The 55363-nt window shown below is 67.9% G+C and carries 52 protein-coding genes, 2 tRNA genes and 3 pseudogenes (1 of these 57 cut by a window edge); 36 read left to right on the top strand and 21 right to left on the bottom strand.

The genetic code is table 11. The features are described 5' to 3' along the window. Positions 1–1145, top strand: the 3' portion of a protein-coding gene (locus IT40_RS15000) for an MFS transporter (protein ID WP_036756742.1). Its footprint begins 166 nt before the window's first position; only the last 1145 of its 1311 coding nucleotides appear in the window; its start codon lies off the left edge, out of view; the stop codon is at positions 1143–1145. On the opposite strand, the gene IT40_RS14995 is transcribed toward IT40_RS15000, so the two are convergent. Continuing rightward, complete coding sequence (locus IT40_RS14995) at positions 1142–2524, bottom strand: coniferyl aldehyde dehydrogenase (protein WP_036756739.1); 1383 nt, start codon at positions 2522–2524, stop codon at positions 1142–1144. The two genes, IT40_RS15000 and IT40_RS14995, sit on opposite strands and share 4 nt — an antisense overlap. Before the next feature lie 204 nt (positions 2525–2728). On the opposite strand from IT40_RS14995, the gene IT40_RS14990 reads away from it, so the two are divergent. Together IT40_RS14990 and zapE are read left to right on the top strand one after the other, a co-directional pair. Next, the gene (locus IT40_RS14990) at positions 2729–3334 is read left to right on the top strand and encodes a DUF6778 family protein (protein ID WP_036756736.1); all 606 of its coding nucleotides are present in this window, start codon (positions 2729–2731) and stop codon (positions 3332–3334) included. A gap of 71 nt (positions 3335–3405) precedes the next feature. Next, the gene (zapE, locus tag IT40_RS14985; protein ID WP_036756733.1) at positions 3406–4506 is read left to right on the top strand and encodes a cell division protein ZapE; all 1101 of its coding nucleotides are present in this window, start codon (positions 3406–3408) and stop codon (positions 4504–4506) included. Here zapE and pdxR read toward each other — a convergent pair whose 3' ends face one another. Then, complete coding sequence (pdxR, locus tag IT40_RS14980) at positions 4507–5994, bottom strand: MocR-like pyridoxine biosynthesis transcription factor PdxR (RefSeq protein WP_036756731.1); 1488 nt, start codon at positions 5992–5994, stop codon at positions 4507–4509. Between the two features lie 62 nt (positions 5995–6056). Then, positions 6057–7436, bottom strand: coding sequence for a hypotaurine--pyruvate aminotransferase Tpa (gene tpa / locus IT40_RS14975; protein WP_036756783.1), 1380 nt, complete (start codon positions 7434–7436; stop codon positions 6057–6059). 334 nt (positions 7437–7770) lie between these two features. Here tpa and IT40_RS14970 point away from each other — a divergent pair, with 334 nt between their 5' ends. The 8 genes from IT40_RS14970 (at position 7771) to IT40_RS14935 (ending at position 15876) form a co-directional block, all read left to right on the top strand. Beyond that, on the top strand, positions 7771–8982 hold the full coding sequence (locus tag IT40_RS14970) for an ABC transporter substrate-binding protein (RefSeq protein ID WP_116171105.1): 1212 nt from the start codon (positions 7771–7773) through the stop codon (positions 8980–8982). Between the two features lie 64 nt (positions 8983–9046). Then, positions 9047–9901: a branched-chain amino acid ABC transporter permease gene (locus tag IT40_RS14965; RefSeq protein WP_036756728.1), complete on the top strand. Its 855-nt coding sequence runs from the start codon at positions 9047–9049 to the stop codon at positions 9899–9901. Next, positions 9898–10875: a branched-chain amino acid ABC transporter permease gene (locus IT40_RS14960; RefSeq protein WP_036756725.1), complete on the top strand. Its 978-nt coding sequence runs from the start codon at positions 9898–9900 to the stop codon at positions 10873–10875. The genes IT40_RS14965 and IT40_RS14960 overlap by 4 nt, the downstream gene beginning before the upstream one ends. A 1-nt stretch (position 10876) precedes the next feature. Beyond that, entirely contained in the window at positions 10877–11644 is a 768-nt protein-coding gene (locus tag IT40_RS14955; protein WP_036756714.1) for an ABC transporter ATP-binding protein, read from the top strand. Continuing rightward, positions 11641–12345, top strand: coding sequence for an ABC transporter ATP-binding protein (locus tag IT40_RS14950; protein WP_036756711.1), 705 nt, complete (start codon positions 11641–11643; stop codon positions 12343–12345). The genes IT40_RS14955 and IT40_RS14950 overlap by 4 nt, the downstream gene beginning before the upstream one ends. 11 nt (positions 12346–12356) lie before the next feature. Continuing rightward, positions 12357–13616 carry a Zn-dependent hydrolase gene (locus tag IT40_RS14945; RefSeq protein ID WP_036756776.1) on the top strand — a complete coding sequence of 420 codons (1260 nt, stop codon included), beginning with the start codon at positions 12357–12359 and terminating at the stop codon, positions 13614–13616. Next, positions 13613–15097 (top strand): M81 family metallopeptidase, encoded by a 1485-nt coding sequence (locus IT40_RS14940; protein WP_036756708.1) that lies wholly within the window; start codon positions 13613–13615, stop codon positions 15095–15097. Before IT40_RS14945 ends, IT40_RS14940 begins: the two co-directional genes overlap by 4 nt. A gap of 8 nt (positions 15098–15105) precedes the next feature. Beyond that, positions 15106–15876: a FadR/GntR family transcriptional regulator gene (locus IT40_RS14935; protein ID WP_036756773.1), complete on the top strand. Its 771-nt coding sequence runs from the start codon at positions 15106–15108 to the stop codon at positions 15874–15876. Positions 15877–15949: 73 nt separating this feature from the next. On the opposite strand, the gene ssb is transcribed toward IT40_RS14935, so the two are convergent. Then, entirely contained in the window at positions 15950–16471 is a 522-nt protein-coding gene (gene ssb / locus IT40_RS14930) for a single-stranded DNA-binding protein (protein ID WP_036756706.1), read from the bottom strand. A gap of 207 nt (positions 16472–16678) precedes the next feature. Between ssb and IT40_RS14925 the strand changes: the two genes are divergently transcribed. Continuing rightward, a complete protein-coding gene (locus IT40_RS14925; protein ID WP_036756703.1) occupies positions 16679–17326 on the top strand; it encodes a lytic transglycosylase domain-containing protein in 648 nt (215 codons plus the stop codon). Between the two features lie 41 nt (positions 17327–17367). On the opposite strand, the gene IT40_RS14920 is transcribed toward IT40_RS14925, so the two are convergent. Further along, positions 17368–17940 carry a lipid-binding SYLF domain-containing protein gene (locus tag IT40_RS14920; RefSeq protein WP_084197151.1) on the bottom strand — a complete coding sequence of 191 codons (573 nt, stop codon included), beginning with the start codon at positions 17938–17940 and terminating at the stop codon, positions 17368–17370. A 70-nt stretch (positions 17941–18010) separates the two neighbouring features. Continuing rightward, entirely contained in the window at positions 18011–19009 is a 999-nt protein-coding gene (hemB, locus tag IT40_RS14915; protein ID WP_036756697.1) for a porphobilinogen synthase, read from the bottom strand. Positions 19010–19160: 151 nt separating this feature from the next. Here hemB and IT40_RS14910 point away from each other — a divergent pair, with 151 nt between their 5' ends. Together IT40_RS14910 and mfd are read left to right on the top strand one after the other, a co-directional pair. After that, positions 19161–19727 (top strand): hypothetical protein, encoded by a 567-nt coding sequence (locus IT40_RS14910; protein ID WP_036756696.1) that lies wholly within the window; start codon positions 19161–19163, stop codon positions 19725–19727. A gap of 42 nt (positions 19728–19769) precedes the next feature. After that, positions 19770–23234: a transcription-repair coupling factor gene (mfd, locus tag IT40_RS14905; RefSeq protein WP_036756695.1), complete on the top strand. Its 3465-nt coding sequence runs from the start codon at positions 19770–19772 to the stop codon at positions 23232–23234. A 203-nt stretch (positions 23235–23437) separates the two neighbouring features. Here mfd and clpA read toward each other — a convergent pair whose 3' ends face one another. After that, entirely contained in the window at positions 23438–25759 is a 2322-nt protein-coding gene (gene clpA / locus IT40_RS14900) for an ATP-dependent Clp protease ATP-binding subunit ClpA (protein WP_036756693.1), read from the bottom strand. A gap of 262 nt (positions 25760–26021) precedes the next feature. Next, positions 26022–26768, bottom strand: coding sequence for a hydroxyacylglutathione hydrolase (gene gloB, locus IT40_RS14895; RefSeq protein ID WP_036756692.1), 747 nt, complete (start codon positions 26766–26768; stop codon positions 26022–26024). Positions 26769–26819: 51 nt separating this feature from the next. On the opposite strand from gloB, the gene IT40_RS14890 reads away from it, so the two are divergent. From IT40_RS14890 to IT40_RS14860, 7 genes are all read left to right on the top strand, one after another. Continuing rightward, positions 26820–27602 (top strand): methyltransferase domain-containing protein, encoded by a 783-nt coding sequence (locus IT40_RS14890; protein WP_036756690.1) that lies wholly within the window; start codon positions 26820–26822, stop codon positions 27600–27602. Positions 27603–27912: 310 nt separating this feature from the next. Further along, positions 27913–28479 carry a F0F1 ATP synthase subunit delta gene (locus tag IT40_RS14885; RefSeq protein ID WP_036756688.1) on the top strand — a complete coding sequence of 189 codons (567 nt, stop codon included), beginning with the start codon at positions 27913–27915 and terminating at the stop codon, positions 28477–28479. Beyond that, positions 28479–30014: a F0F1 ATP synthase subunit alpha gene (gene atpA, locus IT40_RS14880; protein ID WP_036756687.1), complete on the top strand. Its 1536-nt coding sequence runs from the start codon at positions 28479–28481 to the stop codon at positions 30012–30014. Before IT40_RS14885 ends, atpA begins: the two co-directional genes overlap by 1 nt. A 12-nt stretch (positions 30015–30026) precedes the next feature. Next, positions 30027–30899: a F0F1 ATP synthase subunit gamma gene (locus IT40_RS14875; RefSeq protein ID WP_036756686.1), complete on the top strand. Its 873-nt coding sequence runs from the start codon at positions 30027–30029 to the stop codon at positions 30897–30899. A 17-nt stretch (positions 30900–30916) separates the two neighbouring features. After that, positions 30917–32341: a F0F1 ATP synthase subunit beta gene (atpD, locus tag IT40_RS14870; RefSeq protein ID WP_036756685.1), complete on the top strand. Its 1425-nt coding sequence runs from the start codon at positions 30917–30919 to the stop codon at positions 32339–32341. A 9-nt stretch (positions 32342–32350) separates the two neighbouring features. Beyond that, on the top strand, positions 32351–32797 hold the full coding sequence (locus IT40_RS14865; RefSeq protein WP_036756682.1) for a F0F1 ATP synthase subunit epsilon: 447 nt from the start codon (positions 32351–32353) through the stop codon (positions 32795–32797). Positions 32798–32891: 94 nt separating this feature from the next. Continuing rightward, positions 32892–33242, top strand: coding sequence for an H-type lectin domain-containing protein (locus tag IT40_RS14860; protein ID WP_036756679.1), 351 nt, complete (start codon positions 32892–32894; stop codon positions 33240–33242). Between the two features lie 6 nt (positions 33243–33248). Here IT40_RS14860 and IT40_RS14855 read toward each other — a convergent pair whose 3' ends face one another. After that, positions 33249–34019 (bottom strand): alpha/beta fold hydrolase, encoded by a 771-nt coding sequence (locus tag IT40_RS14855; protein ID WP_036756676.1) that lies wholly within the window; start codon positions 34017–34019, stop codon positions 33249–33251. After that, positions 34016–34615 carry a 2-hydroxychromene-2-carboxylate isomerase gene (locus tag IT40_RS14850; RefSeq protein ID WP_036756673.1) on the bottom strand — a complete coding sequence of 200 codons (600 nt, stop codon included), beginning with the start codon at positions 34613–34615 and terminating at the stop codon, positions 34016–34018. Before IT40_RS14850 ends, IT40_RS14855 begins: the two co-directional genes overlap by 4 nt. Before the next feature lie 81 nt (positions 34616–34696). Here IT40_RS14850 and IT40_RS14845 point away from each other — a divergent pair, with 81 nt between their 5' ends. Further along, entirely contained in the window at positions 34697–35716 is a 1020-nt protein-coding gene (locus IT40_RS14845) for a ribose-phosphate pyrophosphokinase (RefSeq protein ID WP_036756670.1), read from the top strand. 66 nt (positions 35717–35782) lie between these two features. On the opposite strand, the gene IT40_RS14840 is transcribed toward IT40_RS14845, so the two are convergent. The 3 genes from IT40_RS14840 to IT40_RS14830 form a co-directional block, all read right to left on the bottom strand. Further along, positions 35783–36235 carry a CoA-binding protein gene (locus tag IT40_RS14840; protein WP_036756667.1) on the bottom strand — a complete coding sequence of 151 codons (453 nt, stop codon included), beginning with the start codon at positions 36233–36235 and terminating at the stop codon, positions 35783–35785. A 184-nt stretch (positions 36236–36419) separates the two neighbouring features. Next, complete coding sequence (locus IT40_RS14835; protein WP_275600366.1) at positions 36420–36761, bottom strand: YHS domain-containing (seleno)protein; 342 nt, start codon at positions 36759–36761, stop codon at positions 36420–36422. A gap of 171 nt (positions 36762–36932) precedes the next feature. Next, entirely contained in the window at positions 36933–37730 is a 798-nt protein-coding gene (locus IT40_RS14830; protein ID WP_036756662.1) for a TrmH family RNA methyltransferase, read from the bottom strand. A gap of 174 nt (positions 37731–37904) precedes the next feature. Here IT40_RS14830 and IT40_RS14825 point away from each other — a divergent pair. The 5 genes from IT40_RS14825 (at position 37905) to IT40_RS14805 (ending at position 43025) form a co-directional block, all read left to right on the top strand. Continuing rightward, positions 37905–37988, top strand: a tRNA-Tyr gene (locus IT40_RS14825). A 354-nt stretch (positions 37989–38342) separates the two neighbouring features. Beyond that, positions 38343–39338 (top strand): ABC transporter substrate-binding protein, encoded by a 996-nt coding sequence (locus tag IT40_RS14820; protein ID WP_036756658.1) that lies wholly within the window; start codon positions 38343–38345, stop codon positions 39336–39338. A 74-nt stretch (positions 39339–39412) separates the two neighbouring features. Next, entirely contained in the window at positions 39413–40294 is an 882-nt protein-coding gene (locus IT40_RS14815) for an ABC transporter permease (RefSeq protein ID WP_036756655.1), read from the top strand. Next, positions 40291–41337, top strand: coding sequence for a quaternary amine ABC transporter ATP-binding protein (locus tag IT40_RS14810; protein WP_036756652.1), 1047 nt, complete (start codon positions 40291–40293; stop codon positions 41335–41337). The genes IT40_RS14815 and IT40_RS14810 overlap by 4 nt, the downstream gene beginning before the upstream one ends. A gap of 215 nt (positions 41338–41552) precedes the next feature. After that, entirely contained in the window at positions 41553–43025 is a 1473-nt protein-coding gene (locus tag IT40_RS14805) for a nucleobase:cation symporter-2 family protein (RefSeq protein ID WP_036756650.1), read from the top strand. 160 nt (positions 43026–43185) lie between these two features. On the opposite strand, the gene IT40_RS14800 is transcribed toward IT40_RS14805, so the two are convergent. From IT40_RS14800 to IT40_RS29590, 3 genes and pseudogenes are all read right to left on the bottom strand, one after another. Further along, positions 43186–43260 (bottom strand) — tRNA-Glu (locus IT40_RS14800). Positions 43261–43370: 110 nt separating this feature from the next. Next, on the bottom strand, positions 43371–44579 hold the full coding sequence (locus IT40_RS14795) for a Bcr/CflA family efflux MFS transporter (RefSeq protein ID WP_116171108.1): 1209 nt from the start codon (positions 44577–44579) through the stop codon (positions 43371–43373). Between the two features lie 226 nt (positions 44580–44805). Next, positions 44806–45164 (bottom strand): annotated as a pseudogene (locus tag IT40_RS29590) (carbonic anhydrase); the annotation flags it as partial. 15 nt (positions 45165–45179) lie between these two features. On the opposite strand from IT40_RS29590, the gene IT40_RS29585 reads away from it, so the two are divergent. The 4 genes and pseudogenes from IT40_RS29585 (at position 45180) to tnpC (ending at position 47870) form a co-directional block, all read left to right on the top strand. Beyond that, entirely contained in the window at positions 45180–45371 is a 192-nt protein-coding gene (locus IT40_RS29585; RefSeq protein WP_116171106.1) for a hypothetical protein, read from the top strand. 95 nt (positions 45372–45466) lie between these two features. After that, entirely contained in the window at positions 45467–45847 is a 381-nt protein-coding gene (gene tnpA, locus IT40_RS29285; protein ID WP_036756644.1) for an IS66-like element accessory protein TnpA, read from the top strand. Then, positions 45844–46191, top strand: coding sequence for an IS66 family insertion sequence element accessory protein TnpB (tnpB, locus tag IT40_RS14780; protein WP_036756641.1), 348 nt, complete (start codon positions 45844–45846; stop codon positions 46189–46191). Before tnpA ends, tnpB begins: the two co-directional genes overlap by 4 nt. A gap of 54 nt (positions 46192–46245) precedes the next feature. Beyond that, positions 46246–47870, top strand: a pseudogene (gene tnpC / locus IT40_RS14775) (IS66 family transposase). A 64-nt stretch (positions 47871–47934) separates the two neighbouring features. Here the strand turns inward: tnpC and IT40_RS30830 are convergent. Further along, positions 47935–48138: a pentapeptide repeat-containing protein gene (locus IT40_RS30830; protein ID WP_084197149.1), complete on the bottom strand. Its 204-nt coding sequence runs from the start codon at positions 48136–48138 to the stop codon at positions 47935–47937. Positions 48139–48315: 177 nt separating this feature from the next. Between IT40_RS30830 and IT40_RS14770 the strand changes: the two genes are divergently transcribed. Continuing rightward, complete coding sequence (locus IT40_RS14770; RefSeq protein WP_036756637.1) at positions 48316–48738, top strand: DUF1489 family protein; 423 nt, start codon at positions 48316–48318, stop codon at positions 48736–48738. Positions 48739–49380: 642 nt separating this feature from the next. On the opposite strand, the gene IT40_RS27660 is transcribed toward IT40_RS14770, so the two are convergent. The 3 genes and pseudogenes from IT40_RS27660 to IT40_RS30825 all read right to left on the bottom strand — a co-directional run. Then, complete coding sequence (locus tag IT40_RS27660; protein ID WP_166436087.1) at positions 49381–50193, bottom strand: CPBP family intramembrane glutamic endopeptidase; 813 nt, start codon at positions 50191–50193, stop codon at positions 49381–49383. Continuing rightward, positions 50190–50900 (bottom strand): hypothetical protein, encoded by a 711-nt coding sequence (locus tag IT40_RS30090; RefSeq protein ID WP_036756631.1) that lies wholly within the window; start codon positions 50898–50900, stop codon positions 50190–50192. The genes IT40_RS27660 and IT40_RS30090 overlap by 4 nt, the downstream gene beginning before the upstream one ends. A gap of 223 nt (positions 50901–51123) precedes the next feature. After that, positions 51124–51483 (bottom strand): annotated as a pseudogene (locus IT40_RS30825) (autotransporter-associated beta strand repeat-containing protein); the annotation flags it as partial. Between the two features lie 73 nt (positions 51484–51556). Here IT40_RS30825 and IT40_RS14750 point away from each other — a divergent pair. From IT40_RS14750 to IT40_RS14740, 4 genes are all read left to right on the top strand, one after another. Beyond that, positions 51557–52060, top strand: coding sequence for an RNA polymerase sigma factor (locus tag IT40_RS14750; protein WP_036756770.1), 504 nt, complete (start codon positions 51557–51559; stop codon positions 52058–52060). A gap of 1 nt (position 52061) precedes the next feature. Beyond that, positions 52062–53015 carry a FecR family protein gene (locus IT40_RS14745; protein WP_036756626.1) on the top strand — a complete coding sequence of 318 codons (954 nt, stop codon included), beginning with the start codon at positions 52062–52064 and terminating at the stop codon, positions 53013–53015. 208 nt (positions 53016–53223) lie between these two features. Then, positions 53224–53622, top strand: coding sequence for an STN domain-containing protein (locus tag IT40_RS26800; RefSeq protein WP_166443846.1), 399 nt, complete (start codon positions 53224–53226; stop codon positions 53620–53622). A gap of 48 nt (positions 53623–53670) precedes the next feature. Further along, complete coding sequence (locus tag IT40_RS14740; RefSeq protein WP_052095973.1) at positions 53671–54738, top strand: TonB-dependent siderophore receptor; 1068 nt, start codon at positions 53671–53673, stop codon at positions 54736–54738. On the opposite strand, the gene IT40_RS28690 is transcribed toward IT40_RS14740, so the two are convergent. Next, positions 54735–54947, bottom strand: a complete 213-nt coding sequence (locus IT40_RS28690; protein WP_140846973.1) for a hypothetical protein — start codon at positions 54945–54947, stop codon at positions 54735–54737. The genes IT40_RS14740 and IT40_RS28690 overlap by 4 nt on opposite strands. Positions 54948–55363: the final 416 nt, after the last annotated feature.

Below are 55363 nucleotides of genomic sequence, written 5' to 3'. Positions count from 1 at the left end.
AGGCCCTGCAGACCGGCACGCTGTTCTTCCTGGGCATGTTCGCGGGCGCAACGCTGTTCGGGCGCATCGCCGACCGGATCGGGCGGCGCAATGTGCTGCTCTTGACGGTGGGCTGCGATGCGGTCTTCGGCCTGGCCTCGGTCTTTGCGCCGGACATCTGGTCGCTGATGCTGCTGCGCTTCCTGACCGGCATGGCGGTGGGCGGCACGCTGCCGGTCGATTACGCCATGATGGCCGAGTTCCTGCCGCCCAGGAACCGCGGCCGCTGGCTGGTCTGGCTCGAGGGGTTCTGGGCCGTCGGCACCATCGCCATCGCCCTGACCGCCTGGATCGCGCATCTGGCCGGCGCGGCCGAGCCCTGGCGCTGGATCTTTGCCGTCGCCGCGCTGCCGGCGTTGATCGGCATCTGGCTGCGGCTCTGGGTGCCGGAATCGCCGATGTATCTGCTGCGCAAGGGCGACGAGCCCGGTGCGCGCGCGGTCGTGGACCGGGTGCTGACCGCGAACGGCGCCCGCGCGCTGCCGCAGGGCACCCGCCTGACCGCGCCGCCCGTCACCGCCGAGGCGCGGCTGTTCGGCCCCGAGCTGCGCAACCGCAGCCTGGGCATCTTTGCCGCCTGGTTCCTGGTCTCGCTGTCCTATTACGGCGTCTTCGTCTGGCTGCCGGCGGAGCTGGCCAAGGGCGGCTTCGGCTTCGTGCGCGGCTATGGCTTCCTGGTGCTGATGGCGCTGGCGCAGTTGCCCGGCTATGCGCTGGCGGCGCATGGCGTGGAAAGCTGGGGCAGGAAGCCCACCTTGCAGGTCTTCCTGCTGCTCAGCGCGGCGGGCTGTTTCCTGTTCACCGTCGCAGGCAGCCCCTGGCTGGTCGCCGCCTCGCTGCTGCTGATGAGCTTTGCGCTGCTGGGCACCTGGGGGGCGCTTTACGCCTTCACCCCAGAGCTTTACCCGACCGGCCTGCGCGGCACCGGCATGGGCACGGCCAGCGCGGTGGCACGGGTGGGCGGGCTGCTGGCGCCCTCGCTCATGGGCTATGTCGTGGCGCGTGGCTTCGGCGTCGCCATCGGCGTCTTTGCCGCGCTGCTGCTCCTGGCCGCCATCGGCACGCTGTTCATCCGGGCCGAGACCCGCAACCAGTCCATCGTCTAGAGCCGCAGCATCCAGCGCATCAGCATGCGAAACCGCGCGCCATAGGGCGGCGCCAGCAGCCCGGCGCCGTTCGGCCGCGCCTGCCGGAACACCGGCATCAGGTGCGACAGGCGGTCGAACCCCGCCTTGCCGTGCCAGGCGCCCATGCCGCTGGCGCCGATGCCGCCAAAGGGCAGGCCGGGCTGGGCGACGTGCATCAGCGTGTCGTTCACCGTCACCCCGCCCGCCGCGACGGTCCCCAGCAGCAGCGCCAGCGTCTCGTCGTCCTGGGTGAAGGGATAGAAGGCCAGCGGGCGCGGCCGGGCCAGGATGTGGTCCACCGCCTCGCGCAGCCTGTCATAGGGGACCAGCGGCAGGATGGGGCCGAAGATCTCCTGCTCGGCCAGCGGGCCTTGCGCATCGGTCACGATCAGCGGCGGCATCAGCCGGCTGGCGGGATCGGGGGCCGCGTCGCTTAGCGGGTGCAGGGCGGCGCCGGCGTCGCGGGCCTGCGCGATCCAGTCGTCCAGGCGCCGGAACTGCGCGTCGTTGATGATGCGGCTGTAATCGACATTCCCCTCCAGCCGAGGATAGTGCCGGGCGACCCAGGCGCGGGCCTCGGCGATGAACGGCTCGATCCCGGCGCGCGGCAGCAGCACGTAATCGGGTGCGATGCAGGTCTGGCCGGCGTTCAGCAGCTTGCCGGTCATGATCCGGTCCACCGCATGGGCCAGCGGCGCATCGGGCGCGACCAGGGCCGGGGACTTGCCGCCCAGCTCCAGCGTGACCGGGGTCAGGTTCGCCGCAGCCGCCTGCATCACCTGCCGCCCGATGCGGCCCGAGCCGGTGAACAACAGATGGTCGAAGGGCAGGGCGGCGAACTCGGCCGCGACCTCGGGCCCGCCGGTCACGACCGCCAGCACATCCGCGTCGAAATGCCGCGCCGCCGCCTCGGCGAAGGCCTCGGCAAAGCCGGGGGCATGTTCGGACAGCTTGAGCATGACCCGGTTGCCGGCCGCCAGCGCATCAGTCAGCGGCCCGATGCTGAGAAACAGCGGATAGTTCCACGGCACCACGATCCCCACCACGCCCAGCGGCCGCGGCTGGACCCATGAGCGCGCGGGCCAGAACCACAGCCCGGTCCGCGCCGGGCGGCGGCGCATCCAGCCGCGGCCGTGGCGCAGCGCGTGGCGGATGCCGGCGCGCGCCGGAAAGACCTCGGCCAGGTCGGTCTCGGCCTGGGGGCGCTGGCCGAAATCGCGGGCGAGGGCCTGGCCGAGGCGGCGGCGGTTCTCGTCCAGCATCTGCCGCAGGGCGCGCAGCCTTGCCGCACGCAGGGGCCAGTCGGGACAGGGTTCGGCGCGGGCGGCGGCCTGTATGGAATCGAATCTCTTGCGCATTGGAAAACCAGGACTATCCTTCCATCGGTTTGCGGGATTGTTCCCGCGACCTAAGGGCGGCGCAAGCCGGCCTGTTTGCGAAAGGCGCTTTTCTGATCCATCCGATTTTCCAGGCCACGATCATGCCCAAAGACCCTGGCGCAATTTCAGCGGCCGGCCTGTCGCCGGCCTTCCATTCATTCGATTTTAACGAGGAACCACCCCATGTTGAAACCTGCGCTTCTGGCGCTTGGCCTGGCCCTTGGGCTCTCGGGCTGCGCCAGCACCTGGGAAACCGCCTACGAACAGCTTGATCCGGCGCAGACCGCCGGCTGGCGCCTTGCCGCGGTCGAGGTCGCGGTGCCGGACGAGCTGACCACCTCCGAGGCAAACAGCTACATGCCCAATGCCGACATCGTCTGGCATGGCGAGCCGGCGGGCGACCGGCGCGCCCAGGTGGCCGCCATCCTGGAGGAAGGCATCGAACGGGGCGCCGCCGGGCTGAAGGGCAAGACGGGCGTGCGCATCGTCGCCACCCTCGTGCGTTTCCACGCCATCACCCCGGTGGTGCGCCAGCGGTTGCAGAACTCGGGCGTCCACAACATCCACTATACCGTGCAGGTCTTCGACGCCCGCAGCGGGGCCGTGCTGAGCCAGCCGCAACTGGTCAAGGCCGAGTTTCCCGCCCTCGTCGGCCGGGCCGGGGACGAGGCCGATGCCAAGGGCCTGACCCAGCGGGTGCAGATCGTGAACCAGATCGCCGCGGTGACGCAGAACTGGCTGGGCCGCGGCACCGATCCGCGCGGCAGTTTCCAGCGCCGCGGGCGCTGAACCCGACGAAATTCATGGGAATTGCCGGGCCGGCCCTTGCGGGCCGGTCCTTTCTTTGGCAGGGGGCGGATATGGCAAGCGTATCCGAACTCTACGAGGCCCGCGTGGCGGCGGGGCGGCTGGAACCCGACGCGGCGCAGCGCGGCGTCCTGCCGGTGCTGGACCGGCTGGTGCGGGAATTGGCCGCAGCCCCGGCGCCCGCGCCGCAGAAGAACGGCTGGCTCGCGCGGTTGCGGGGCGCGGCCCCCGCGCCTGCGCCGGCGGTGCGGGGCCTTTACCTGTGGGGCGGCGTCGGCCGCGGCAAGTCGATGCTGATGGACCTGGTGATGGAGGCGGCGCCGGTCGCCGCCAAGCGCCGGGTGCATTTCCACGAATTCATGCAAGAGATCCAGGGCGCGCTGGAGGGCGTGCGCAAGACCGGCCAGCAGGACGCGGTCCGCCCGGTCGCCAAGGCGGTGGCGCAGCAGGCGCGGCTGCTGTGTTTCGACGAGATGCAGATCACCGACATCGCCGATGCGATGATCGTCGGCCGGCTGTTCCAGGTGCTGTTCGAAGAGGGCGTGACCGTCGTCACCACCTCGAACCGGGTGCCCGAGGATCTTTACAAGAACGGCCTCAACCGCCAGCTTTTCCTGCCCTTCATCGCCCTGATTCGCGAACGGCTGGAAGTGGTCGAGCTGGCCAGCGCCACCGATCACCGCCAGAACCGCGACGAGGGCGGGCAGGTCTGGTTCATCCCCGCCGATGCGGCGGCGCGGGCGCAGATGGATGCGCTGTGGCAGGCGGAAACCGGCGGCGCGGCGGCCGCGCCCCTGCTGCTCGAGATCAAGGGCCGCAAGGTCGAGATCCCGCGGCATGTCGGCCGCATCGGCCGCGCGGGCTTCTGGGATCTTTGCGGCAAGCCCCTGGGCCCGGCCGATTACCTGGCCATGGCCGAGGCGCTGGACCTGCTCTTCATCGACGCCATCCCCCGCCTTGGCCAATCGAACTACAACGAGGCCAAGCGCTTCGTCACCCTGATCGATGCGCTTTACGAGGCCAGGGTCCGGCTGATCGCCAGCGCCGCCGACGAGCCCGAACAGCTTTACGCCGAGGGCGAGGGCGCCTTCGAGTTCGAACGCACCGCCAGCCGGCTGCGCGAGATGCGCGACGCCGATTGGGGCCGGGGCTAGCTAACTCTCGGGCGGCGGCGCTCCCTGGTCCTGCTCTTGCAGGGCCTCGGCGATGCGGCGGATGCCTTCGGGAATGCGCTCGGCCGAGATCGAGGAATAGGCGAGGCGAAAGAAGCCCCGCCCCCGCGCCGGCTGGGCAAAGAAGGCCGCGCCGCCCTCGATCAGCACGCCGCGCGCCTTGAGCCGGAGTGCAAGCGCCGAGGAATCCACCCCCTCGGGCGTCGCCAGCCAGAAGCTGGAGCCCCCGGTCGCCTCGGGCGAGGCGAGCCGCAGCCCCTCGCGCGCGATGGCGGCCAGCATCACCTCGCGCCGCCGGGCATAGGCGCGGCGCATCCGATTCGCTTGCGCGTCGTAATGGCCTAGCGACAGGAAATGCGCCAGCGTGCGCTGCATATGGCCGGGCGGGTGGCGCAGCACCATGCCGCGCAGGGCGCGGGCCTCGGCGATGACGCGCGGATCGGCCACGACATAGCCCAACCGCACGCCGGGAAACACCGATTTCGAGAAGGAGCCGATATAGATCACCGCCCCCGCCCGGTCGATGGCCTTGAGCGCGGGCGAGGGCGCGCCGGCAAAGGACATCTCGAATTCGTAGTCGTCCTCGACCACGGCGAAGCCTTGCGCCTGGGCGCGGGCCAGCAGTTCCTTGCGCCGGGCCAGCGGCATGGTGGAATTGGTCGGGCACTGGTGGCTGGCGGTGGTGAAGACCGCCGCGACGCCGGGCGGGATGGCATCGGGGGGCAGGCCGCGCGCATCGACGGGAACCGGCAGGATGCGTGCGCGGCTGGCCAGCAGGATTTCGCGCTGGCCGGGATAGGAGGGGTCTTCGACGGCGCAGGAGGCGCCGGGGCGCAGCAGCACCTGCGCCACCAGCCACAGCGCGTTCTGCGCCCCCATCGTCAGCAGGATCTCGTCGCGCCCGGCGCTGATGCCGCGGCGGGGCAGGATCTGGCGGGCGATATGGTCGACCAGCTCCGGGTCGTCGGCGTCGTAGAGATCGCCGGTCAGGCTGTCGAACTCGCGCCGGCCAAGCGCGCGCATGGCGCAGTCGCGCCAGGCGGCGTGATCGACCAGCGCCGGATCGGCCTGGCCGTAGACGAAGGGATAGGCAAAGCGGCGCCAGTCGCGTTCGCGATCCGTGCGCTGGGCGCGGGCAAAGCGGCCCTCGATCTGGCTGTCCCAGTCGAAGCGCGGCGTCGCCGGGGCGGGGGCCTCGGCCTCCAGCCGCCGCTCGATGCTGTCCGAGATGTAATGGCCCGAGCGGTCGCGGCTGGCCAGGTAGTCGGTCGAGACCAACTCGGCGAAAGCCTGCGCCACCGTCACCCGCGCCACGCCCAGGTGCCGGGCCAGCGCGCGGGTCGAGGGCAGCTTCTCGCCCGCGCGAAAGCGGCCGGCCGTCACCGCGGCGATGATCTGGCGCCGCAGCTGGACCTGAAGCGGCAGGCCGGCGGCGTGGTCCAGGAAGAAGGCGTCGGGGGGAATCGGCATGGGGTGATCCGCGGCGGCTGGCGGGGTCCATCACTCCCCCGAATGCCGCCGCGGATCAAGGGTCAGGCAAAGACCTTGGTCAGCGCGTTGTCGATGGCATCGGTGATGCGGTCGATGTCGTCCGTCGTGGCGATCAGCGCCGGCGACAGGCAAAGCGTGTTGTTGAAGCCCGGCAGCGAGCGGTTGGTGGCGCCGATGATGACGCCCTGCGCCAGGCAGTCGGCGACCACGGCCTGCACCTTCTTCTCGTCCATCGGCTCCTTGCTGGCGCGGTCGGCGACCAGTTCGGCGCCGCAGAACAGGCCCTTGCCGCGCACGTCGCCGATGACCGCGTGCTTCTCCATCAGCGCGCGCAGGTTCGCCAGCGTGCGCTCGCCCATGGCGACGGTATTCGCCAGCAGCCCCTCGTCCTCGATGATGCGCATGTTCTCGATCGCCGCCACCGGCCCCGAGGTGCAGCCGCCGAAGGTCGAGATGTCGCGGAAGAAGCTCATGCCGTCCTCGGGCGCGTCCTTGAACATCTCGAAGACGCGCTCGGTGGTGACGGTGCAGGAAATCGCCGCATAGCCCGAGGCGACGCCCTTGGCCATGGTCACGAAATCCGGCTCGATGCCGTATTGCTGATAGCCGAACCAGGTGCCGGTGCGGCCAAGCCCGCAGACCACCTCGTCGATATGCAGCAGGATGTCGTATTTGCGGCAGATCTCCTGCACGCGCTGCCAATAGCCCTCGGGCGGGGTGATGACGCCGCCGCCGGCCGTCACCGGCTCCAGCACGATGGCGCCGACGGTATCGGGGCCTTCGCGCAGGATCACCTCCTCGATGGCGTCGGCGGCGCGCTCGCCGTAGTTCTCCACGTCCCATTGCTTGCGGTATTCCAGGCAATGCGGCACGCGCACGAAGCCGTCGGGGAAGGGGCCGTAGGCGATGGCGCGCTGGTCCTGGCCCGAGGTCGCGAGCGTGGCGATGGTGGTGCCGTGATAGTCGCGGTCGCGATACAGGATCTTCCACTTCTTGCCGCCGTGATGGCGCGCGGCGATCTGGCGCACCATCTTGTAGACCTTCTCGTTCGCTTCCGAGCCCGAGTTCGAGTAATAGACCCGGCTCATGCCCGGCATCTTCTCGATCAGCTTCTGGGCGAAGATCGCGCCCGGCACGGTGCCGGCGGCGCCGGCGTAATAGTTCAGCTTGACCAGCTGGTCGCGGATCGCATCGGCGATGCTTTCGCGGCCGTAGCCCACGTTCACGGTCCAGACGCCGCCCGAAACCGCATCGAGGAACTCGCGTCCGGTGGCATCCCAAAGCCGCATCCCCTTGCCCTCGACGAAGACGCGCGGGTCGATGGTCTCATATTGCTTGTGCTGGCTCAGGTGGTGCCAGACATGGGCGCGGTCGGCCGCGACCACATGGGACATGTCGTTGGGGTTCAGATCGAGCGTCATGGCCGGACTCCTGCGGGCAAAAGGCGTTTCCTCCTGACTGCGCCCGAATGCGGAAAAGGGATAGAGCCAGATCGCGCCCATAGATGGGGCCAGTTCGGCGCAGGCAGGGCCGAATCGGGCTGGGGCGCATGCCCTTGCCGCGGGTTTTCCCGCTGCCTTTTCTGCGGGCGCGAAGCTATCGCTGCGGCGCAGAAACGATCAGATCGATGATTTAAAAGGGAAATATTTGGAGGGCGAGGCGAAGCCGCTTATAGACAGATAATCCTATCTATACGTATAGTTTTGAAAGTTGCCTCCCCAAGAACCAATGCAACGCCAACAACAGGGTTTCCCCATGATCAATCGTCGTCGTTTCCTGACCACATCCACGCTGGCCGCGGCCGCGCTTGCCGCGCCGGGGCTTGTCACCCGCGCCCTTGCCCAAGGCGAGGCGCTGAAGATCGGCGTGCCGGTGCCGATCTCGGGCGCCTTTGCCGCCAACGGCAAGTTCGCCACCATCGGCGCGGTGATGGCCGCCGAAGAGGTCGCGGCCGCGCATGGCGTGCAGGTCTCGACCCTGGACCTCGATACCGAGGGCAAGCCCGCGACCGCGGTGCGCAAGGTGCAGGACGCGCTGGCGCAGGACGGGGTCAAGCTGTTCGCCGGCGGCATCCTGTCGTCGGAATCGCTGGCCATGGGCAAGGAGGTCGAGCGCGGCGGCGGCGCCTTCATGACCACCGCCGGCGCGGACGAGATCACCGGCGTCGATTGCAACAAGGCCACCTTCCGCTGGTCGGTGCCGACCTATGGCGCCATCAACGAGACCGTGCGCCCGATCATCGACGCGCTGCCCGATGCCAAGAAATGGTATACGATCACCCCGCAATACGTCTTTGGCGACGGGCTGCTGAACGCCGCCAAGGATGTGTTCGCGGAAAAGGGCATCGAGCATGTCGGCAACAGCTATCATTCGCTGACCGACAAGGAATTTTCCGGCTACCTGACCAATGCCATCGCCGCCCAGCCCGACGTGCTGCTGCTCTTGAACTTCGGCGCGCAAAGCTCGGATACGCTGCGCCAGGCGGTCAGCTTTGGCCTCAAGCAGCGCATGACCATCGTCGTCGCCTGGGCTTCGGGGCTCGAGCAGTTCGAGGCGCTGGGGCCGGACATCTGCGAGGGCGTCTATTTCGGCGCGCAATACTGGCATGGCGCCGATACGGCCCTGAACCGCGAACTGGTGGCCAAGGTGCAGGAAAAGCACGGCTTCAACCCGAACTATTCCTTTGCCGGCAGCTATATCTGCGCGAAACTGCTGCTGGAAGCCGCGGTCAAGGCCGGCTCGCCGGATGGTGCGGGCGTCGCCGCGGCGCTGAGCGGGTTGAAATACCAGGGCCTGACCGGCGAGGAGGAGATCCGCGCCGCCGATCACCAGGTCATCAAGGACTATTACCTGCTCAAGGGCAAGGCCAAGGCCGACATGGCCGACAAGGACGACTACGCCGAGGTCATCAGCGCCGGCAAATCGTTCCTGTCGCCCGAGGATGCCGGCTGCAAGATGCCCGCCTGAACCCCCGCCTCCCCGCGCGATCCCTGTCGCGCGGGGCCTTTTCGCCCGGTTTCAGGAGAAGCCCGTGATCTACCTATTCCAGGTTCTGAACGGCATCGGTCTGGGGATGCTGTATTTCCTGCTCGCCGTCGGCCTCAGCGTCATCTTCGGCCTGTTGCAGTTCGTGAACTTCGCCCATGGCGCCTTCTACCTGCTGGGCGCCTATCTGACCTATGACCTGACCATGCGCGGCTTCAGCTTCTGGGCCGCCATGCCGCTGGCCACGCTGATCGTGGCCGGCATCGCCGCGCTGATCGAGGCGGTGCTGCTGCATCGCATCTACAAGCTGCCGCATACCTTCCACATCCTGGTGACGGTCGGCCTGGCGCTGGTCGTGCAGGAACTGGTCATCATCGCCTGGGGGCCGCTGGGCGGCTCGGTTCCCGCGCCGGACGGGTTGCAGGGCGTCGTCATCCTGGGCGATTTCATCTATCCGCAATACCGGCTCTTCACCATCGGTTTCACCGCCGTCCTGGCCGGGCTGCTGTGGTGGCTGCTCGAAGGCACGCGGCTGGGCGCCATCGTGCGCGGCGGGTCCGAATCGCCGGCGAACATGGCGCTCTTGGGCTACAACACGCTGCGCATCAACACCGCCGTCTTCGGCTTCGGCGCCGGGCTTGCCGGGCTTGCGGGCGCGCTTGCCGCGCCGATCCGGGGCGTCGAGCCCTTCATGGGGATCGAGGCGCTTTCCGTCGCCTTCGTCGTCGTCGTGATCGGCGGCATGGGCAGCTATACCGGCGCGCTGGTCGCGGGCCTGCTGGTCGGCGTGGTGCAAAGCGTCATGACCACGCTCTGGCCCGAGGGCGCGCGGCTGATGATCTATGTCGGCATGGCGCTGGTCATCGCGCTGATGCCCCGCGGCCTGTTGGGGAGGGCATGAGCATGAATCCGCTCGACAAACCCTATGCGCAGCTCGCGCTGGCGCTGCTGACCGTGCTGGTGCTGCCGCTGTTCCTGAAATCCGGCATCCTGGCGACCGAGATCCTGATCTTCGCCATGGTCGTCGCGGCTTGCAACCTGCTTCTGGGCTACACCGGCCTGCTGTCCTTCGGCCAGGGCATCTTCTTCGGCATCGGCACCTATGTCGCCGGCATCTGCCTGACGCGCTGGTCGGTCCCGGTGCCCCTGGTGCTGGCCGGCGCGGCGGTGCTGGGCGCGGCCACGGCGACGCTGGTCGGCTGGCTGTCGATCCGCCGGCAGGGGGTCTATTTCGTCATGCTGACGCTGGCCTTCTCGCAGCTGTTCTACTTCGTCGCCTATACGTTCAGCGGCGTGACCGGCGGCGACAACGGCCTTTTGGGCGTGCCGCGTCCTTCGGTCGGCGGCACGGCGCTGAACAGCCCGTGGTCCTATTACACCTTCGTCGCCGTCTGCTTCGTCGCGGTCTTTGCATTGCTGGTCATGGTCACGCAATCGACCTTCGGCCGCACCCTGCTGGCGATCCGCGAGAACGAGGGGCGGGCGGCCGCCATCGGCTTCCCGACCAAGCTGTTCAAGCTTGAGGCCTTCGCCATCTCGGGCGCGGTCACGGCCTTCGGCGGTGCGCTGCATGCCATGCTGATCGGCGTCGCGCCCTTGTCGAACATCGAATACCACACCAGCGAGCTGATCCTGATCATGACCATCATCGGCGGCAGCTCCAGCCTGTTCGGCTCGGTGCTGGGGGCGGGGTTCTACCTGCTCTTGGCCGATGCGCTCTCGACCGTCTGGCCGCGCTGGCTGCTGCTCTTGGGCCTGGTGCTTGTGACGGTGGCGCTGTTCCTGCAACGCGGGCTCTGGGGTCTGGTCGAGCGCGGCTACGACCTGGTCTTCCGCCGCGAGCGCGCGCCCGAAACCCCGGCCGAGGAGCATTGAGATGACCGACATCGCATTGCAGACCCGCGGCCTGGGCGTCAAATACGGCAATTTCCACGCGCTGGCCGAGGTCGACCTGCAGATCCGCCGCAACTCGGTCCATTCGATCATCGGGCCGAACGGCGCCGGCAAGACCACGCTGTTCCATGCGCTGACCGGGCGGGTGCGGGCATCCTCGGGCCGGATCGAGCTGGACGGGCGCGACATCACCGACACCTCGGACGACGACCGGGTGCGGCTGGGGATCGCGCGCTCGTTCCAGGTCACAAGCCTGTTCCCGAACCTGGCCCTGCGCGAGAACCTGCGCCTGGCCGCCCAGGGCCGCACGCCCTGGCAGGCGCTGGCGCCCTGGCGGCGGGCGGAAGCCAATGCCGAGGCGCTGGCCATCGCCGACGAGGTGATCGAGCGGCTGGCGCTTGCCCCCGTGTCGAACCGGCTGGCGGGCGAGCTGTCGCATGGCCAGCAGCGCCGGCTGGAGGTCGGCATGGCCATGGCGGCGCGGCCGCGCGTCATCCTGCTGGACGAGCCGACATCCGGCATGGGAATCGACGACATCGAGGCGATGAAGCAGCTGATCCGCGACCTGGGCCGTGACCATACCGTGCTGTTCATCGAGCATAACATGGGCATCGTCATGAACATCTCGGACATGGTCACGGTGATGCGGCTGGGCCGCAAGCTGGTCGAGGGGCCGCCCGCCCAGGTCCGCGACGACCCCGAGGTGCAGCGCGCCTATCTGGGCAACATGATCACGGGGGACATCGCATGAGCGCCGCGCTGCGACTGACCGGTCTGCACAGCTATTACGGCAAGAGCCACATCCTGCAAGGCGTTACGCTGGAGGTCGGGCCGGGCGAGATCGTCACCCTGCTGGGCCGCAACGGCGCCGGCAAAAGCACGACGCTGAAGACCGCCGTGGGGCTGATCGCGCCGCGGCAGGGCCGGGTGGAACTGGCGGGCCGCGACGTGACCGGCCAGCCCGCGCACCGCATCGCCGCGGCCGGGCTGTCGCTGGTGCCCGAGGACCGCGGCATCTTCCAACTGCTCAGCGTCGAGGAGAACCTGCGCATCGCCGTGCGCCGCGGCTCGCCCTGGTCGCTTGGCGACATCTACCGCATCTTTCCGCGGCTGGAAGAGCGCAGGAAGAACGGCGGCGGCCAGCTTTCGGGGGGCGAGCAGCAGATGCTGTCCATCGCCCGCGCGCTGCTGAACGGCCCCAAGGTGCTGATGCTCGACGAGCCGGTCGAGGGGCTGGCCCCGATCATCGTCGAGGAGATCGTGGCCCAGATCCGGCTGATCCGCGAGGCCGGCGTGCCGATCCTGCTGGTCGAGCAGAACTTGGCCGTGTGCAGCCAGCTGGCCGACCGGCATTACATCCTGGAACTGGGCCGCATCGTGCATTGCGCCAGCGCCGAGCAGTTCCGCAGCGACCCCGATACCATCGACCGCTATCTGGGCGTGAAGGCATGAAGGAAACCACCATGTCCAACCTGACGATCGACGCCGAAAGGCTGTGGGACAGCCTGATGGAGACGGCGCGCATCGGCGCCACGCCCGACGGCGGCATCGCCCGGCTGACGCTGTCCGAGGACGACCGCCGCGTGCGAGACTGGCTTGGGGCGCAATGCGACGCGCTGGGGCTGAGCATGACCGTGGACGAGGCCGGCAACATGTTCGCCACCCGCCCCGGCACCCGTGCGGACCTGCCCGCCATCGCCATGGGCAGCCACCTGGACACCCAGCCGACCGGCGGCAAGTTCGACGGCGTGCTGGGGGTGCTGGCGGGGCTCGAGGTGCTGCGCACGCTCGACGCAGCCGGCTACCAGACCGAGGCGCCGCTGATGCTGGTCAACTGGACCAACGAGGAGGGCTCGCGCTTTTCGCCGGCCATGCTCGGCTCGGGGATCTGGGCCGGGGTCTATAGCCGCGAATACGGCGACGGGCGGGCGGACGCCCGCGGCGACACCTTCGGCGCCAGCCTGGACCGCATCGGCTATCGCGGCGAGGCCAAGGCCGGCGCCGTCCGCTTCGGCGCCATGTTCGAGCTGCATATCGAGCAGGGCCCGATCCTGGAGGCCGAGGGCATCCAGATCGGCGTGGTGCAGGGCATCCAGGGCATGCGCTGGTTCGAACTGACCCTGACCGGCACGGCGGCGCATACCGGCTCGACCCCCATGGGCATGCGCCGCAACGCGCTTCTGGGCATGGCGCGGGTGATCGAGGGCATCGACCGCATCGCCAAGGCGCATCAGGACGCGGTGGGCACCATCGGCTTCCTGGAGATCAGCCCCAATTCGCACAACGTCATCCCCGGCGAGGTGCGCGCCACCATCGACCTGCGCCACCCCTCGGACGCGGTGCTGGACCGGATGCAGGCCGAGGTCGAGGCACTGGTGCAGGATGCCGCCGGGGCGGTCGGGCTGGAAAGCCGGCTGGAGCAGATCTCGCGCACCGCGCCGGTGGTGTTCGACGCCGAATGCATCGCCTCGGTCAGGGCGGGGGCGCAGGCGGCGGGCTATTCCACGCGTGACATCGTCTCGGGCGCCGGCCATGACGCCGCCCATACCGCGGCCAAGGCGCCGACGACGATGATCTTCGTGCCCTGCAAGGACGGGCTGAGCCACAACCCCGCCGAATCGGCCGAACCCGCGGAATGCGCCGCCGGCGCGCAGGTGTTGCTGGAGGCGGTGCTGGACTATGACCGCCGCATGGCCGAGACCCGCAAGGGGGCCGCCGCATGACCCGCCTTGTCCTGGCCCGGCTGAACCACGAGACCAACACCTTCTCGCCGCTCAAGACCCCGCTGGCCGCCTTTGCCCCGAAATGGGGCGAGGACGCGCTGGCCGCGGCCGAGACCTATCCCGCCGCCATCGGCGCCTTTTACGCCTTCGCCCGCCGCATCGGCGCCGAGGTCGAGGTGCCGCTGATCGCCCATGCCATGCCCTCGGGGCCCGTCGAGGACGATGCCTTCGAGGCCATGGCGCAGGCGATCCTGGCGGCGGTCGGAAAAGGCTGCGACGGCATCCTGCTGGACCTGCACGGCGCCATGGTCACGCGCAGCCATGACGACGGCGAGGGCGAACTGCTGCGCCGCATCCGCGCCGCCGCGCCGGGCGTGCCCATCGGCGTGGCGCTGGACCTGCATGGCAATATCACCCAAGCCACGCTGGACCATTGCGACGTGATCGCCGGCTTCAAGACCTATCCGCATGTGGACATGGTCGAGACCGGCGAACATGTCGTGCGCCTGTTCGAACCGCTGCTTTCCGGCGCCCCGCGCCCGGCAATGGCGCTGTGCCACCCGCCGATGCTGGCGGCGACGCTGTGCATGAACACGACGACCGACTGCGCCATGACCGACCTGATCGCGCTGGCGCGGCAGGCCGAGGCGCGGCCGGGCGTGCAGGCGGTGACGGTCTTTGGCGGCTTTCCCATCGCCGACCTGGCCGAGACCGGCCTGTCCATCGTCACCGTCGCCGACACGCCCGAGCTTGCGCGCGCGGTCGCGCAGGAGCTTGGCCGCGAGGCATGGCACCGGCGCGCCGAATATGTCTATGCCGAGGAACCCCTGGCGCAATCCATCGCCCGCGCCGCCGCGCTGGCCGATGGCTCGGCCCCGGTGCTGCTGCTGGACCATGGCGACAATTGCATGTCGGGCGGCAGCTGCGACGTGATGGACGTGCTGGAGGAACTGCTGGCCGCCGGGCAGCAGGGCATCCTGGTCGGTCCCGTCGCCGATCCCGAGACCGTGGCGCAGCTTTTCGCCGCAGGCGAGGGAGCCGAGGTCGAGATCCGGCTGGGCAACAAGACCCCGGCCGAGGGCCTGCCCGCGCCGCGCCCGCCCCTGCGGCTGTCGGGCCGGGTCACGGCGCTGTCGGACGGGCGCTATCGCGTCGCCGGCCCGATCTATCACGGGCAGGAGCTGTCGATGGGCCGCGCCGCCGCCTTCGACACCGGCGCCGCGCGCATCGTGATCTGCGAGGAACCGCACGAGCCGCTGGACCTGGGCTGCTTTTCCTGCCTCGGCCTCGACGCCGCCAAGGCGCGGTTCCTGCACCTGAAATCGCGCATGTATTGCCGCCCGGTCTTCGAGCCGCTGGCCAAGGCGGTGGTGGAATGCGCCAGCTCGGGCGTAACCGCCTCGGATTACGATCTGTTTGCTTTCAAAAAACTCGCCCGGCCCATATATCCGCTGGACCTGGGGACAACCTGGCAGGATTGAAGGACCGCATGGATCAGGACGCGCCGGCAGGCAAGGAACGCAGGCTTACCCGCATCAAGCTGTCGGACCAGGTGGCCGAGGACATCCGTCGCCGCATCGCCCGCGACGGCATGCACCCCGGCGACCGATTGCCGCATGAGCGCGCGCTGATGGAGCATTACGGCTGCTCGAAAGGCACCATCCGCGAGGCGCTGAAGGCGCTGGAGGTCGAGGGGCTGGTGCGCATGCTCTCGGGTCCGAACGGCGGGCCCGAGATCCAGCCGGCCTCGATCGACATCGTCACCCAGCAGCTGCGGCAATACCTGCATTTCCAGAAGATCGACTTCGCCCAGGTCTACGAACTGCGCCAGTCGCTGGAGGTCAGCCTGGCGCGCAACGTCATCGGCAAGCTGACGCCCGCGCATTTCCGCCGGCTCGAGGAAAACATCCGCATCTGCGAAGAGGCGAACGCGGCCCAGGACCGCGCCGTGGTGCGCCGGGCCGAGACCGAGTTCCACGACATCCTCTGCGAGGCCTCGGACAACGTGATCCTGGTCTTCATGTGCCGCTTTCTGAACAGCATGCTGCGCGATCTGGTCAGCTATCGCAGCGAAAGCATGCGCGAGCACGAGATCTTCGGCGAGGCGAATATCGAAAGCCACCGGCAATTGCTGGCCTCCTTTCGCGCCGAGGACGGTGATGCCGCCGCCCGCATCATGCACGACCACATGTGCTGCGCCGAAAGCTACATGCGGCGGCTGGACGCCTCGTTCCGCTCGGACCTGCTGAGCCGGTTCTGAACGCAAGATCCCGGCCGCGAGGGGCCGGGACCGGGATTCGTGGGGCCAGGTTCGCGGGCCCAGGATTCGGGGATCAGAACGGGATGTCGTCGTCGAAATCGGGACGGTTCTGCGACTGCCCGCCGCCTGAGGAACTGCCGCCCGAGGAGCTGCCGCCCGACGAGCCGCCGCCGCCATAGCCGCCGCCCCCGTAACCGCCGCCGCCATAGCCGTCATCGCGGCCGCCGCCCGCCGCACCGCCGCCGCGGCTGTCGAGCATGTGCAGCTCGCTGCGGAAGGGGCGCAGCGCCACTTCGGTCGAATAGCGGTCGTTGCCGCTCTGGTCCTGCCATTTGCGGGTCTCCAGCTGGCCCTCGACATAGACCTTGGAGCCTTTTTTCAGGTATTGCTCGGCCACGCGGACCAGGGGCTCGGAATAGATGGCGACCGTGTGCCATTCCGTGCGCTCCTTGCGCTCGCCGGTGTTGCGGTCCTTCCAGGTCTCCGAGGTCGCGATACGCAGGTTGGCGACCTTGCCGCCGCTGGGAAAGCTGCGGATCTCCGGGTCTTGGCCCAGGTTGCCGACCAGGATCACCTTGTTCACGCTGCCAGCCATGCTGCGGTCCCTTTCGTTGGCTTCGTTCCCGCGGGGGTGTAGCGCGTGGGGGGGCGGGGGGGCAAGCGGAATGGCACCGGCTGCCATAGGCGGAAATTCGCCGATGGCGGTGCCGCCCGACCCGCGGCAAAATCCTCTTGCGGCGCGCGGCCCGCTTTGCGCTATAGTGCCGGCAAAAAAGAAGACGCCATGCATGAGGGACCAAGGATGCTTTCACGCGATCGGGCGATGATGCGCCAGCTGGGCCGGGCCGTGATGGCCCTGGCGCTTTCGGCCGGGCTGGCTGCCCCCGCCACGGCAGACGGGCTGCGGCTGCAGGCGAAAAGCGGCAAGTCGCGGCTGGCCCAGTTCGAGCGCCAGACCCGGCTGATGGATTCGCGCCTGGCCGCGCAATACCAGCAATCGGCCCGGCTGCGTCCCGGCGGCACCTCGACCAAGAGCGTGGTGGAGCTGGACATTCCCACCGCCATCCCCGCCTATCGCGGCAACCGGCGCAGCCAGTATCTGCCCCATGCCCGCGCCGTCGCGCGCAAGCACGGCATCCCCGAGGATCTGTTCCTGCGCTTGGTGCAGCAGGAATCGGGCTGGAACCCCTCGGCCCGCTCGCACAAGGGGGCGCAGGGGCTGGCGCAGCTGATGCCGGGCACGGCGGCCAAGCTGGGCGTCGATCCCAACGACCCGATGCAGAACCTGGAAGGCGGCGCGCGCTACCTGCGCATGATGTACAACACCTTCGGCAGCTGGCGGCTGGCGCTGGCGGCCTATAACGCCGGGCCGGCGGCGGTGGCGAAATACGGCGGCGTGCCGCCCTATCGCGAGACGCGCAACTACGTCCGCATCATCCACGGCAGCTGAAAGGCTGGGCCGGGCAGGGCGTCCGGCCTTGGCGTTTCCCCTCAGAAGGTCGAGGGGATGACGCGGCTGTATTTCGTCCCGGCGATCGAGGCGCCGGCCATCAGACCCGACTGGCCGAAGATCATCGCCACCACCGGCTGCTGCGCGGTGATGGTGTCGGTGCCCATCGAGACGCCCCCGGCGGGCAGCGCGTAATAGGCCCCGGCCTCGGCCACCCAGCCCGGCGCGCGGCGGAAATCGGCCAGCGCGGCATCGGTCTGGAAGATCAGCACATGGGCATATTGCTGCGCGCCGATCTGGAAGCCGACGCTGGCCTGCGCCGCCGAATAGTAATCCACCGTCACGTCGTTGATGCGCAGCGCGCCCTGGCCATAGGCGCCGCCGACGCCGAAGCCCGCCTCGGTCATCAGCGGCATGTAGAGCACGCCCTTGGCGTTCTGCACCATGGGCGCGACATTGGGATAGCTGCGCAGCAGGAAGTCCCGCGTCGCATCGACGCGCGCGTCCAGCCGCGAGGGCGCATCCTGCCCGATCGCGTTCGAACAGCCCGCCAGCCCCAGCGCCGCGCCGCCCAGCAGCAGCAGGCGCCGGCTCATCCCGTTGGAATACATCATCCTAGCCCTCGTTCCCTGTTCGGCGGTTGCCCCGCCTGTCAAGGCCGTGATGATAGACGGGCGCGCGCCCTCACGCCAGCCTTTCGGCCACCTGCGGCGCGTAATAGGTCAGGATGCCGTCGCAGCCGGCGCGGCGAAAGGCCAGCAGGCTTTCCACCACCACCTCGCGCGACAGCCAGCCGTTGCGGATCGCGCCCTCGATCATCGCATATTCGCCGCTGACCTGATAGGCAAAGGTCGGCGCCGCGAACTGGTCGCGGACCATGCGGCAGATGTCCAGATAGGGCATGCCCGGCTTGACCATGACCATGTCGGCGCCCTCGGCCAGGTCGCGGGCGACGCAGCGCATCGCCTCTTCGCGGTTGGCGGGGTTCACCTGATAGGTCTTCTTGTCGCCCACCAGCCGCCCCGAGGCGCCCACCGCGTCGCGGAACGGGCCATAGAAGCCGCTGGCGAATTTCGCCGCATAGGACAGGATCGCCACGTCCTTGTGGCCGTTTTGCTCCAGCAGTCCGCGCAGCGCGCCGATCCTCCCGTCCATCATGTCCGAGGGGCCCAGGATGTCCGCCCCCGCCTCGGCCTGGACCAGCGCCATGCGGCCAAGCGCCTCGACCGTCTCGTCATTCAGGATCACCCCGTCGCGCACCAGCCCGTCATGGCCGTTGGCGTTATAGGGGTCCAGCGCGATGTCGGTCATCACCGCCAGCTCGGGCGCGACCTCCTTGATGGCGCGGATGGCGCGGTTGCCGATGTTGTCGGGATCCCAGGCGCGCTCGCAGCTTTCGGTCTTCAGCTCCGGGTCGGAGTGGGGAAAGATGCAGATTGCCGGGATGCCCAGCCGCATCGCGGTTTCCGCCGCGCGCTTGGCGCCGTCCAGCGTCAGCCGCTCGACGCCCGGCATCGAGGGGATCTCGCCCTCGCCGCCGGCGATCTCGGTCACGAAGATCGGCCAGATCAGGTTGGCGGGGGTCAGGGTCGTTTCCGTCACCATCGCGCGCAGCGCGGGCGTGCGGCGCAGCCGGCGCAGGCGGCTGGCGGGGAAGGGGGCGGTGATCGGGGTCGGGGACATGGGCGGGGCCTGTGGCTTGCAAGGATCTGGCCCGAACCTGCACCCATGCCCCGCGCCGCGCAACCCCTTGCCGCCCGGCGGCGAAAATCGAGGTTTTCCTTTGCCCCAGGCCCGGTTAGTTTGCCCTGCGCAACCGCTGCAAGGAGAAGACGTGCCCCGACCCGAGGGAATCCTCGCCCTGCTGGACAGCCGGTCCTTCGGCTCGATCTGGTTCTGGGTGATCCTGACTCTGGCCTGGACCATGGCGGGGCGCCGCATCCTGGGCGTGCCCTCGGACGTGATTTCCGGGGCCGTCGGCGCCGAGCCGGGCCCCAGGGACGATCCGGCCGCCCTGGCGCTGCTCGACTGGCTGTCGCTGACCCTGCCGCGCTGGCGCATCGACCGGCGCGAGGGCGCGATCCTGCTGGGGCTGGGCTCGTTCCTGTTGACTACGCTGGCCATCCTGGGCTTTGGCTACGGGCTGGAGATGGCGCAGGCGCTGGTGCTGCTGGTCCTGCCCTTCGCCCTGCTTTTCGGGCTGGAGCTGCGGCTGGCGCGGTGCCTGCGCGCGGTGCTGGCCCGCGCCGAGGTGGGCCAGCCGGTCAACGAGGCCGGGGCCGAGGCCGCGCGGCTGATGCGCCGGCACCGGATGGTGATCCTGGCCATGTCGGTCCTTGTGGTGGCGCTGACCGCCTTTTACGGCGCGCTCTGGATGATCGTGCATCCCTTCGGCTTCTGAACCGCTCTTGACTTCGCCGATGCCGGCTTTACCTCGGGGCGCATGGCATCGCTTCCCGAACACCTGACCCTGTCCGGCGCACCCGAAGGCATGGACGCCGCGCTGGTCGCGCGCGAACTGGCCCGCGGCAATCCCGTCATCCACATCGCCCGCGACGACCGGCGCATGGCCGCGATGCGGGCGGCGCTGGGCTTCTTTGCGCCCTCGGCCGCGGTGCTGGAGTTCCCGGCCTGGGACACCACGCCCTATGACCGCGTCTCGCCCGCGCCAGGGGTGATGGCCGCGCGCATGGCGGTGCTGACGGCGCTGGCGCATGGCGCGCTGAAGGGGCCGTTCGTGGTGCTGACCACGCTTTCGGCCGCCATGCAGCGCGTGCCCGCGCGCGAGGTGCTGCGCGATGCCGGCTTCTCGGCCGCGGTGGGCGACCGCATGGACGAAGGCGCCTTGCGCGCCTTCCTGGCCCGCATGGGATTCTCGCAGGCCCCGACCGTGACCGAGCCGGGCGATTTCGCCGTCCGCGGCGGCATCATCGACATCTTCCCGCCCGGCGAATCCGGGCCGATCCGGCTGGACATGTTCGGCGACGTCCTGGACGGCGCGCGCAGATTCGATGCAGAAACACAGCGTTCCATAGAAAAGCTCGACCGTGTCGAGCTTGCGCCCATGTCCGAGGTGATCCTGGACGAAGCCGCCATCACCCGCTTTCGCCAGAACTACCGCGCCGAATATGGCGGCGGCGCCAACGATCCGCTTTACGAGGGCATCAGCGCCGGCCGCAAGATGGCGGGCATGGAGCATTGGCTGCCCTGGTTCCATGCCCGGCTGGAAAGCCTGTTCGACTATCTGCCCGGCGCCTCGGTGGTGGCGGACGACCATCTAGAGCAGGTGCGCGACGCGCGCTGGCACACGATCACCGAGCAGTTCGCGGCGCGGCGCGAGGCGCTGGCCCGCAAGGGCGGCGCCGACACGGTCTATCGCCCCGTGCCGCCCTCCGGCATGTTCCCGGACGAGGCCGAATGGGCGCGCTGGCTGGCCGCGCATCGGGTGCTGCGCCTTTCGGTTCTGCCGCAGCCGCCGGGTCCGGGCGTGCTGGATGCCGGCGGCCGCGTCGGGCGCAATTTCGCCCCCGAGCGCCAGGCCGAGAAGGGAAATCTTTTCAAGGCTCTTTCCGATCATATTCGAAACCTTCAAGCCTCGCGCCGGGTGGTGATCGCCAGTTTCTCGGAAGGGGCGCGCGAACGCCTGGCCGGGCTGATCGCCGATGAGGGCATCAAGGGCGCCCAGCCCATCGCCGACCTGCGCGAGCTGCCCGACCAGCCCGGTGCGCTTGGCCTGGCGGTCTGGCCGCTGGAGGAGGGCTTTACCTCGGACGGCGCGGCCACCGGGGCGCTGGCGGTGATCTCGGAACAGGACGTGCTGGGCGACCGGCTGATCCGGGGCGCCAAGCGCCGCCGCAAGGCCGAGAATTTCCTGCGCGACACCACGACGCTAAGCCCCGGCGACCTGGTCGTGCATGTCGAACACGGCATCGGCCGCTACACCGGGCTGGAGACCGTCCAGGCGCTTGGCGTGCCGCATGATTGTGTGGCGCTGGAATATGCCGGCGGCGACCGGCTTTACCTGCCGGTCGAGAATATCGAGCTGCTGAGCCGCTACGGGCACGAGGAGGGGCTGCTCGACAAGCTGGGCGGCGGCGCCTGGCAGGCGCGGAAAGCGCGCCTCAAGGAACGCATCAAGCTGATCGCCGACCGGCTGATGCGCGTCGCGGCCGAACGCCTGCTGCGGCCCGCCCCGGTGCTGGAGCCCGAGCATCACGAGATCGAAAGCTTCGCCGCCCGCTTCCCCTATGCCGAGACCGAGGACCAGGCCGCCGCCATCGCCGACGTGGCCGAGGATCTGGCCGCCGGCCGGCCCATGGACAGGCTGGTCGTGGGCGACGTGGGCTTCGGCAAGACCGAGGTCGCCATGCGCGCGGCCTTCATCGCCGCCTCGCAGGGCCGGCAGGTCGCCGTGGTCGCGCCGACCACGCTGCTGGCGCGCCAGCACTTCCGCACCTTTGCCGAGCGCTTCCGCGGCACGGCGATCAACGTCCGGCCGCTGTCGCGCTTCGTGTCCGCCAAGGATGCGGCCGAGACCCGCAAGGGCCTGGCCGAGGGCACGGTGGACATCGTCGTCGGCACCCATGCCGTGCTGGCGAAACAGGTGCGCTTCAAGAACCTGGGCCTGCTGATCGTCGACGAGGAGCAGCATTTCGGCGTCGGGCACAAGGAGCGGCTGAAGGAGCTGCGCAGCGACATCCACGTCCTGACCCTGACCGCGACGCCGATCCCGCGCACCTTGCAGCTGTCGCTGACCGGGGTGCGGGATCTGTCGATCATCGGCACGCCGCCGGTGGACCGCCTGGCGATCCGCACCTATGTGTCCGAGTTCGACGGCGTGACCATCCGCGAGGCGCTGCTGCGCGAGAAATATCGCGGCGGGCAGAGCTTCTTCGTCGTGCCGCGGCTGGCCGACCTGCCCGAGGTCGAGGAATGGCTGCGCGAGCATGTGCCGGAAGCCAGCACCATCGTCGCCCATGGCCAGCTGGCGGCGGGCGACCTGGACCAGCGGATGAATGCCTTCTACGACCGCGGCGCCGATGTGCTGCTGGCGACCAGCATCGTCGAATCGGGGCTGGACATCCCGACCGCGAACACCATGGTGGTCTGGCGCGCCGACATGTTCGGCCTGGCGCAGCTTTACCAGATCCGCGGCCGGGTCGGGCGCTCCAAGACGCGGGCCTATTGCTACCTGACCACCAAGCCGCGGGTGCCCTTGACCCCGCAGGCGATGCGGCGGCTGAAATTCCTGGGCGCCATCGACAGCCTGGGCGCCGGCTTCAACCTGGCCTCGCAGGACCTGGACCTGCGCGGTGCCGGCAACCTTCTGGGCGAGGAGCAGTCGGGCCATATCAAGGAGGTCGGCTTCGAGCTTTACCAGCAGATGCTGGAGGAGACCATCGCCAAGCTGAAATCCGGCGAGATCGAGGGCACGCCCGAGGACGAATGGGCGCCGCAGCTGAACCTGGGCGTGCCGGTGACGATCCCGGAAAGCTATGTGCCCGACCTGGACGTTCGGCTGGGGCTTTATCGCCGCCTGGCCGAGCTGACCAGCAAGGTCGAGCTGGAGGGTTTCGCGGCCGAGCTGATCGACCGTTTCGGCCCCTTGCCGCGCGAGGTGAACACGCTTTTGCTGGTCATCCGCATCAAGGCCATGGCCAAGCGGGCGAATATCGCCCGGCTGGATGCGGGGCCCAAGGGCGCGACCATCCAGTTCCACGGCGACAAGTTCCCGAACCCGGCCGGGCTGGTCGAGTTCATCCACGACCAGCGCGGCCAGGCCAGGGTGACGGATAACCGCATCGTCGTCCTGCGCGACTGGCCGACCGACGCCGAGCGCATCAAGGGCAGCTTCGCCATCGCCAAGGAGCTGGCGGCGAAGATCAAGGAAGGCAGGGCCAAGGGGTAGAAGGCCGGGGCGGTTGGGATCGGGCCTGGCGGAGGATAGGGTGCGGCCGAACGGCGCGGCCACGCCGGGGGCGCTGCCCCCGGACCCCCGGGATATTTCCACACGGAAGAAAAGCCGGGCGGCCCCTGCGACGCAGAGGACTTGCGACGCAGAGGAAAGGCGGCGCGAGGGGTGCGCCGCCTTTGTCTTTCCGGGATCGGCGATCAGTCCGCCGTCAGCAGCGGCGGCTTGGAGTTGCTGATCCTGGGCGTCTCGGGGCCGGTGATGTCGAAGACGGGCTTGTCGTCCTCGATCCGCACCCGGACCACGCCGCCCTTGGTCAGGCGGCCGAACAGCAGTTCCTCGGCCAGGGGCTTCTTGATCGATTCCTGGATCACCCGGCCCAGGGGGCGCGCGCCCATCTTTTCGTCATAGCCGCGTTCGGCCAGCCAGTCGGCGGCCTCGGGGCTCAGTTCGATATGGACGCCGCGGTCGATCAGCTGGGCCTCGAGCTGGAGGACGAATTTCTCGACCACCTGCACGATCACCTCGCGCGAGAGCGGCGCGAAGCTGATGACCGCATCCAGCCGGTTGCGGAACTCGGGCGTGAAGGTGCGCTCGATGGCGGCGGTATCCTCGCCCTCGCGGCGTTCGCGGCCGAAGCCGAAGGCGGCCTTGGCCTGGTCCGCCGCGCCCGCATTCGAGGTCATGATCAGGATCACGTTGCGGAAATCCACCTGCCGGCCGTTATGGTCGGTGAGCTTGCCGTGGTCCATGACCTGCAGCAGGATGTTGTAGACATCCGGGTGCGCCTTTTCGATCTCGTCGAGCAGCAGCACGCAATGCGGATGCTGGTCCACCCCGTCGGTCAGAAGCCCGCCCTGGTCGAAGCCGACATAGCCCGGAGGTGCGCCGATCAGCCGGCTGACCGCGTGCTTTTCCATGTATTCCGACATGTCGAAGCGCAGTAGCTCCACCCCCAACGTCGAGGCGAGCTGCTTGGCCACCTCGGTCTTGCCGACGCCGGTGGGGCCGGCGAAGAGATAGTTGCCGATCGGCTTTTCGGGTTCGCGCAGGCCCGCCCGCGCCAGCTTGATCGCCGAGGACAGCGCCTCGATCGCCGCGTCCTGGCCGAAGACCAGCCGCTTGAGCGTCGCGTCCAGATCCTTCAGCACCGCCGCATCGTCCTTGGAGACGCTTTTGGGCGGGATGCGGGCGATCTTGGCCACCACCGCCTCGATCTCCTTGGGGCCGATGGTCTTGCGGCGCTTGCTTTCCGCGACCAGGTGCTGCGCCGCGCCGGCCTCGTCGATCACGTCGATGGCCTTGTCGGGCAGCTTGCGGTCGTGGATGTAGCGCGCCGAAAGCTCGACCGCCATCTTGATCGCGTCATTGGTATAGCGCAGGTCGTGGTGCTTTTCGAAGCTGGGCTTCAGCCCCATCAGGATCTTGATCGTGTCGGGCACGGTCGGCTCGTTCACGTCGATCTTCTGGAAGCGGCGCGACAGCGCGCGGTCCTTTTCGAAATGCTGGCGGAACTCCTTGTAGGTGGTCGAGCCCATGCAGCGCAGCTTGCCGCCGGCCAGCGCCGGCTTGAGCAGGTTCGAGGCGTCCATGGCGCCGCCCGAGGTGGCGCCGGCGCCGATCACCGTATGGATCTCGTCGATGAAGAGGATGGCGTCGGGATGGTCCTCGAGTTCCTTGACGACGGCCTTCAGCCGTTCCTCGAAATCGCCGCGATAGCGGGTGCCAGCCAGCAGCGCCCCCATGTCGAGCGAGAAGATGGTCGAGCCGGCCAGCACGTCCGGCGTCTCGCCGCGGGTGATCTTGAGCGCCAGCCCCTCGGCGATGGCGGTCTTGCCGACGCCGGGATCGCCGACCAGCAGCGGGTTGTTCTTGCGACGCCGGCACAGCACCTGGATGCAGCGCTCGACCTCGTCGGCGCGGCCGATCAGCGGATCGACGTCGCCCTTGGCGGCCTTCTTGTTCAGGTCGACGCAATATTTCGCCAGCGCCGATTCGTCCTTGGGCTGGGCGGTTTCGGCCTGGGCCTGCTCGGCCTGCTGCTCGGCGCCCTGGACCGGGCGGTTTTCCGAGAAGGAGGGGTTCTTGGCGACGCCATGGGCGATGAAATTCACCGCGTCGTAGCGCGTCATGTCCAGCTCTTGCAGGAAGAAGGCGGCGTTGGATTCGCGCTCGGCGAAGATGGCGACAAGGACGTTCGCCCCCGTCACCTCGGTCCGGCCCGAGCTTTGCACATGGATCGCGGCGCGCTGGATCACGCGCTGGAAGGCGGCGGTGGGGACGGCCTCGGAACCCTCGACATCGGTGATGAGGGTCGAAAGGTCGTCCTCAATGAACTCGACCAGCATGCGGCGCAACTCGTCCAGATCGACATTGCATGCCCGCATCACCTTCACGGCATCGGGTTCTTCCGTCAGCGCGAGCAGGAGGTGTTCAAGCGTGGCAAGCTCATGGCGATGTTCGTTGGCCAGCGCAAGCGCGGCATGGATGGCCTGTTCCAGCGAGGTCGAAAAGGACGGCACTTCAAGCTCCTGTCAGTCGGCTGGCGGTATGGGCCGCCAGATTTAGCGGTCCACCTGACCAGACTGTCACGATACAGTTAAGATTTGGTGGATTGCGGCGCAGTTCAAGCGGTATTTGCGTCCGCCCCTGCCGAATTTCCCGTGGTTGAGGCAGATGTGATGTTCCCCTGGCCGAATTTCAAGCATGTCGCCCTGGGCGAACGCCATGGCGGGACAGGGGGCCGGTTCCGGCCCTTTGTCCTTGCTGCGTTGCGAAAACACCTCAGAACCGATCCTTCCTGGCGCGCAGCTCGGCAAAGACCGTGGCCTCTGGTGCGCCGGCAAGGCCAAGGGAATCCGCCAGTTCCGCGACCCGCAGGAAGGGGTTGGTCGCCCGTTCCTCGGCCAGGGTCGAGGGGGCGCAGGGCCGGGCGCCGGCCGCAGTTTCGGCCAGCCTTTCGCGCAGCGCCGCATTGCCGGGATCGACCGACAGGGCGAAGGCGCCGTTGCCGCGGCAATAGTCATGTCCCGAGCAGACCAGCGTTTCCGCCGGCAGGGCGTTCAGGCGCGAGAGGCTGGCCCACATCATCGCGGCATCGCCCTCGAACAGCCGGCCGCAGCCGAGCGCCATCAGGCTGTCGGCGGTAAAGACCATGGCCGAGCCGGGCAGGTGGAAGGCGACATGGCCGACGGTATGGCCCGAGACGTCGATCACCTCGGCCTCCTCGCCGCAAAGCGCGAAGCGTTCGCCGGGCCGCACGGCCTGGTCCAGCGGCGGCAGCCGGGCGGCATCCTCGGCATTGCCGATCACCGCGGCGCCGGTCTGCGCGACCAGTTCGGGCACCGCCTGGATGTGGTCGGCATGGTGGTGGGTCAGCGCGATCTGGTCCAGCGACCAGCCGCGCGCCGCCAGTTCCGCCAGGATGGGCGCGGCCTCGGGCGCATCGACCAGCGCGGTCCGGCCGTTGCCATGCAAGAGCCAGGCATAGTTGTCGGTCAGGCAGCGGACGGGGACCAGTTCCAGCGGCATTGGCAAACTCCTCTCTTTGCCGCAGTCTGGCCTCGCGAGGCGGGAGGCGCAATGCATCACGACGTCTATGAGCTGCGGAAATTCTATTACAACCGCCCCCTGGGCCGGGTGGTGCAGCGGGTGCTGCGCGACCGGCTGACCGGGCTGTGGCCGACCGAGCAGGTGCAGGGCATGACCGTGGCCGGCTATGGCTTTGCCGCGCCGCTGCTTCGGCCCTGGCTGGGGCGGGCGCGGCGGGTCGTCTCGCTGATGCCGGGGCCGCAGGGGGTGATGGCCTGGCCGGCCGGACTGCCCAATTGCTCGGTCCTGTGCGAGGAGACGGCCTGGCCGCTGGATACCGGCAGCGTGGACCGGCTGGTGCTGCTGCATGCGCTGGAGACGGCGGACCATCCCTTCGTCCTGCTGGACGAGGCCTGGCGCGTGCTGGGTCCGGGCGGGCGGCTGCTGGTGATGGTGCCGAACCGCGCCGGGCTGTGGGCGCGGTCCGAGACGACGCCCTTCGGCTTCGGGCGCAGCTATACCGCGGGGCAGCTGGAGGTGCAGGCCCGCGAGGCCGGCTTCGTGACCGAGCGCACGGGGGCCGCGCTCTACATCCCGCCCTCGGACCGGCGGTTCTGGCTGAAGAGCGCGCAGATGTGGGAACGCGCCGGCCTGCGCATCAGCCAGGTCCTGGTCGCGGGCGTGGTGCTGACCGAGTTCAGCAAGCAGGTGCAGGCCCCGGTCGGGCCGGGGCGGCGCGTCAGCGTGCCCAGCCCGCTCGACGTGCTGGGAGGCATCGCCCGGCCGCGGCCGGCGGGGCAGGGCGCCGGGCGCACGGCGCGGGGCTCGGGCTGAGCGGGCGGGCGGGCGAATCCCCCCGGCTGCCGCGCGTCTGCCGGCACCGCGTCGCGGCTCTGCGCACGCGCGAGCGGCCGGAGGGGCGGGCTGTTTGCGCAATCGGTCGCAGGCTGTCCTCGGCCAAGGGCCGCAAACGCTCATTTTTCCGTGTTCAAGGCGGTTGCGGCAGGGAAAATCACCTGCTAGAGACGCCGCAGATTTCGGGAAGGCTCCAGCCGTATTGTGCCAGGGCCTGCCCTTGACCCGCGCTCCGCGACAGACCGGCCCGCCCGCCGGCCCGCCTGCGGAGCTTGCGCTAACCGGAAGGATGACCGTGGCCAATTCCGCTTCGATTTCCGCTGATATCGCCGGGCGTTACGCGCAGGCCCTGTTCGATCTGGTCAGGGACTCGGGCGGCATCGACGCCCTGTCCGCCCAGATCGACGATCTGGCCTCGGCCTATGACGCCAGCCAGGATCTGCGCGATCTGACCCTCTCGCCCCTCTACGACCGCCAGCAGCAGGAAACTGCGATCGGCGCGCTTGCCGGCCGCATGGGGCTTTCGCCCGAACTGGCCAACACGCTGCGCCTGATGGCCCGCAACCGCCGGCTGTTCGCGCTGCCGCAGCTGCTGGCCAAGCTGCGCAGCCTGATCGCCGATGCGAAGGGCGAAGTCACCGCCGACGTGGTCAGCGCCCAGGCGCTGACGGACGAACAGAAGGCCCGCCTTGCGGATACGCTGGCCGCGAAATCGGGCAAGAAGGTGAAACTGAACGCGCGTGTCGATGAAAGCCTCATCGGCGGCATGATCGTCAAACTGGGCTCGCAGATGATCGACAGCTCGATCCGCTCGAAGCTCGCCTCCCTCCAGAATGCTATGAAAGAGGTCGGATAATGGGAATCCAGGCAGCCGAAATCTCGGCCATCCTCAAGGATCAGATCAAGAATTTCGGTCAGGACGCCGAGGTGGCCGAGGTCGGGCAGGTGCTGTCCGTCGGTGACGGCATCGCCCGCGTCTATGGCCTGGACAAGGTTCAGGCCGGCGAGATGGTCGAGTTCCCCGGCGGCATCCGCGGCATGGTGCTGAACCTTGAAACCGACAACGTCGGCGTCGTGATCTTCGGCGACGACCGCGACATCAAGGAAGGCGACACCGTCAAGCGCACCGGCGCCATCGTGGAAGTCCCCGCCGGCAAGGAACTGCTGGGCCGCGTCGTGGACGCGCTGGGCAACCCGATCGACGGCAAGGGCCCGCTGAACGCCTCCGAGCGCCGCGTCGCCGACGTCAAGGCTCCCGGCATCATGCCGCGCAAATCGGTGCACGAGCCGATGGCGACCGGCCTGAAGTCGGTGGACGCCATGATCCCGGTCGGCCGCGGCCAGCGCGAGCTGATCATCGGCGACCGCCAGACCGGCAAGACCGCCATCGCGCTGGACACCATCCTGAACCAGGCGAACTACAACGGCCGCGAGGCCGATGGCATGAAGACCCTGCACTGCATCTATGTCGCCGTCGGCCAGAAGCGCTCGACCGTGGCCCAGCTGGTGAAGAAGCTGGAAGAGACCGGCGCCATGGCCTACACCACCGTCGTGGCCGCGACCGCCTCGGACCCGGCGCCGATGCAGTATCTCGCGCCCTATTCGGCGACCGCCATGGGCGAATATTTCCGCGACAACGGCATGGATGCGCTGATCATCTATGACGACCTGTCCAAGCAGGCCGTGGCCTATCGCCAGATGTCGCTGCTGCTGCGCCGTCCGCCGGGGCGCGAAGCCTATCCGGGCGACGTGTTCTACCTGCACTCGCGCCTGCTGGAGCGTTCGGCCAAGCTGAACGAGGCCAACGGTGCCGGCTCGCTGACCGCGCTGCCGATCATCGAGACCCAGGCGGGCGACGTGTCGGCCTATATCCCGACCAACGTGATCTCGATCACCGACGGCCAGATCTTCCTGGAAACCGAACTGTTCTTCCAGGGCATCCGCCCGGCCGTGAACACCGGCCTTTCGGTGTCGCGCGTGGGCTCGGCCGCCCAGACCAAGGCGATGAAGTCGGTCGCAGGCCCGGTCAAGCTGGAGCTGGCGCAGTATCGCGAGATGGCGGCCTTCGCGCAGTTCGGCTCGGACCTTGACGCGGCGACGCAGAAGCTGCTGAACCGCGGCGCGCGCCTGACCGAGCTGATGAAGCAGCCGCAATATTCGCCGCTGACCAATGCCGAGATCGTCATCGTCATCTATGCCGGCACCAAGGGCTACCTAGACGGCATCCCGGTCCGCGACGTGACCAAATGGGAGCAGGGGCTGATCCAGTATCTGCGCAACCAGAAGGCCGATCTGCTTGAGGACATGACCAGGAACGACCGCAAGGTGGCGGGCGAGCTTGAGGATGCGATCAAGGCAGCGCTGGACGGCTACGCCAAGACCTACGCCTGAGAGGAGGGATAGATGCCCAGCCTCAAGGATCTCAAGAACCGGATCGGCAGCGTCAAGAACACGCGCAAGATCACCAAGGCGATGCAGATGGTCGCCGCCGCGAAACTGCGCCGCGCGCAGGAAGCGGCGGAGGCTGCGCGTCCCTATGCCGACCGGATGGCCTCGGTGATGGCCGGGCTGACCGCTGCGGCGGCGGGCTCGGACATGGCGCCGCGGCTGCTGGCAGGGACCGGCGAAGACCGCCGCCACCTGCTGGTGGTGATGACCTCGGAGCGCGGGCTTGCGGGCGGGTTCAACTCGTCCATCGTCAAGCTCGCCCGCCAGCGCCTGCAAGAGTTGCTGGCGCAGGGCAAGCAGGTGTCGATCCTGACCGTCGGCAAGAAGGGCCGCGAGCAGCTGAAGCGCGAATACAGCGACCTCTTCGTCCATCACGTCGACATGAGCGAGGTCAAGCGCATCGGCTACGAGAACGCGCGCCAGATCGCGGACGAGATCCTCGACCGCTTCGACGCCGGCGAGTTCGACGTGGCGACGCTGTTCTACAACCGCTTCGAAACGGTGATCAGCCAGGTTCCGACCGCAAGGCAGATCATCCCCGCCGTGGTCGAGGAGGGCGAGGCCGCGGCCTCGGCGCTCTACGATTACGAGCCGGATGAAAGCGCGATCCTGAACGACCTTCTGCCGCGCTCGGTCGCGACGCAGGTCTTTGCGGCGCTGCTGGAGAATGCCGCGTCCGAACAGGGCGCGCGGATGACCGCCATGGACAACGCCACGCGCAACGCCGGCGACATGATCGACAGGCTGACGACGGAATACAACCGTTCGCGTCAGGCCGCGATCACCAAGGAACTGATTGAAATCATCTCGGGCGCAGAGGCGCTCTGACACGTAGAGGTAGAGACATGGCAGAGGCCAATGGAAAAATCACGCAGGTGATCGGCGCCGTCGTCGACGTGCAGTTCGACGGCCAGCTTCCTGCGATTCTGAACGCTCTGGAAACCGAGAACAACGGCAAGCGCCTGGTGCTGGAAGTAGCCCAGCACCTGGGCGAGAACACCGTCCGCACCATCGCCATGGACGCGACCGAAGGTCTGGTCCGCGGCCTGCCGGTGCGTGACACCGGCGGCCCGATCATGGTTCCGGTCGGCGACGTGACGCTCGGCCGCATCCTGAACGTCGTCGGCGAGCCGGTGGACGAAGGCGAGCCGCTGGTCGCCACGGACAAGCGCGCCATCCACCAGCCGGCCCCGGACTTCGCCGCCCAGGCGACCGCGTCCGAGATCCTGGTGACGGGCATCAAGGTCATCGACCTGCTGGCCCCCTATTCCAAGGGCGGCAAGATCGGCCTGTTCGGCGGCGCCGGCGTGGGCAAGACGGTTCTGATCATGGAACTGATCAACAACATCGCCAAGGTTCACTCGGGCTATTCGGTGTTCGCCGGCGTCGGCGAGCGGACCCGCGAAGGCAACGACCTCTATCACGAGATGGTGGAATCGGGCGTCATCAAGCCGGACAACTTGGCGGAATCGCAGGTGGCGCTGGTCTACGGCCAGATGAACGAGCCTCCGGGGGCGCGGATGCGCGTGGCGCTGACCGGCCTGACCCTGGCCGAGCAGTTCCGCGACGCGACCGGCACCGACGTTCTGTTCTTCGTCGACAACATCTTCCGCTTCACCCAGGCGGGTTCGGAAGTGTCGGCGCTTCTGGGCCGCATCCCCTCGGCCGTGGGCTACCAGCCGACGCTGGCCACGGACATGGGCGCGATGCAGGAACGCATCACCTCGACCAAGAACGGCTCGATCACCTCGATCCAGGCCGTCTATGTTCCGGCCGACGACCTGACCGACCCGGCGCCGGCCACGACCTTTGCCCACCTGGACGCCACGACCGTTCTGTCGCGCGCGATCTCGGAACTGGGCATCTATCCGGCCGTGGACCCGCTCGACTCGAACTCGCGGATCCTCGATCCGGCGATCGTCGGCGAAGAGCATTACCAGGTCGCCCGCGACGTCCAGGGGATCCTGCAGAAATACAAATCGCTGCAGGACATCATCGCCATTCTCGGCATGGACGAACTGTCGGAAGAGGACAAGCTGACCGTGGCCCGCGCCCGGAAGATCCAGCGTTTCCTGTCCCAACCCTTCGACGTGGCCAAGGTCTTCACCGGCTCGGACGGGGTGCAGGTGCCGCTGGAGGATACCATCGCCTCGTTCAAGGCGGTCGTGGCCGGCGAATACGATCACCTGCCGGAAGCGGCCTTCTACATGGTCGGCGGCATCGAGGAAGTGAAAGCCAAGGCTCAGCGTCTCGCCGCTGACGCGGCGTAAGGGGGCGACATGGCCGACACGATGCAGTTCGACCTCGTCTCGCCGGAACGGAACCTGGTTTCCGTCCCGGTGCGCGAGGTGCGCCTGCCCGGCGCCGATGGCGACCTGACGGCGATGCCCGGCCATGCGCCGGCCATCGTCAACCTGCGCCCCGGTCTGGTGACCGTGGTGGCGGGGGACGGGTCCGCGACGGAATTCGCAGTGACCGGCGGCTTCGCCGAGATCAACAACGACTCCGTCACCCTGCTTGCCGAACGCGGGCATCCCCGCGCCGAGATGACGCAGGCGGTCTTCAACGAGATGATGGCCCAGGCCCGTCGTCGCGTCGAAGTCGCCAAGGAACGCGAAACCGCCGGCGAGGAATTGGTCGCCGCGGCGGTCAAGCTTCTGGCCGACATGGAGGCGCTTGGCACGCATATCGGGCTTGACCCGAACCAGGCGAATTTCCCGCACTGACCGGGAATTGATGAAAACTATGGTAAGCCCCGGTTTTCCGGGGCTTTATCTACTTGTGCCATCGTTTTTTCATGGCACGGGGGAGGGGTAAGGGGTGCGACGTTTCGGATATTTCGCCGTCGGTGTCGCCAATGGCTCGACCGAGATGTTCTCGGCCTTCGAGAGCGGCGGGCCGATGTGGACAGGGCAGGGGCCGCGGGTCGAGCTGCGTTCCGTGCGCTTCGACGAACGCTTCGTTGAGCCGCCCGTGGTGCATGTCTCGCTGAGCATGTGGGACGTGGACGGCAATGCCAACCAGCGCGCCGACATCCAGGCGGTGAACATCACCGCCGAGGGGTTCGAGCTGCAGTTCAGCACCTGGGGCGATACCCGCGTTGCCCGCGTGCGCGCCAGCTGGATGGCCATCGGCCCCTTGCGGCACGAGGACGACTGGAACCTGGACTGAACCCGGTCAGGCGCGGTCCAGGTTCAGCCCGATCAGCTCGGCCACCTGCCGCGGATGGGTGATCGGCAGCATATGGCCGGCGCCGGGAACGCGGGCGCGCGCGACATCGGGCAGCCGCGCCGCCAGCGCATCGGCGATGGCCGGGATCACGGCGGGCGAATCCTCGCCCATGACGATCAGCACCGGCGCGTCGATGGCCTCCAGCCCCTCGGGCCGCAGGATATTGGCGCTGTCCTGGCGCAGCGCCTGGTTGCTGGCCTGGACCAGGTGGATCTGCCGCGCCAGGCGGGCCTTGCCCGCGGCGGTCTGCGAATCCCAGTCGATCCCGCCCCAGATGCCAAGAAAGGCGCGCGCCGCCTCGGCATCCTCCCCGGCGGCGAGCCGGGCTGCGACATCCTTCATCAGCGCGTCGTTCTGCGCCTCGGGTGCGGCGGCGAACAGCACAGGCTCGATCAGGGTCAGGCTGCGCAAGGCCTCGGGCGCGGCGACGGCGATGCGCAGCGCCACGGTCGCGCCCATGCTGTGGCCGATCAGGTCCAGCGGCCGGTCGATCAGCGCCGCGGCCGCGCGGGTGACGGCGGTGTGATAATCCGGCGTGCCGCCCGGCCAGTCGGGGCTTTGCCCATGGCCCGGCAGGTCCGGCGCGCTGATCCGCACCCGGTCGCGCAGCGCCTCGGCGATCGGCCCCCAATAGACCGCGTTGCCCATCATGCAATGCAGCGCCAGGGCCGGGCGATCCTCGTTGCCCGGCCAGCGCCTCAGGTGCAGCGCGCTCACAGGCTTGCCAGGTGCCGGTCGAGGAAATCCAGCCGGTCCTGGCCCCAGAACCGCTCGCCCGTCTCGCGCACGATATAGAAGGGCGCGCCAAAGGCCCCGGCCTCGACCGCCTGTTCCAGGTTGCGGCCGAAGGTCTCGGCGCCGACGAACAGGCCCTTGTCGGCCAGGTCCGGGTCGAAGCCCGCCGCAGCCAGCGTCCGGCGGATCACCGCGTCGTCGGCGATGTCGGCGTCCTCGGCCCAGACGGCACGCAGAAAGCCCTGCACCAGCCCGGCCAGGTCGCCGCCGCCCGCTTCTTGCGCGGCGATGATGGCATAGGAGGAGGGTGCCGGATTCACCGGCCAGAAGGCGGGTTTCGGGTTCAGCGCCATGCCCAGGTGCTGGGACCAGCGGCGCAGTTCCTGCGCGCGGTATTCCATGCGCGAGGGGTGGCGGTTCGCGGGGCGCACCCCGCCGGTGCGGTCGAAAAGTTGCAGCAGATCGACGGGCTTGTAGCGGATCGTCGCCCCATGGCGGGCGGCGATTTCCTCCAGCCGGTTGCCGGCAAGATAGCTCCAGGGGCTGGGTGTGCCGAAGTAATAGTCGATATGCGCCATGGTTTCGTCCTCGGGGTTTGCGGGCAGGCTAGCCCGGTGCTAAGCGGGGTGCAATCGCACGAATCCAGACAGGGAAAGCCCATGCCGGCCATGACCGAACCCAAGCTCATCGCGGGAAATGCGAACCGGCCTCTGGCCAATGCTATTGCCCGGCGCATGTCGATGCATCGCGGGATGAACGTCGCCCCCGTCGAGGCGCGGGTCGAGCGTTTCAACGACCAGGAAATCTTCGTCGAGGTTTATGAGAACGTCCGCGGCGAGGACATGTTCATCATCCAGCCGACCTCGAACCCGGCCAATGACAACCTGATGGAACTGCTGATCATGACCGATGCGCTGAAGCGGTCCTCGGCGGCGCGCATCACCGCGGTCATCCCCTATTTCGGCTATGCGCGCCAGGATCGCCGCGCCAAGGCCCGCACGCCGATCAGCGCCAAGCTGGTCGCGAACCTGCTGACCGAGGCGGGCGTGGACCGGGTGCTGACGCTGGACCTGCATGCGGCGCAGATCCAGGGCTTCTTCGACATCCCGGTGGACAACCTTTATGCCGCGCCGGTCTTTGCGCTGGACATCAAGCATCACTTCCGCGAGCGGCTGTCGGACCTGATGGTGATCTCGCCCGACGTGGGCGGGGTGGCGCGGGCGCGGGAACTGGCGCAGCGCATCGGCGCGCCGCTGGCCATCGTGGACAAGCGCCGCGAAAAGCCGGGCGAGGTGGCCGAGATGACGGTGATCGGCGACGTGACCGGCAAGACCTGCATCATCGTCGACGACATCTGCGACACCGCCGGCACGCTGTGCAAGGCGGCGCAGGTGCTGACCGAACACGGCGCGACCGAGGTGCATGCCTATATCACCCATGGCGTCCTGTCCGGCCCCGCGGTCGAGCGGGTGCAGGCCTCGGTGATGAAATCGCTGGTCATCACCGATTCGATCGAGCCGAGCGACAAGGTGAAATCCGCCTCGAACATCCGCATCGTGCCGACGGCGCCGATGTTCGCCCAGGCGATCCTGAACATCTGGAACGGCACCTCGGTCAGCTCGCTGTTCGAGGTGGACACGCTGGGCCCGATCTACGAAGGGCTCTATTCCGGCGTGTGATCGCCGGCGGCGCAAAAGAAAGGCCCCGATCCTCTGGACCGGGGCCTTTTTCGTATCGCCATGGCCTTAAAGAAAGCGCGGGAACTCGATCTTCGGGCAACGATCCTCGATCACCGTCAGGCCGCGGGCGCGGGCGCGTGCGGCCGCCTGCGGATGGCGGACGCCCAGCTGCATCCAGATCGTGCCAGGCCGGGGCAGATGCGCCAGCGCCTGGTCGACGATGGCGGGCACGGCCTCGGCCCGGCGGAAGATGTCCACCATGTCCACCACCACCTCGGGCGGAATCGCCCGCAGGTCGGGATAGACCCGTTCGTCCAGGATGGTGCTGCCCGCATGGCCCGGATTGACCGGGATGATGCGATAGCCCTGCGATTTCAGGTAACGGGCCACGCCCCAGGATGGTCGCGCCTCGTTCGGCGACAGGCCCACGATGGCAATGCAGCGCACCGTGCGGGCGATGCGCGCAATGTCGTCGTCGACCGGCGAGGTGCCGATGTCGCGAAGTACTGCCAGGTTCATCTGATCCTCCCCCAGATCTCAACCGAAAGTGGCATGGAAAAAGCGCCCGGTCCAGAGGTCTGGCCGGGCGCAAGTCGCGGAACGAGGGACAGTGATCTGAACATGACCGTTCCGTGGCCATGTTCAGTAAATAAATGGGAACCGTGGCTAAAAAGTTCCACCCCGCTCGCAAAAAAGTGAAATTTTAGGGATTCATGCGGGTCCAGACGGCCTTGGCGCGCATCAGGATCTGCTGCGGATCGGCAAGAAGCCGCTCACGTGCGCGTTCCGAGCGCAGGAAATAGGTGCGCTGGCCGATCACCACGAAATAGCGCGGATTGCCCGGCTCGGAGCGGCCTTCGGACAGGGCCAGGACGCAAAGCCCGCCCAGGCCGGGGGCGTAAGCCTTTGGATTGGCCTCGAAAAGGTTGCGGTTCTGTTCGCTGGCGAAATGCCAGGCCTGGCCGCGCCAGACCGTCACCAGGTCGGTGCGCCCCGGAACCGCGGCGTTTTCGGTGCCGTATGAGACCGGATCCATGCCGTCCAATGCCCAATCCTGCGCCAACGCCGCCGAAACGGGCAGGGCAAGCATCAGGCTGGCGAGAATCGGACGAATCATGGTGCGGCGGGGTTTGGTTGGACTGCTTTCGATCTGGCAAATCGGTTGGCGATTCTCAACCGGGGCGGGCGGGTTCTAGCGCCGATGTGAAGGCCGGGTTCAACTCTGTGAAGCCGCGTAAAGCGCCACCGCCGCCGCGTTTGAGACGTTGAGCGAGCCGAAATCTGCGGCGAAGGGAATGCGCAGGATACGGTCGCAGGTCTCGCGCGTGCGTTCGCGCAGGCCGGGGCCCTCGGCGCCGAGGACCAGGCAGATCGCCCGGCCCGAAAGTTCCGCCAGCGCCTGCGGCAGGGTTTCCGTGCCGGTGCCGTCCAGGCCCAGCACGACATATCCCATGGATTGCAGCTCGATCAGCGCATCGGCCAGGTTGACGATGCGCAGATAGGGCTGTCGTTCCAGCGCGCCCGAGGCGGTCTTGGCCAGCGCCCCGGTTTCGGGCGCGGAATGGCGCGCCGGCGCGATGACCGCGCGGGCGCCAAAGACCTCGGCCGAGCGCAGGATGGCGCCGACGTTATGCGGGTCCGTCACCCGGTCCAGCGCCACCAGCAGCGGCCGGCCCGGCCCGGACAGCGCCAGGTCGGCCAGGCTGTCCCATTTCAGCGGCCTGACCTCCAGCGCCGCGCCCTGGTGGACGCTTTCGGGCGACAGCGGCACGGTCCGGTCGAAGACGCGGGCATCGATGATCTCGGGCGTCAGTTCCGCGGGCAGGGGGCCCAGCCGGTCCAGCGCGTTGCGCGTCACCACCAGCCGCAGCTTTTCGCGCCGGGGATTGGCCAGCGCGTCGCGCACCGCATGCAGGCCGAACATCCAGACGGTTTCGGCCGCGGCGGCGCGGCGGGCGCGCTCCTTGTCGATGACCCAGGCGGGTTTCTTGGATTTCTGTGGTTTCTCGGCCATGTCGCATTCCCGGTTGCTGTTTCGACTGCGCAGAAAATGCCGCCGAATGCAACCTTGGCGACGGGGTGGCGGCGGGTTGGCGGTGGGGCAAGGAAGTGCGACTTTTCCGCGGTTCCCTGCTTGACGCCCCCCGACGGTCGGGATAATCACCGCTTCACGCCGAAAGCGCTCGGCGGGCGACGTGCTGCAAGGTGCGGCAGCGGACTGTAACTCCGCCGGGGAGACCCATGCCTGGTTCGATTCCAGGGTCGCCCACCACTTCTTCCAGATCAGCGACTTGGGTGGTGAGCTTCGCGGCTAGGGCAAGATGCCGGCTGCGGCGCGCAAGGCAGCGGCCGGCCGGTGGGGCACAAGGCGCCCCCTGGCCTTGCCAGGACGCTTTTTCGGTCCCGAAAATGCGGCGCAAATCCCCTGCCGGCAGAAAATCCTGAAGCGGATTTGAACTTTTCTCACAGAACTGTATAGTATCGCCCACCGAAATCGGGGCGCATGCCCCATTCCACGCAACAGGGTCGCAATCGACCCGCGGAGGTGACCGGCGTCGCGCGTCGGTTGGTTTCGCCCCCTGCGCCGCGTCACGCGTGCGCGTTGAAAATCCGGAGATCATGTTTGATGGGCAAATTTCTTGCTTCGACTACGCTTGCCTTCGTGGCGCTGACCGTCCCCGCCTTTGCTGCGGATGAAGAATGCGGCAGCATCACCGTCGCCGAAATGAACTGGGCCTCGGCGGGGTTGGCGGCTTGGGTCGACAAGATCATTCTTGAAGAGGGCTATGGATGCGACGTGGGGCTGGTCGCGGGCGATACCATGCCGACCTTCGCCTCGATGAACGAAAAGGGCGAGCCGGACATGGCGCCCGAACTGTGGGTCAACGCCGTCAAGGAACCGCTGGACCAGGCGGTGGAAGAGGGGCGGATCGTCATCGCCTCGAAGATCCTGTCCGACGGCGGGGTCGAGGGCATCTGGGTGCCGACCTGGCTGGCCGAGGAACACGACATCCGCACGCTCGAGGACGCGCTGGAGCATCCCGAGCTGTTCCCCGGTGCCGAGGACGGCAGCAAGGGCGCCTGGTTCGGCTGCCCCTCGGGCTGGGCCTGCCAGGCGATCAACCGCAACCAGTTCGTCGGATCGGGCGCGGCGGAAAAGGGGTTCGAGCTGGTCGATTCCGGCTCGGCCGCGGCGCTGGACGGCTCGATCGCGCGGGCGGCGAACCGCAACGAGGGCTGGCTGGGCTATTACTGGGCGCCCACCGCCATCCTGGGCCAGCATGACATGACCCGGCTGGAGCTGGAGGCCGATTTCGACCGCGAGCGCTGGGACAGCTGCATGGTCAAGCCCGATTGCGCCGAGCCCGAGGTCACGGAATGGCCGGTCTCGGACGTCTATACCGCCGTGACCAGGGAATTCGCCGACAAGGCCGGCGTGGCCATGGACTATGTCGAGTCCCGCGCCTGGAGCAACGACACCGTCAACGAGATGCTGGCCTGGATGGTCGAGAACCAGGCCAGCAACGAGGACGCCGCCTATGAGTTCCTGGAACGGCACGAGGAGATCTGGACCCGCTGGGTGCCCGCCGAGGTCGCCGACAAGGTCAAGGCCGCCCTGTAACCCGCGCCTTCGCGCCTGACGGGCAAGGCCGCCGCCGCGGTCTTGCCCCTTTCCATTTCCAAAGGACGAACGACATGGACCTGATCCGTTTCCCGGAGATGAGCCGCGGGAGCCTGCGCGCGATGCGCCAGACCATCGACGGCGGCTTCCGGGACTTCACCCGCGCCTGGGGCGACACGCTGGAGGCGATCTTCGCGCCGCTGCAAGACCTGCTTACCCTGATCGAGAACCTGCTGATCCGCTCGCCCTGGATCCTGGTGCTGGCGGTGCTGGCGGCCGGGATCTGGCTGCTGAGCCGAAGCTGGAAGATCGCGCTGGGTTCGGTGCTGGCGCTGCTGGTGGTCGGCTATTTCGGCATGTGGGAGGACACGATGCGCACCATCGCCATGGTCGCGGTCTGCACCCTGATCGCCGTGGTGGTGGGCATTCCCATCGGCATCCTGATGGCGCAGTCGAACCGCATGAACGCCATGGTGACGCCGATCCTCGACATGATGCAGACCATGCCGAGCTTTGTTTACCTGATCCCGGTGGTGATGATCTTTGGCCTGGGCAAGGTGCCCGGCGTGATCGCGGTGGTGATCTATGCCATCCCGCCGGTGATCCGGCTGACCAACCTGGGCATCCGGCAGGTGGCGGCGGATGTGCTGGAGGCGGCCGAGGCCTTTGGCTCGTCGAGTTGGCAGAAGCTGCGCGACGTGCAACTGCCGCTGGCGCTGCCGACGATCATGGCGGGCGTCAACCAGACCATCATGATGAGCCTCGCGATGGTCGTCGTCGCCTCGATGATCGGGGTGCGGGGCCTGGGCCAGCCGGTGCTGCAGGCGATCAACCAGCAATATTTCACCATGGGGGTGATGAACGGCCTGGCCATCGTGGCCATCGCCATCATCATGGACCGCACCACGCAGGCCTATGGCAAGCGGCTGCAAAAGCACACGGAGGCCGGCAAATGACCGAGGCGGGCACACATGACATCGAGATCCGCGACCTTTACAAGATATTCGGCCCCGAGGCCGGCCGCCATGTCGAGGCGGTCAAGGCCGGGCTGACCAAGACCGAGCTGAACGACCGGCACAATCACGTCCTGGGCCTGCAGGACATCAACCTGACCATCCCGCATGGCCGGATCACGGTCATCATGGGGCTGTCGGGTTCGGGCAAGTCGACGCTGATCCGGCACATCAACGGGCTGATCCGGCCGACGGCGGGGCAGGTGCTCTATGACGGGCTGGACGTGGTGACGATGACGCCGGCGCAGCTGCGCGACTTTCGCCGGCAAAAGACCGCGATGGTGTTCCAGAAATTCGCGCTGCTGCCGCATCGCACCGTGCTGCGCAACGTGGCCTACGGGCTGGACATCCGCGGTATCGCCGAGGCCGAGGAGCGCGCCCGGCACTGGATCGGCCGCGTCGGCCTGCAGGGCTACGAGGAATATTATCCCCGCCAGCTTTCCGGCGGCATGCAGCAGCGTGTGGGCCTGGCGCGGGCCCTGGCCAACGATGCCGAGATCCTGCTGATGGACGAGGCGTTTTCGGCGCTGGACCCGCTGATCCGCATGGACATGCAGTCGATCCTGCTGGAATTGCAGCAGGAATTGCGCAAGACCATCATCTTCATCACCCATGACCTCGACGAGGCGCTGCGGCTGGGCGACAAGATCGCCATCCTGCGCGACGGCGCCATGGAGCAGGTGGGCGACGGGCAGGAGATCGTGCTGCGCCCCGCCAACGCCTATATCGCCGAATTCGTCCGCGAGGTGAATCGCGGCCGCATCATCGAGGCGCGCACCATCGCCGCGCCCGCCGCCGAGGGGCGCGAACTGCCCGGCTTTGCCGTCAAGGCGCGTTCGCGGCTGGACCTGGTCGCGCGCCGCATGACCAAGGCCGGCGTGTCCGAGGCGCAGGTCCGCGACGGCGACAGGCTGGTCGGCATCATCGACCTGCCCTCGATCCTGGAGGCGATGGTCAACCCGGCCGATGCGGCCAGCGACGACTGAGGCCCTGCGCCCCTGACCCAGGCCCGCGGCAGGGTGGAAATCCTGCCGCAAGCCTGGCCTGCTGCCCCACCTGCCGCGCCTCCCGCGTCGATTTTATATCAGATTTTAAGTCAGCATATAGCTTTCTGTAAAAGTCACCCCCGGCTTATCCCGATAAGTTCCGCCAATCTTGAGGGGAGAGAGCCTGCTTGCGAAGAGAGAAGGGGGAGACGACCATGCAAACGGCAACGAATGCAGAAGCGGGGCCGGTCCGGCCCGAGGACGAACGGCTGGGCCTTGCCGCCAACCTGGCCTATGGCATGCAGCACATCCTGACCATGTATGGCGGCATCGTGGCGGTGCCGCTGATCGTCGGCCAGGCCGCCGGCCTGTCGCCCGCCGACATCGGGCTGCTGATCACGGCATCCCTGTTCGCCGGCGGCGTCGCGACCATCCTGCAAACCATCGGCCTGCCATTCTTTGGCTGCCAGCTGCCGCTGGTGCAGGGGGTTTCCTTTGCCGGGGTGGCGACGATGATCGCCATCTCGGGGAATGGCGGCATACAGGCGATCTTCGGCGCGGTCATCGTCTCGTCGCTGCTGGGCCTGCTGATCACGCCGATATTCTCGCGCATCACCCGCTTCTTTCCGCCGCTGGTGGCGGGGATCGTGATCACCACCATCGGTCTGACGCTGATGCCGGTCGCGGGGTCCTGGGCGATGGGCGGCGACCGCAACGCGGCCGATTACGGCAGCCCGGCCAACATCCTGCTGGCGGGCCTGACGCTGGCCATCGTGCTGCTGCTCAGCAAGGTCGGCAATGCCGCCATATCCCGGCTGTCGATCCTGCTGGCGCTGGTGATCGGCACGGCCATCGCCTATGCGACCGGCATGACCGATTTTTCCCAGGTCGGGCAGGGGCCGGTCTTCGCGCTGCCGCAGATCTTTCATTTCGGCTATCCGACCTTCGGCGTCGCGGCCACCATCTCGATGTTCATCGTCATCCTCGTGACCCTGGTCGAGACCTCGGCGGATATTTTCGCCGTGGGCGAGATCGTCGAGACCAAGGTGGACGGGCGGCGGCTGGGCGACGGGCTGCGCGCCGACATGCTGTCGAGCATGCTGGCGCCGGTCGTCGGCTCGTTCACGCAAAGCGCCTTTGCCCAGAACGTCGGCCTGGTGGCCGTGACCGGCGTCAAGAGCCGCTATGTCGTGGCGACGGGCGGGCTGATCCTGGTGGCGCTGGGGCTGTTCCCGGTCATGGGCCGGATCGTCGCGGCGATTCCCAGCCCGGTGCTTGGCGGGGCCGGCATCGTCCTGTTCGGGACGGTCGCGGCAAGCGGCATCCGCACCCTGTCCAAGGTCGATTACGCCAACAACATGAACCTGATCATCGTGGCGACCTCGATCGGTTTCGGCACCATCCCGATCGTGCTGCCGACCTTCTACCACCAGTTCCCGGCCTGGGTCGAGACGATCTTCCATTCGGGCATCAGCTCCTCGGCGCTGATGGCGATCACGCTGAACCTTCTGTTCAACCATTTCACGGCCGGCAATTCCGACCAGCCCTCGGTCTTCGGTGCCGCGGCGGAACGAACCATCCGCTACACCGACATCGCCCAGCTCGAGGACGGGGATTATTTCATGGACGGCCGGCTCTACGACGCGAATGGCAATGAGGTGCCGCTGGTCCGCCCAGCCAGCCACTGACCGCGACCAGCCACTGACCCCGAGGCGGGCCGCCTTCACGGCGGCCTGCCCGAACCGCCGCCCCTTCGCGACATGTTCCCGGCCGCCCACGGGCGCGCGCCTGCATCGGGCGGGCGGCATCGGGCTAGCCGTGCAAGGGGATCAAAGGCAAAGGGGGCGATGGCAGCCCGTAGGGGAGTCGAACCCCTCTTTTCAGGTTGAAAACCTGACGTCCTAACCGATAGACGAACGGGCCATGCCTGCGCCTGCGCTTCGGCCGGCGACACGGCTGCTCTTAGGCCAGCTTCGGCGGCTGCGCAAGGGGCCGCGGCGCATTCCCCTGTGGGTAACTCGCGGCCGGCGCCGTCAGCCCTCGCGCACGCCGCGCATCAGCATCAGCGCGACCGCCGAGCAGACCAGCGTCGCCAGCACGATCGGCCGCGCCGTGCCGTCGTAAAGCAGCCCGACCGGCGCCGCGATCAGCACCGCCCCCAGCGTCGAAAGCGCGCCGACGACCGAGGCTGCCATCCCCGCCACATGGCCCATGCGCTGCAAGGCCATGGCGTTGAGGTTGCCGAAGGTCACGCCGGCCATGAAGAACACGCTGACCGCCCAGAAGAAGAAGGCCGGAAAGCGCAGCGCCTCGGGCAGCAGGTCGCAAAACACCAGCACCGTCATTGCGCCCGAGACCACGACCTGCATGGCATAGGCCCAGCCCACGATGCGCCGCATGCCCAGCCGCACGACATAGCGCGCGTTCAGCACCGTGCCGCTGCCCGACAGCAGGGCCATGGCGGCGAACCACAGCGGGAAGCTTTCGCCCTTGCCGTAGGTGTCGACGAAAAGCTGCTGGGCCGAACTCAGCAGCGCGAACATCTGCCCGAAGCCCAGCGTCATCACCACCGTCACCAGCTGCACCTGGCCGTTGCCCATCACCTCGCGCGCCGAGGCCGCCAGGCTGCGCAGGTTCAGCGGCCGGCGCGCGGCCTCGGGCAGGGTCTCGGGGCGGCGCAGGTTCAGCCACAGGCTGCCGATCAGCGCCAGCACCACGAAAGAGCCGAACACCCCGCGCCAGCCGACGAAATGGATCACCACCGCCCCGATCGAGGGCGCCACCGCCGGCACCAGGATGAAGATCATCATCACGAAGCTGGTGATCCGCGCCATCTCGCGCCCCTGGTACAGGTCGCGCACCATGGCCAGCGCCACGATGCGCGGTGCGGCGGCGCCGATGCCCTGCACGAAACGCGCCGCCAGCAGCAGGTCCAGCGAATCGGCAAAGATCGCCGCCACGGCGGCCAGCGCGTAAAGCGCGAAGCCGGCGGTGATGACCGGCTTGCGCCCCAGCGCGTCGGAAAGCGGCCCGCCGACCAGCAGGCCCAGCCCCAGCCCGCCGACGAAGGAGGTCAGCACAAGCTGCGCGCGGTTGACGTTCTGGGGCGTCAGGGCGGCCGCGATCTCGGGCAGCGCCGGCAGCATGGAATCGATCGAAAAGGCAATGACGGCGAAGATCAGCGCCAGCATCGCGATGAACTCCGGCAGGGGCTGGCCGCGGGTCGGTTGGGGATTGGGCATGATGTCTTCCATCGGTGGACCTTCGGGGCGTAACCTCGCAAGCCCCTGGGTTCAACCCCTGCGGGCACCCCGCCTGATCCCGGCCCTTTCGCCTACAGGAAGCGGACTTCCCCCGTGGCGGTGCCGTGCATCGCGGCCACCACCACGATTTCGGCGGCATGGCCATGTCCTTCAGCGTCGGGCTTTCCGCAAGGATCTTGGCCACGGTCAGTTCGGCATTCTTCTCGGCCACCTGCTGCACCAGCGCCTTGTCCTTCGAGGTGCGATTGGCCGGGGCAACGGCCGCAATGGCCGGTTCGATCCTCTGCAGCACATGCGTCAGATAGCCCAGCTCGACCTTGTCGATGGCACCCTTGGCCGCGCCGCAGGCGCTGTGCCCAGCACGACGATGGCCCTGGAGCCCGAGACCTTGCAGGCGAATTCAAGGCTGCCGATGATGTCGGTGTTCACATAATTTCCGGCGATGCGCGCGGTGAACAGGTCGCCGACCTTCTGGTCGAAGACCAGTTCCGGCGGTACGCGGCTGTCGATGCAGCCCACGACCGCGGCAACGGGATATTGCCCTTCCGAGGTTTCGCGCGCCATCGCGTTCAGGTCGCAATGCTGCACCGCCCCGGCGGCAAAGCGGGCATTGCCCTCTTGCAGCGCGGCGATGACATCGCGGGGGTCATGTCGGCCTGGCGCTCCTTCGTCGGCATGACGCAGGCGGTTTCCGCCATGCCCGCGCCGGCGGAGGCCGGCGTGAACGAAGCGGTGGTGCAAAGAAACATGCGGCGGTTCATCATAGGGTAACCGCCCGGTTGCGACCATCTGCCTGAGTTTGGGCGGATCGGCTATGGGAGGTGCATAACGACGTCGTTTGCGACGTCTCTTATGCGGGGTTGAGGATGCGTGGCGATGTCCTTGGGTTGGAGCGGCGGCGGTGGGATGACGAGGAGAAGCTCGGGATCGTGCTGTCGGTTGGCGCCGATGGCGCGACGGTCACGCAGGTGGCGCAGCGCCATGATGTGACGCGCCAGCAGATCTACGCCTGGCGGCCCGAGCTGAAGAAGAAGGGGCTGCTGTTTCCGACCGCCGATACGCTGTTTCTGCCGATCTCGGCGCCTGAGCCGATGGAACCGGCTTTGCCGGAGGCGGCGCTGGCCAGTCCGACCGCACCCGATCCGCAGATTGAGTTGGTTCTGGCCAATGGCCGCTGCCTGCGCTTCGCGCCAGATCTGGAGCCTGCTGTTCTGGTGCGGCTGATCCGGGTGGTCGAGGCGGCATGATCGGCCCCGGAACCGGTGTCAGGGTCTATCTGGCCTGCGGCGTGACCGACATGCGCAAGGGGATCGAAGGGCTGGCGGCGCTGGCCCGGGACGTGCTGCGCCAGAACCCGACCTGCGGCGCGGTCTTCGCCTTCCGCGGCCGTCGCGGCGACAGGCTGAAGCTGCTCTATTGGGACGGCCAGGGCTTCTGCCTCTACTACAAGATCCTGGAGCGGGGCCGCTTCCCTTGGCCCGGCAGTAGCGAAGGATCGATGCGCCTGACTTCGGCGCAGCTTGCCATGCTCTGGGAAGGAATTGATTGGCGCAGGCCGGATTGGGGCGCGCCGCCTGCGCGGGTCGGATGAACCGGAAGACGTTGTTTTTATGGCTGCTCGGACCGATCCGTGTCATCAGATCGCATGTCGAGCATGGCCGAACACCTGCCGGATGATCCTGCGCTTCTGAAGGCGCTGATCGCGGCCTTGCAGGCCGGGAATGCGCAGATATCGGCGACCCTGCGCGCCCCTGACCATCTGATCCAGACCCTGCGGGCGCGGATCGCCAAATTGCGCAAGCAGGTCTTCGGCCAGTCATCGGAGAAGATCGAACGCGAGATCGCACAGCTGGAACTGGCGCTTGAAGACCTCATGGTCGCGACAGCCGAAAGCAGCGCGGCCGCCGCCGAGGATGCCCCGGAAGTCAAGACCATCGCCGAGCCCGATACAGAGGACCGCCCCACACGCCGCCGCCCGCGGGTCTCGGCGGATACGCCGCGCGAGCGTCAGGAACTCGACCCCGGCAGCTGCTGCCCCGATTGCGGCGGCGACCTACGACTGGTGGGCGAAGACACCAGCGAGATGCTGGATCTGGTTGCGGCGCAGCTGAAGGTCGTGCAGATCGCCCGGCTCAAGAAGTCCTGCCGCCGCTGCGAGCACAGGGTGCAACCGCCCGCGCCCAGCCGTCCGATCCCCGGCAGCATGGCGGGCGCGGGGCTGCTTGCGCATGTGCTGGTCTCGAGGTTCGACGATCATCTTCCCTTGTATCGCCAGAACGAGATCTTCGCCCGCATGGGTGCGGACATCCCCGACAGCACTCTGGTCGACTGGTGCGGCCGGGCGATGCGGGTGCTGCAGCCGCTGATCGATCGCATCGAGATGTCGGTGATGGCCAGCGATCTGCTCCATGCCGATGACACCCCGATCCGGGTGCTCGACCGGTCCTTGCGCGACCGCGGCCTCGGCAAGGGGGTGAAGAAGGGTCGGATCTGGGCCTATGTCCGCGATCAGCGGCCCTGGTCCGGCTCAGCGCCACCCGGCGTGACCTGTCACTTCGCGCCGGACTGGAAGGAAGAGCATGTCCGCCATCACCTGCGACGGTCCAGCGGCATGCCTTACAGGCAGATGGCTACAAGGGCTACGCCAAGCTCTACCTTCCCGAACCGGACGGCAGCTCGGCCCGCTTCCGCGAGGCCGCGTGCTGGGCGCATCTGCGACGGGACTTCCATGACGTCTGGCAATCCACCAAATCCGAGATCGCCCGCGCAGCCCTTGATCGGATCGGGGCGTTCTACGACATCGAGCGCGACATCACCGGCCAGACTGCCAAGGCGCGCCATGCGGCCCGCCAGACGCTGAGCAAGCCGCTGGTCGAAGCGTTCTTCGACTGGTCCGGGGTGCAGCTACGCCGGCTCCCCGGCAAGAGCGATCTCGCGAAGGCCTTCCGCTATGGCCTTAGCCGCCGCGCGGGCTTCAGCCTGTTCCTCGACGATGGCCGCGTTGCCATCGACAACAATCCGGCCGAGAGGGCCCTGCGGCCCATTGGAATCGGCAGGAAAAACTGGCTCTTCGCGGGTGCCGAAACCGGCGCCGAGACTCTCGCCCGCGCCATGACCCTGATCGAGACGGCCAAGATGAACGGCCTCGATCCGCAGGCCTATCTGGCCGACATCCTGGACCGCATCCACGACCACAAGATCAACCGGCTCGACGAACTGCTCCCCTGGAACTGGGCGCCACCGGCAGCACCGCGGGAGGCAGCCGCCTGATCATCGGCAAGCCGAGGCGGTAGAAACCGAACGGTTACATCATAGGTTACTCCTCCCGTTGTGTTCATGGGTTCACAGCCCAAGGAGGTCGGGCGCGCAGACTGCACCGGACCAGACTGCACCGGACCAGACTGCACCGGACCAGACTGCACCGGACCAGACTGCACCGGACCAGACTGCACCGGACCAGACTGCACCGGACCAGACTGCACCGGACCAGACTGCGTTGCTTTGCAAAATTTTTCCTGAATGATCGCTTTCTGGCCAAAGAATCGGATTCGGCCTAGCGTCCATGTTGTCGCAGGGTGGTCATCGCCTCGGGGGAAATCAGCAGGCCCCCGCCCGTCGCTGGGCCGGTCCTGCTTGCCCGGCCGCTGCGCTGCGGTCATGGCGGCTTGGCGCACAGGTCCATTGCGCCCGCTCGCCACGGAGCTATATCTGGCACATGAGCGCGTCCCTGAACCTGATGAAACTCTGCGTCGGCTGCGACGATCCGGCCGAACTCGCCGCCTGGCAGAAGCACCGTTTCGGCGGTGGCCCGGCCCGCCATGTCACCCGCATGTGGCCCAAGCGCGAGGCCGAACTGCTGGACGGCGGCTCGATCTACTGGGTGTTCAAGGGCGTGATGCAGGCCCGCCAGCGCATCCTGGAGCTGCATGAGGTGCAGGGCGAGGACGGCATCCGCCGCTGCGCGCTGATCCTTGCCCCCGAGCTGGTGCGCGTCGCGGCCGTGCCGCGCCGTCCGTTCCAGGGCTGGCGCTATCTGCCCGGCGCCGAGGCCCCGCCCGACCTGCCGGCAGGCCGCGGGGCCGAGCCGGACCTGCCCCCCGAAATCGCCAGGGCGCTGGCCGAGATGGGCCTGCGCTGAGCCCTCCGGGCAGGCCGCGCCGAAGGGCTGCAATGCGCTTTCCCCACGTGAGGTGGCAAATTTTCCCATGGCGGGGTGGAAAACCCTCTCGACAGGCGTGCCGGGCTTTCGCAGTCTCCAGGTCTCCAGGTCTCCAGGTCTCCAGGTCTCCGGGTGGCTGGTGTATCCCACCACAGCTTCCTGCGTGACCAGGTCTGCACATTCCAGCGTCATGGGCACCCGGAAACCTCACCTCGGATCCCGCGCCGAAGGGCCTGACCGGCAGAGACTAGTCGTTTCCGATGGCGTGGCGTGGCCCTGGAATCCGCTGCCAAATCCCGCGGCTGCAAGCCCTGGCGGGTGTTCCCTGCCGGGCAGAGCGTGCCAATCCGACGCAAGCGGGCACAGAAACCCCACCGGGCGCAGTGGCGTATCGCCCATCGCGGCCGAGGCGCGGTCCACGGCATGGCTCTGCAGGGGCCGGCAACCGACTGGGGAACCCTGATCAGCGTCTCGGGCGGTCCGCCCATCGCGGTTGCCGCGCCCGCACCCGACGCGGTCGGGCCTGGTGCCGGTTTTCGCCAGCAGGGCGGTCGCGATCCGCGCGTCCGGCCGGCTCGGGTCGTCCCGGCGCGCCTGTCGGCCCCGCGACCTGCACTCGGATCATCTGCCCTGGTCATGGCGCCGGCCGGCGCGCACCGTTTCATTGCGCACAAGCCAGAGGCCGTAGAAAAACATCGGCAGGACGAAGCCCACGGAAACGCCCAGTCGATGCAGAAAGGGCAACGCGACAGCCGGGTCTTCCGGCGCGCCGAAGCCGCCGAAGCCGCCGAAGCCGAGGACCAGGATGTTCCACAGGCAATGCAGCGCCATCGCCGGGACAAGCGACCGGCACCGGATGCGAAGAGCCAGCCAGCCGGTCCCGGACAGCGCGGCCGCGACGGACTGCACGATGCCGCCCTGCATGTCCCCGGTGCCGGCGACATCGGCCATGTGGGCGATTCCGAAAATCCCGGAAACGGCCAGAAAGGCCGGCCAGAACGGCATCGCCCGGCGCGGCGCGCCCCATAGCACGCCCCGAAAGGCAAGCTCTTCAGCGATGCCGATGGCGATCACGTTGACCATCACATGGATCGCCGCCGCTTGCATTCCCTGGCCCGCCGCCCCGACCAGGGCCGCCATGGCGGCAAGATGCAGCGGAAACCAGAGGAGCCGCCCGAGGGTGCGCCAGTCGGGCCACCGCAGCCCCAGGCCCGTCCCGCGCAGCAGCCGCACGGCAAGCAGCAGGAATGCCAGCGCCGCAAGGTTTTTCCACGCCGGGGTGGTGGTCATCACCTGTTTCAGCGAAACCGGGGCATCGCGCGGCATCAGGCCGATGCTGGTTGTCAACACCAGCCAGGCCGCAACGACGCAAAGCGCGACGGCAAGGTGGCCGAGCCCGCCGGATCGCGCCCCGATCTCAAAAGCCTGAGTCAATCCTTTGTCCTTTCCCCGATCCGTCCTGCCGTGGCCGGTCGATCCGTCCCGACCTGCATCGCATCCGTTCTCTCCCGCCTGGAAGTCGACCCGCCAGTCGTCCAGCGGCCCGTCGAGCCCAAGAAGCAGCCCCTCGCTGTCCTGTTCAAGCGCGGCGGCATTGCGACCGCCGTCCTGATCGGCCGATGACCATGGCCCCGCGTCCAGAACGCGCTGCCGGGATCCGTGCCGGCCGCAAGGCGGAACCTGTCGGCGAAGGCGAGGCGGGGAAAACGGCCCTCCTCGAACAGCCGGGCCAGCGCCGAGGCATGGATTTCCCCCGACAGAAGGTCCAGCCCGCGGCGCACCGCATTCTCGTCGCTCATCAGCGCGACCGTGTTCCATACCGCGTAGCCGCGGGGCAGGGCATCGATCCCCCGGCCGGTCGCGGACTGGTTGGCCGTGCGCGCGAGCGATGCGAAGGAGACGTCGTTTCGCACCAGCTCCAGCGTGACGTCATTGCCGTCCCCGCCGGCATGGTTCAGCTGCGGGTCAAGGAACAGGAGGTTCCTGTTCACCGCGGCGAAGGTTCCGCTTACGGCGCCGGTCCCCTGGTTGTCGATGATGGTATAGGGGTGGGCGATCGCGCTCCAGCCCTCGGCCGCAACGGGCGAGAAGCGAGGCTCGATGGTCGATCCGGCAATGTCGACGCGGCCTTGCACCGCCAACCCGCCCACCGCCGCCGGGGCGCCGTCGATCTGCAGCGTGCCGCGCAGGACATAATCGCCCAGGACCGCCTGCCGGCCCAGGCCGTCGCCCGGAGCGTGGACGCCCCCGGGCGGCGATGGTGACGGCGGCTCCCGCGTCGCCGAGCGTGCCCGAGCCGCCCAGCGTCCCGCCCGATTGCACGCTGATCGGGCCGCCCAGCCCGCCGGCGCCCACGGTCAGCCGGCCATCCGTGACCGTGGCGCTGCCGGCGAAGCCCGCATTGTCGCCGGCCAGCGCCAGCGTGCTCGCGCCGAGCTTGTAGAGCTCTCCGCCGCCAAGGATGCCCCGGCCCAGGGTAAAGACGTGGCCGGCCGCGGCGATGTCGAACCCGCCGCCGTCGACGCCCACCAGGACGGTGCGGTCCGTGGCCCGGTAGCTGTCGCCGGTCACGCGCAGGACGCCGCCGTCCTGGGTCAACGCGCCCCCGGCCTGGCCAAGCGCGTCGTCGGCAGCGACCGCGACCACGCCGTCCTCGATCCTGGTGCCGCCGGCATGGGTGTTGGCCCCGGTCAGGACCAGCGTTCCGCCCTGGGTCTTGACGATGGCTTACCTTAGCCACAGGGTCATTTCGCATCGTAATGGACCGTAACGTCCGGTGGAGCTTGGAGTGACAGGCATGGCCTGGGATTTTCAGAGCCTTTTCCGGCGGCACGCGCCGGGGATCGCACGCTCGCTGCGCAGGCGCGGGCTGGATGCCGAAGCTGCGGCGGACCTGACCCAGGACACCTTCGCGAGGGTCATCGCCAGGGGGCCCGCCCAGGATGTTTCCGACTACCTGTCGAGGGCCTATCTTTACCGAGTGGCGCGCAATCTGGGCATCAACCACGCAAAGCGGCAGGCCTTGGTGCTTTCGCTGCCGCTGGAGCAATCTGAAGCCCAACGGGCACTCGCCCGCGAGCCCGACGCAGAAACGATCCTGGCCTCTCGTGAGCAGTTGCGGCTGGTGGCTGCCGTCCTGGCCGAGTTGCCGGAACGCCAGCGGTGCGCATTCCTTCTGCATCGGGTCGAAAATTGGCCCATCGCGCGCATCGCCGAGGAGATCGGGTTGTCCCCAACCCGCACATGGGAGTTGGTCCGTGATACCTATCGCCGGATCGTGCTGCGGACAGGGGGGCTCTAAGATGGCCTCCGCATCCGAGAAACGGCCGGAACTGGACGACCGGACATCCCGCCTGCTGGACGAGGCCATCGACCTGGTGATCCGACGGCAGAACGCGCCGGAGAACTTTGTGACGCTTCAGACGATTTCGGCCTGGCGCGGGCGCAGCGCAGAGCACGAGCGCGTCTGGCAGTGCGTGGCCGAGGCGCATGGGTTGAGCGGTGCCGCCTTGGCCGAACCGGCGAAGCCCCGGCTGACCCGGCGCAATCTGGTGCTTGCGGGGACGCTCGGCCTGGGGGCTGGAGTGTTGGGTGCCTGGGGCTTGCCCTCTATGCGATTGCGGTTGCAGGCGGACCAGTTGACCGCCACGGCCGAATTGCTGCCCATGGAGTTGCGCGATGGCACGCGGATCACCCTGGGTCCGGCCAGTGCCATCGCAATGCCGGACCATGGCGAAACCCGCGCCGTGCGCCTGTTGCGGGGCATGGCCTGGTTCGATGTCGCACCCGATCCGACGCACCCCTTCGTCCTGGAATTGAACGGCGGCGTCGAGACGCGGACGGCAGGGGCATCCTTCGAGGTCTCGCAGGATGCGGGTGTCGTCAACCTTGCCGTTGCAAGGGACGAGGTCGAGTTGATCGGCACATCCCGTTACGGTATCGGCGCCGGGCGCTGGATCCGTCTGGATACCGAGACCGGCCACCCGGAGACCGGCAGCCGCGACGGGGCCATGGCTGGGGCTTGGCGGACGGGGATGGTCGTGGCCGAGGCCGAGCCGCTGGAAACGCTTGTCGCGCGGATCGCACGCTGGTTGCCCGGCCGTGTGATCGTCGCGGACGCTGCGATCGGTCGCGCGCGGATCAGCGGCCTTTTCGACATCTCCGACCCCGAGCGAGCGCTCGAGGCCGCCGTCCGCCCGACCGGCGGCCGGTTGCGCCGGGTCTCGGGTCTGTTGGCGGTCATCTCCAGCGTCTGAACTTTTTTCGATAATCGACCGAATGAATCGCCTGCCCGATTGTATCAGTCATAGGGTCGGGCAATACCCAATGCGCTCCGGCGAGCGAAGGCACGGCACACCCTCCAGTCCAATTTGACCGAAGGAGAGGCTCGCCATGGCAGAAAGTTCAGTTTATTCAATGTTATATCCAACCGCGATCCGGCCGGCGCGGATGCTGGGGGCACTGTTGCTTTCCACGCTGGTCCTGGCGGGCGGAACCATCGTGATCAGCCAAGCGGCATCGGCGCAGGAAAGCGCGCAAAGCGTGGAGTTCTCGATTCCGGCCGGGCCGCTGAGCCAGGCGCTGATGGTCTGGGGACGGCAGGCGGGGGTCCAGATCTCCTATCTGGATGCCGTCACGTCCGGCAAGAGCACGTCGGGCCTTACGGGCAACCTGCGACCGGAACAGGCGCTGGCGCGGCTGCTGTCGGGCTCGGGCCTGCATTACAGCTTTTCCGATCCCCGCAGCGTCGTCATTTCAGGCCGTTCCGCCTCCGCCGGCATGACGGCGCCGGACGGCTCGATCCTGCTGGATACGATCACGCTCAACGCATCCGGTGCGGCGACCGAGGGCAGCGGTTCCTAGGGGGCCTGCGAGGCCAGCATCGCCAGCGGTGCGCAATCGCTAAAGGACGTGCCGCAGTCGGTCACGGTCGTCACGCGGCAGGCGATCGAGGACCCGAACCTGACCACGATGAAACAGGCCATGGCCAGGACGCCCGGCATCGTCGCAACGCGAGAGGCGACCAGCGCCCCCGCGTTCTATTCGCGCGGCTTCAAGATCAACAACTATCAGATCGACGGCATGAGCACGGCCTATGAATCGTCCTTCCGGCCGGATTTCGACATGGCGATCCATGATCGCGCCGAGGTGCTGCGCGGCGCCGAGGGGCTGTTTTCCGGCAGCGGAGAACCGGGCGGCAGCGTCAACCTGGCCCGCAAGCGGCCGTCCGAACGGCTCCAGTCCAGCATCGCCCTGTCCTATGGCAGTTGGCAGAATCGGCGGATCGAGGCCGATATCGGCGGCCCGCTGACCCGCGACGGCGCGCTGCGCGGTCGCCTGGTCGGGGCCTGGCAGGACCGGGACTTCTTCTACTCCCCGGGCGATGAGAAGAAGCATGTCCTGTATGGCGTGCTGGAATACGACCTGACGCCCGACACGACCGTCAGCGCCAGGGTCAGCTATCAGCGGCAAAAGGGCAACAAGTGGTTTCTGGGGCTACCGACCTGGGACGATTTCCAGCTTATGGACATTGATCGCAGCCGGGCGCTGACCACCGACTGGGCCTATGTCGACCACAGGATCAAGGATGTCTTCGCCACGGTCGAGCATCGGATCAGCCCCGACTGGACGCTGAAGCTCTCGGCCATGCGGCAGAGTTTCGAATCCGACACCATGCGGATCAACCCGACCGGGCCGATCGACCGCGAGACCGGGAATTTCGCCGGTGTCTTTTCCCGCTACGAGGAAACCGGGAACCATTCCAAGGCGGCGGACCTCAGCCTGCAGGGCCAGTTTGGCCTGTGGGGGCGCCAGCACAAGCTGCTGATCGGCGCGGATTGGCGTGAAAGCAATGCGCATCAGTGGATGTATTCACTGGATCAGGTGCTTTATCCCGGCATGGTGGGGCTGGATAATTTCGACACGCTGAACGGCATCGACCCGACCATCCTGTATCCCTGGTATCTGTGGCCTGCTTAACCCGCGACCTGATTCCACGTCTTGCGCAGATCGCGGGAAAGCTGGGCGGGAGAGACCCAATAAACGGCGCAGACAAGCATCGCCTCGGGAGGCAATACCGCGTCGGGATCAAAGAGCCATTCCTCGACACGGGAATGGCCCCACAGCCACGCTTGCGCTTCCTCGTAGCTCGACACCGACTGTGGCGCAAAGACACGACCACGACGCATGTCAGCCCCCGAGTGGGAAGGAGATGCCGGGAAGGACAACACCGCCACAGACGGCGGCATGATAGGCCGGGAACATGGTCGCGGCCACGGCACCAGCCGCACCGAGGACGGGCGGCAGAACCGCTTTGACGATCAACGGGATAAGGGGTTTCACTGTGGACCTCGCAACTGAAAACGACGGAAGGCCCGTCGCAGCCAGTGTTCCTATGTCGAACCACTGAAATAATGGCCAACTCGCACCGGTCCATTACATATAACCCATTGATTTCAATTCATCCAAGAATCGCGCGTTTTCCCGCTTTGACCATTCTACGCGCGATTATTGACCATCGAAATGTTGCGTGATGGCCAAAGAAAAAGGCCGCCCGAAGGCGGCGTGACGAAGTCTGGCATCTTATGGAGGGCAGGGCCGGACT

This window comes from Paracoccus versutus (genome assembly GCF_000763885.1).
Lineage (GTDB): Bacteria > Pseudomonadota > Alphaproteobacteria > Rhodobacterales > Rhodobacteraceae > Paracoccus > Paracoccus versutus.
This window is presented reverse-complemented; position numbering and strand designations above follow the sequence as displayed.

What these genes read in the sequence shown, in the direction of transcription:
- IT40_RS14810 (WP_036756652.1), top strand. Translation starts at nt 40,291, where the DNA reads ATGACCGAGGCGGGCACACATGACATCGAGATCCGCGACCTTTACAAG.
- IT40_RS14885 (WP_036756688.1), top strand. Translation starts at nt 27,913, where the DNA reads ATGACCGTGGCCAATTCCGCTTCGATTTCCGCTGATATCGCCGGGCGT.
- mfd (WP_036756695.1), top strand. Translation starts at nt 19,770, where the DNA reads ATGGCATCGCTTCCCGAACACCTGACCCTGTCCGGCGCACCCGAAGGC.
- IT40_RS14995 (WP_036756739.1), bottom strand. Translation starts at nt 2,524, where the DNA reads ATGCGCAAGAGATTCGATTCCATACAGGCCGCCGCCCGCGCCGAACCC.
- IT40_RS14955 (WP_036756714.1), top strand. Translation starts at nt 10,877, where the DNA reads ATGACCGACATCGCATTGCAGACCCGCGGCCTGGGCGTCAAATACGGC.
- IT40_RS14840 (WP_036756667.1), bottom strand. Translation starts at nt 36,235, where the DNA reads ATGAACCTGGCAGTACTTCGCGACATCGGCACCTCGCCGGTCGACGAC.
- tnpA (WP_036756644.1), top strand. Translation starts at nt 45,467, where the DNA reads ATGCGTGGCGATGTCCTTGGGTTGGAGCGGCGGCGGTGGGATGACGAG.
- IT40_RS14935 (WP_036756773.1), top strand. Translation starts at nt 15,106, where the DNA reads ATGGATCAGGACGCGCCGGCAGGCAAGGAACGCAGGCTTACCCGCATC.
- IT40_RS14970 (WP_116171105.1), top strand. Translation starts at nt 7,771, where the DNA reads ATGATCAATCGTCGTCGTTTCCTGACCACATCCACGCTGGCCGCGGCC.
- IT40_RS14770 (WP_036756637.1), top strand. Translation starts at nt 48,316, where the DNA reads ATGAGCGCGTCCCTGAACCTGATGAAACTCTGCGTCGGCTGCGACGAT.
- IT40_RS14830 (WP_036756662.1), bottom strand. Translation starts at nt 37,730, where the DNA reads ATGGCCGAGAAACCACAGAAATCCAAGAAACCCGCCTGGGTCATCGAC.
- IT40_RS14920 (WP_084197151.1), bottom strand. Translation starts at nt 17,940, where the DNA reads ATGATGTATTCCAACGGGATGAGCCGGCGCCTGCTGCTGCTGGGCGGC.
- IT40_RS14990 (WP_036756736.1), top strand. Translation starts at nt 2,729, where the DNA reads ATGTTGAAACCTGCGCTTCTGGCGCTTGGCCTGGCCCTTGGGCTCTCG.
- IT40_RS28690 (WP_140846973.1), bottom strand. Translation starts at nt 54,947, where the DNA reads ATGCGTCGTGGTCGTGTCTTTGCGCCACAGTCGGTGTCGAGCTACGAG.
- IT40_RS14820 (WP_036756658.1), top strand. Translation starts at nt 38,343, where the DNA reads ATGGGCAAATTTCTTGCTTCGACTACGCTTGCCTTCGTGGCGCTGACC.
- IT40_RS14795 (WP_116171108.1), bottom strand. Translation starts at nt 44,579, where the DNA reads ATGCCCAATCCCCAACCGACCCGCGGCCAGCCCCTGCCGGAGTTCATC.
- tnpB (WP_036756641.1), top strand. Translation starts at nt 45,844, where the DNA reads ATGATCGGCCCCGGAACCGGTGTCAGGGTCTATCTGGCCTGCGGCGTG.
- IT40_RS14845 (WP_036756670.1), top strand. Translation starts at nt 34,697, where the DNA reads ATGCCGGCCATGACCGAACCCAAGCTCATCGCGGGAAATGCGAACCGG.
- atpD (WP_036756685.1), top strand. Translation starts at nt 30,917, where the DNA reads ATGGCAGAGGCCAATGGAAAAATCACGCAGGTGATCGGCGCCGTCGTC.
- IT40_RS14925 (WP_036756703.1), top strand. Translation starts at nt 16,679, where the DNA reads ATGCTTTCACGCGATCGGGCGATGATGCGCCAGCTGGGCCGGGCCGTG.
- ssb (WP_036756706.1), bottom strand. Translation starts at nt 16,471, where the DNA reads ATGGCTGGCAGCGTGAACAAGGTGATCCTGGTCGGCAACCTGGGCCAA.
- tpa (WP_036756783.1), bottom strand. Translation starts at nt 7,436, where the DNA reads ATGACGCTCGATCTGAACCCCAACGACATGTCCCATGTGGTCGCGGCC.
- IT40_RS14940 (WP_036756708.1), top strand. Translation starts at nt 13,613, where the DNA reads ATGACCCGCCTTGTCCTGGCCCGGCTGAACCACGAGACCAACACCTTC.
- IT40_RS14960 (WP_036756725.1), top strand. Translation starts at nt 9,898, where the DNA reads ATGAGCATGAATCCGCTCGACAAACCCTATGCGCAGCTCGCGCTGGCG.
- IT40_RS14950 (WP_036756711.1), top strand. Translation starts at nt 11,641, where the DNA reads ATGAGCGCCGCGCTGCGACTGACCGGTCTGCACAGCTATTACGGCAAG.
- IT40_RS14890 (WP_036756690.1), top strand. Translation starts at nt 26,820, where the DNA reads ATGCATCACGACGTCTATGAGCTGCGGAAATTCTATTACAACCGCCCC.
- IT40_RS14750 (WP_036756770.1), top strand. Translation starts at nt 51,557, where the DNA reads ATGGCCTGGGATTTTCAGAGCCTTTTCCGGCGGCACGCGCCGGGGATC.
- atpA (WP_036756687.1), top strand. Translation starts at nt 28,479, where the DNA reads ATGGGAATCCAGGCAGCCGAAATCTCGGCCATCCTCAAGGATCAGATC.
- hemB (WP_036756697.1), bottom strand. Translation starts at nt 19,009, where the DNA reads ATGTCCCCGACCCCGATCACCGCCCCCTTCCCCGCCAGCCGCCTGCGC.
- IT40_RS14875 (WP_036756686.1), top strand. Translation starts at nt 30,027, where the DNA reads ATGCCCAGCCTCAAGGATCTCAAGAACCGGATCGGCAGCGTCAAGAAC.
- IT40_RS14850 (WP_036756673.1), bottom strand. Translation starts at nt 34,615, where the DNA reads ATGGCGCATATCGACTATTACTTCGGCACACCCAGCCCCTGGAGCTAT.
- gloB (WP_036756692.1), bottom strand. Translation starts at nt 26,768, where the DNA reads ATGCCGCTGGAACTGGTCCCCGTCCGCTGCCTGACCGACAACTATGCC.
- IT40_RS14805 (WP_036756650.1), top strand. Translation starts at nt 41,553, where the DNA reads ATGCAAACGGCAACGAATGCAGAAGCGGGGCCGGTCCGGCCCGAGGAC.
- IT40_RS14945 (WP_036756776.1), top strand. Translation starts at nt 12,357, where the DNA reads ATGTCCAACCTGACGATCGACGCCGAAAGGCTGTGGGACAGCCTGATG.
- IT40_RS29585 (WP_116171106.1), top strand. Translation starts at nt 45,180, where the DNA reads ATGCTGCACCGCCCCGGCGGCAAAGCGGGCATTGCCCTCTTGCAGCGC.
- IT40_RS14815 (WP_036756655.1), top strand. Translation starts at nt 39,413, where the DNA reads ATGGACCTGATCCGTTTCCCGGAGATGAGCCGCGGGAGCCTGCGCGCG.
- IT40_RS14745 (WP_036756626.1), top strand. Translation starts at nt 52,062, where the DNA reads ATGGCCTCCGCATCCGAGAAACGGCCGGAACTGGACGACCGGACATCC.
- IT40_RS14865 (WP_036756682.1), top strand. Translation starts at nt 32,351, where the DNA reads ATGGCCGACACGATGCAGTTCGACCTCGTCTCGCCGGAACGGAACCTG.
- pdxR (WP_036756731.1), bottom strand. Translation starts at nt 5,994, where the DNA reads ATGCCGATTCCCCCCGACGCCTTCTTCCTGGACCACGCCGCCGGCCTG.
- zapE (WP_036756733.1), top strand. Translation starts at nt 3,406, where the DNA reads ATGGCAAGCGTATCCGAACTCTACGAGGCCCGCGTGGCGGCGGGGCGG.